37 protein-coding genes are annotated in these 55450 nt (G+C 46.2%); 18 read left to right on the forward strand and 19 right to left on the reverse strand.

The annotated features are described in order from the left end of the window. The first annotated feature begins 294 nt into the window (after positions 1-294). Positions 295-2322 (forward strand): ligand-binding sensor domain-containing diguanylate cyclase, encoded by a 2028-nt coding sequence (locus AC0J20_RS17360; RefSeq protein ID WP_473022681.1) that lies wholly within the window; start codon positions 295-297, stop codon positions 2320-2322. 83 nt (positions 2323-2405) lie between these two features. On the opposite strand, the gene AC0J20_RS17365 is transcribed toward AC0J20_RS17360, so the two are convergent. From AC0J20_RS17365 to AC0J20_RS17395, 7 genes are all read right to left on the reverse strand, one after another. Beyond that, positions 2406-3245 (reverse strand): cupin domain-containing protein, encoded by an 840-nt coding sequence (locus tag AC0J20_RS17365; protein WP_473022682.1) that lies wholly within the window; start codon positions 3243-3245, stop codon positions 2406-2408. 119 nt (positions 3246-3364) lie between these two features. Further along, positions 3365-4852, reverse strand: coding sequence for a sigma-54 interaction domain-containing protein (locus AC0J20_RS17370; RefSeq protein WP_473022683.1), 1488 nt, complete (start codon positions 4850-4852; stop codon positions 3365-3367). Between the two features lie 199 nt (positions 4853-5051). Next, complete coding sequence (locus AC0J20_RS17375; RefSeq protein ID WP_473022684.1) at positions 5052-6965, reverse strand: methyl-accepting chemotaxis protein; 1914 nt, start codon at positions 6963-6965, stop codon at positions 5052-5054. A 283-nt stretch (positions 6966-7248) separates the two neighbouring features. Further along, positions 7249-8166, reverse strand: coding sequence for a hypothetical protein (locus AC0J20_RS17380; RefSeq protein ID WP_473022685.1), 918 nt, complete (start codon positions 8164-8166; stop codon positions 7249-7251). A gap of 379 nt (positions 8167-8545) precedes the next feature. Further along, positions 8546-9472 carry a substrate-binding periplasmic protein gene (locus AC0J20_RS17385; protein ID WP_473022686.1) on the reverse strand — a complete coding sequence of 309 codons (927 nt, stop codon included), beginning with the start codon at positions 9470-9472 and terminating at the stop codon, positions 8546-8548. 195 nt (positions 9473-9667) lie between these two features. Then, on the reverse strand, positions 9668-12370 hold the full coding sequence (locus AC0J20_RS17390) for a TonB-dependent receptor (protein ID WP_473022687.1): 2703 nt from the start codon (positions 12368-12370) through the stop codon (positions 9668-9670). 90 nt (positions 12371-12460) lie between these two features. Continuing rightward, positions 12461-13867, reverse strand: a complete 1407-nt coding sequence (locus AC0J20_RS17395; protein ID WP_473022688.1) for a glycoside hydrolase family 28 protein — start codon at positions 13865-13867, stop codon at positions 12461-12463. 576 nt (positions 13868-14443) lie between these two features. On the opposite strand from AC0J20_RS17395, the gene AC0J20_RS17400 reads away from it, so the two are divergent. The 4 genes from AC0J20_RS17400 to AC0J20_RS17415 all read left to right on the forward strand — a co-directional run bounded on the left by AC0J20_RS17400 (position 14444) and on the right by AC0J20_RS17415 (position 21072). After that, complete coding sequence (locus AC0J20_RS17400) at positions 14444-15349, forward strand: diguanylate cyclase (RefSeq protein WP_229527920.1); 906 nt, start codon at positions 14444-14446, stop codon at positions 15347-15349. Positions 15350-15573: 224 nt separating this feature from the next. Further along, positions 15574-17046, forward strand: coding sequence for a glycoside hydrolase family 28 protein (locus AC0J20_RS17405; RefSeq protein WP_473022689.1), 1473 nt, complete (start codon positions 15574-15576; stop codon positions 17044-17046). A 37-nt stretch (positions 17047-17083) separates the two neighbouring features. Continuing rightward, positions 17084-18526 carry a glucuronate isomerase gene (gene uxaC / locus AC0J20_RS17410; RefSeq protein WP_473022690.1) on the forward strand — a complete coding sequence of 481 codons (1443 nt, stop codon included), beginning with the start codon at positions 17084-17086 and terminating at the stop codon, positions 18524-18526. A gap of 20 nt (positions 18527-18546) precedes the next feature. Next, complete coding sequence (locus tag AC0J20_RS17415; RefSeq protein WP_473022691.1) at positions 18547-21072, forward strand: glycoside hydrolase family 88 protein; 2526 nt, start codon at positions 18547-18549, stop codon at positions 21070-21072. 56 nt (positions 21073-21128) lie between these two features. Here AC0J20_RS17415 and AC0J20_RS17420 read toward each other — a convergent pair whose 3' ends face one another. The 9 genes from AC0J20_RS17420 to AC0J20_RS17460 all read right to left on the reverse strand — a co-directional run bounded on the left by AC0J20_RS17420 (position 21129) and on the right by AC0J20_RS17460 (position 29202). Continuing rightward, positions 21129-21764, reverse strand: a complete 636-nt coding sequence (locus tag AC0J20_RS17420; RefSeq protein WP_229527916.1) for an RpiB/LacA/LacB family sugar-phosphate isomerase — start codon at positions 21762-21764, stop codon at positions 21129-21131. A gap of 142 nt (positions 21765-21906) precedes the next feature. Next, positions 21907-22884: a family 43 glycosylhydrolase gene (locus AC0J20_RS17425; RefSeq protein WP_473022692.1), complete on the reverse strand. Its 978-nt coding sequence runs from the start codon at positions 22882-22884 to the stop codon at positions 21907-21909. 12 nt (positions 22885-22896) lie between these two features. After that, positions 22897-23706: a rhamnogalacturonan acetylesterase gene (locus AC0J20_RS17430; RefSeq protein WP_473022693.1), complete on the reverse strand. Its 810-nt coding sequence runs from the start codon at positions 23704-23706 to the stop codon at positions 22897-22899. A gap of 3 nt (positions 23707-23709) precedes the next feature. After that, positions 23710-24747, reverse strand: a complete 1038-nt coding sequence (locus AC0J20_RS17435) for a LacI family DNA-binding transcriptional regulator (protein WP_229527913.1) — start codon at positions 24745-24747, stop codon at positions 23710-23712. 57 nt (positions 24748-24804) lie between these two features. After that, entirely contained in the window at positions 24805-26103 is a 1299-nt protein-coding gene (locus tag AC0J20_RS17440) for a TRAP transporter large permease (protein ID WP_229527912.1), read from the reverse strand. Next, a complete protein-coding gene (locus tag AC0J20_RS17445) occupies positions 26103-26594 on the reverse strand; it encodes a TRAP transporter small permease (protein WP_473022694.1) in 492 nt (163 codons plus the stop codon). Before AC0J20_RS17445 ends, AC0J20_RS17440 begins: the two co-directional genes overlap by 1 nt. A 10-nt stretch (positions 26595-26604) precedes the next feature. Further along, positions 26605-27573 (reverse strand): TRAP transporter substrate-binding protein, encoded by a 969-nt coding sequence (locus tag AC0J20_RS17450; protein ID WP_473022695.1) that lies wholly within the window; start codon positions 27571-27573, stop codon positions 26605-26607. 4 nt (positions 27574-27577) lie between these two features. Beyond that, positions 27578-28423 (reverse strand): 5-dehydro-4-deoxy-D-glucuronate isomerase, encoded by an 846-nt coding sequence (gene kduI, locus AC0J20_RS17455; RefSeq protein ID WP_229527909.1) that lies wholly within the window; start codon positions 28421-28423, stop codon positions 27578-27580. 14 nt (positions 28424-28437) lie between these two features. Next, positions 28438-29202, reverse strand: a complete 765-nt coding sequence (locus AC0J20_RS17460) for an SDR family oxidoreductase (RefSeq protein ID WP_229527908.1) — start codon at positions 29200-29202, stop codon at positions 28438-28440. Between the two features lie 258 nt (positions 29203-29460). On the opposite strand from AC0J20_RS17460, the gene AC0J20_RS17465 reads away from it, so the two are divergent. The 13 genes from AC0J20_RS17465 to AC0J20_RS17525 all read left to right on the forward strand — a co-directional run bounded on the left by AC0J20_RS17465 (position 29461) and on the right by AC0J20_RS17525 (position 52129). Continuing rightward, complete coding sequence (locus tag AC0J20_RS17465; RefSeq protein WP_473022696.1) at positions 29461-30927, forward strand: tagaturonate reductase; 1467 nt, start codon at positions 29461-29463, stop codon at positions 30925-30927. Continuing rightward, complete coding sequence (locus tag AC0J20_RS17470) at positions 30924-32414, forward strand: UxaA family hydrolase (protein WP_229527906.1); 1491 nt, start codon at positions 30924-30926, stop codon at positions 32412-32414. Before AC0J20_RS17465 ends, AC0J20_RS17470 begins: the two co-directional genes overlap by 4 nt. Beyond that, positions 32414-33343, forward strand: a complete 930-nt coding sequence (locus tag AC0J20_RS17475; RefSeq protein ID WP_473022697.1) for a sugar kinase — start codon at positions 32414-32416, stop codon at positions 33341-33343. Before AC0J20_RS17470 ends, AC0J20_RS17475 begins: the two co-directional genes overlap by 1 nt. A 14-nt stretch (positions 33344-33357) precedes the next feature. After that, the gene (locus tag AC0J20_RS17480) at positions 33358-34386 is read left to right on the forward strand and encodes a pectinesterase family protein (RefSeq protein ID WP_229527904.1); all 1029 of its coding nucleotides are present in this window, start codon (positions 33358-33360) and stop codon (positions 34384-34386) included. A gap of 25 nt (positions 34387-34411) precedes the next feature. After that, complete coding sequence (eda, locus tag AC0J20_RS17485) at positions 34412-35038, forward strand: bifunctional 4-hydroxy-2-oxoglutarate aldolase/2-dehydro-3-deoxy-phosphogluconate aldolase (RefSeq protein WP_473022698.1); 627 nt, start codon at positions 34412-34414, stop codon at positions 35036-35038. Positions 35039-35190: 152 nt separating this feature from the next. Beyond that, the gene (locus AC0J20_RS17490) at positions 35191-36465 is read left to right on the forward strand and encodes a pectate lyase family protein (protein WP_473022699.1); all 1275 of its coding nucleotides are present in this window, start codon (positions 35191-35193) and stop codon (positions 36463-36465) included. 326 nt (positions 36466-36791) lie between these two features. Next, a complete protein-coding gene (locus AC0J20_RS17495) occupies positions 36792-39731 on the forward strand; it encodes a TonB-dependent receptor (protein WP_473022700.1) in 2940 nt (979 codons plus the stop codon). A 102-nt stretch (positions 39732-39833) separates the two neighbouring features. Continuing rightward, a complete protein-coding gene (locus tag AC0J20_RS17500; protein WP_473022701.1) occupies positions 39834-46511 on the forward strand; it encodes a pectinesterase family protein in 6678 nt (2225 codons plus the stop codon). A 297-nt stretch (positions 46512-46808) separates the two neighbouring features. Next, complete coding sequence (locus tag AC0J20_RS17505) at positions 46809-48944, forward strand: TonB-dependent siderophore receptor (RefSeq protein ID WP_473022702.1); 2136 nt, start codon at positions 46809-46811, stop codon at positions 48942-48944. Between the two features lie 324 nt (positions 48945-49268). Continuing rightward, positions 49269-49556 carry a hypothetical protein gene (locus AC0J20_RS17510; protein ID WP_229527898.1) on the forward strand — a complete coding sequence of 96 codons (288 nt, stop codon included), beginning with the start codon at positions 49269-49271 and terminating at the stop codon, positions 49554-49556. Continuing rightward, on the forward strand, positions 49557-51173 hold the full coding sequence (locus AC0J20_RS17515; RefSeq protein WP_473022703.1) for a PepSY-associated TM helix domain-containing protein: 1617 nt from the start codon (positions 49557-49559) through the stop codon (positions 51171-51173). Next, positions 51170-51457, forward strand: coding sequence for a hypothetical protein (locus AC0J20_RS17520; RefSeq protein WP_473022704.1), 288 nt, complete (start codon positions 51170-51172; stop codon positions 51455-51457). The genes AC0J20_RS17515 and AC0J20_RS17520 overlap by 4 nt, the downstream gene beginning before the upstream one ends. Before the next feature lie 408 nt (positions 51458-51865). After that, positions 51866-52129 (forward strand): toxin-antitoxin system YwqK family antitoxin, encoded by a 264-nt coding sequence (locus AC0J20_RS17525; RefSeq protein ID WP_473022705.1) that lies wholly within the window; start codon positions 51866-51868, stop codon positions 52127-52129. A 54-nt stretch (positions 52130-52183) separates the two neighbouring features. Here AC0J20_RS17525 and AC0J20_RS17530 read toward each other — a convergent pair whose 3' ends face one another. The 3 genes from AC0J20_RS17530 to AC0J20_RS17540 form a co-directional block, all read right to left on the reverse strand. Then, the gene (locus AC0J20_RS17530; RefSeq protein ID WP_473022706.1) at positions 52184-53557 is read right to left on the reverse strand and encodes a GTPase/DUF3482 domain-containing protein; all 1374 of its coding nucleotides are present in this window, start codon (positions 53555-53557) and stop codon (positions 52184-52186) included. After that, a complete protein-coding gene (locus AC0J20_RS17535) occupies positions 53554-54624 on the reverse strand; it encodes a DUF2868 domain-containing protein (RefSeq protein ID WP_473022707.1) in 1071 nt (356 codons plus the stop codon). Before AC0J20_RS17535 ends, AC0J20_RS17530 begins: the two co-directional genes overlap by 4 nt. A gap of 177 nt (positions 54625-54801) precedes the next feature. After that, positions 54802-55182: a diacylglycerol kinase gene (locus tag AC0J20_RS17540; protein ID WP_229527892.1), complete on the reverse strand. Its 381-nt coding sequence runs from the start codon at positions 55180-55182 to the stop codon at positions 54802-54804. Between the last annotated feature and the right edge of the window lie 268 nt (positions 55183-55450).

Here is a 55450-nt window from a genome sequence, read left to right on the forward strand (position 1 = left end):
GGCTGGTGTGCCGGAAGCGATACATACCGCCATGAAGTATTGTTTGGAAATAATTAACCAAGTATATTCAAACCCTTTCTCATTCAGTCAGGATTAACTGATAACTCCAATGTTATTTGGTTTGGCACAAATTCTGGTGTTAAACAGTATTGGGGGGACCTTTCTTTATTCAACCACTTTAAGCTAACAGATGGAAACATTGAATTAGGTGGTGTTGTTACTGCTTTTGCTGAATCGGAACATTGGGGACTGATTATTGGTACCTGGAACAATGGAATTTTTTCGCAAAAAAATATGCCAATGGAAAATCTGAAAAATAAACACGTTGTAGAATTACATATTGATGCACTAAACAATCTTTGGGTTGGTACTTATGCCAGCGGCATATTGCGGTTTAACAGAAATGGATTGCTTGATCTTGTTATAAATAAAAGTAATAACAATGTATTGCAGAGTGACTCCGTTAGTGCCATTAAGTCCCAGGATTACAGTTCCATACTTTTTACGACTTTTGGTGGCGGGCTTTACCAGTATCAGGTTGAATCAGGTGTTTTGCTTCAAATTGCAGCAACCGGGCATTCTTCGCAAACAATCAGTTCAAATTATATAACCAGTTTTGCGCCAATGAATAATGGCGGTTTGTTGTTGGGTTTGTACGATGGAAGTGCAGAGTCCGTCAGCCTGAAGACTGACAAGGATTATTTCTCTGACAAAGTCAATTTTTCCAGATTGGGTATTGAACGAGTAATGGGTATTACCAAGCTGGGCAGAATGGATACATACGCCATTTCGACACAAGATAACGGTGTTTATATTGTTGAACTGGATGCCTCAAGGCGTCAGATAGAAACAAAATTGTTTAATGTTCGCACTTCCACACTGGTGTCTGACTCTGTTTATGGAAGCTTGCGTGGTGGTAAAGATAATTTGCTCTGGTTAAGCCATTCAAAAGGTCTTTCCGCTATCAATTTAAGACAAGGCAAAGTTGTTAATTTTAAAAAACAAGATGGCTTGCAGGGGGCTGATTTTAATAGTGGTTCATACTTTAAAAGTACAATCGATGAAAAGTTATATTTTGGTGGCGGTAATGGTTTTAATCAGGTCAATATTGACAATTACCTCGGTGAAGTAGAAGCGAGTACAGCAAAAATACATGTAGATAGCGTTACAGATATTGTCAGCCAGTTAAATTTAAAACCAACAAAATTATCTGGGAACAATCATTATTTGGTCGAGAATGGCGCCGCCATTGAAATCAGATTTTATATAGATGATTACGCCTACCCGCGGAACCAGGAGTATTATTATAACTGGATGAGCGACGATGAGATGCCTAATAATTGGAGGAAAATGGCCAATGGTACATTAAGTATTTCTCCCCTTAAAGAGGGTATTCATCGAATCCGTATTAAAGGTCGAGATGGCTATGGAAAAAATATTGAAAATGAATTAACCATTGTTTTAGAAGTGCCTCCTGTTTTTTGGAAAAGTTCGTTGGCATATTTTGGTTATTCAGTGGTTTTTGTTTTATTACTTCTGATAATTGAGTATTTGAGAAAGCGAAAGGAAACTGAACTATTAGTCAACCAAAAGAAATTAGAGTTAGAGGTCAAAAAGAAAACTTCAAGTCTGTCAGACGCAATAAAATCACTGCAGGCAATAAAAGATGAACTTGAACGAGAAAGTAGAACTGACTATTTAACAGGTCTTTACAATAGGCGCTATTTTAAATTTCTGACAAGTGAAAAAGCCAGATTGTTTAACACCCTTGAGCAAAGGGAAGGGGACACTAGTTTAGCTTCATTAGGGTTAATATTAATTGATATTGATTACTTTAAAAAAATAAATGACGAACTTGGGCATGATACAGGCGATCAGGTTCTTGAAGTCGTCGGTAAGGTGCTCAGAGCTGTTAGTTCTTCGGATGTGCATGGATTTAGATGGGGAGGTGAAGAGTTTTTGGTTTTGGTTGAAAAAGCATCACAAACACAACTAACGGATTTGATTTATAAAATAAATGGGCTTCTTAAAATTGAGTTCAGTAAAATTTCAAAAAATGGCCATAATTCAATAACTTGTTCATTTGGAGTTGGGCATGGCACAGTACCTGTTGATTGCGAAATGGTACCCTGTCTGAATAGTTTATTTAATCTGGCGGATGTTGCTTTGTATAGAGCCAAACATCATGGAAGAAATAGTTTTTCTTATTTGTGTCGAGATGCACTGTTGCAATCGGGAATTTCTAACTTTGAAAAAATCAGTTTAGAAAATGCAATTTCTAGGGGGCAGGTTGAAGCAAAGGTAACTCCTTTTAATGCCTGAATAATTTGCTGTTACTATTGGGGCCCGGCGTTTGTAGTAAACGTTTTCAGTTCAGCGATACCAATGCTCCGAACCAAAACTAATTACAGAGGTTGGATTTGTGACTGCATTTTTTGTGAGAGTTTCAACCATTGACGAGGTGTCTGACCGAGCTTTTTTTTAAAAATTCGGGTGAGGGCCGATGGATGTTCATAACCAACTTCACTGGCGATAAAATTTAAAGATTTGTCTGCTAATAATAGTCGTTGGGCTTTGGCGAGTCTGATATCTGTAACGTAATCTTTGGGGGTTTGGCCGAGAATCTCTTTAAAGCTTTTTGCAAATCGGGTTCGTGACATTGCTGCTTTTTTCGCCATATTATTGAGATTCCAGTTTGTTGCAGGGAATTGGTGTACTTCTTTGATTACCCGAGATAGTAAGGGATGATGTGCGGCTGTTAACATTTGCTGTTGAATCAGACCTTCTTCTATTGCAAACCTGAAAATTTGCAACACGAAAATATCGGTTAATTTGTCCAACATGGATTGTCGGGCAAAGCGCTGCTCAGTGATTTCACCTATGAGCCATTTTGCAGTACAGGAAATTTTACATTCAGGGTTTAACTGGAAATAAAAATAGTCAGGTAAGGCGGCGAAGATAAATGAGTCTTGTGACGTAGATAATGAAATACTGGCATTTATCATTTTTACAGGCAGATCACCGATGCTTTCAATCATATGAGGTACAGCTGCTGGCACAATAACAATAGCGGGCCGGTCTACTTGTATTACTTGTTTACCTTGTATCAGTATCCTGACGTTTCCTTTTTCGAGAAAGTGAAGTTGTCCTGTTTTGCCAAAATGCCTTGGTCCGCTCAGATTTCCCTGGTATTCGATCTTAGTGGTGAATGTATGCTGTGCCATTATTCCATTTAAAACTCGCATATTTTATTCTCGTGTTCAAAATCTATAAACATGTAAAACAGCCCTGGATAGTTCAACATAGTCAGTTTCATGTGGTCTGTTGAAGGCTGGTAAACTCAATTTAAGATAGCTATATGTGTTTATTTTGTTGGTGTGTTACTTGTACTGATGCCGAGCCTTTCCATTTTTGAACGAAGTGTATTAGGGTGAATTTTTAGAATTGTAGCCGCGCCTAACTTTCCTGAAATTCTGCCGTTTAGGGCTTTTAAAGTTTCTTCAATATGTTGCTTTTCTACTTCTGCCAGGCTGGTTAGGTTATTTTTTCCGACTGAATCTACAACTTTGTTCGGGTGAGAAATAACCCCTGAATTGTTGGCCAGTTCAGGTGCGATAAACTCGTCGTTAATTTTTATATTCGGAGATAGTGTAAGTATCGCTGCACGCTCCAAAACATTTTGTATTTCTCTAATATTGCCCGGCCAGGGGTAAGCCAGCATTTTATGCATTGATTCCGGAGTTAACTCTTTTAGTGTTTTGTTGAGCTTATTTTCCAACTTCTTTAGGGTGTAAGATATTATTAAAGGGATGTCCGAAATTCTCTCTCGAATAGGAGGTATCCACATAGGAAAAACATTTAGTCGATAGTACAAGTCGTAGCGAAATAAACCTGAACGACACAATGCACTCAGATCCTTGTGTGATGCGGCAATAATCCTGACATCTACCTTTAATGGCTTGTTACCACCGATACGCTCAAATTCCTGCTCCTGAATTACTCGCAATAACTTTATTTGAGTATCCATAGGTAACTCGGCAACTTCGTCTAAAAACAGTGTCCCTTTGTGGGCCATCTCAAATCGGCCAGCACGAGCATGTAAAGCTCCGGTAAACGCCCCCTTTTCATGTCCAAATAACTCGCTTTCAACGAGATTTCTAGGAATTGCCCCGCAGTTTAGTTTTATGAGTGGTTGACCCGAACGATTGCTTTGTCTATGAATCATCCGGGCAATGAGTTCTTTGCCGGTTCCGGTTTCTCCGTGGATAAGGACCGTTGCACAGGTTGTTGCTACTTGTTTTACTTCGTTTAAAACCTGTTTAATTTTGTGATGTTCTCCAATAAGCTCAGGAGTGCAACCATCATTTGTGTCAAAATCACCGGGCTTATCAATTTGATCTCCTTGAAGATTACGCAGCCTTTGAATTTCAATTAATGCACTATTTAACTTTTGTTCCTGAATTATTGATGCGCTTATATCTCTAAAAAACAGTAGAGCTCCAATGATTTTTTTATCTTCCAGCCAAGCGGTACAAGACAACTGTACCTGAAAGTCTGTACCATCTTTTCGCCATAAAGTCCATTGCGAATAGCGTCGAGTCTGACCGTCCTGGAGGACTTTGTTGATTACATCGTCTGGCTTTAGAAGGCCGCTTCTACTATCACAATCACAACCTACAATGTCATGAGCTCTTTTACCGGTCAGTTCCTTGTCTGTCCAACCCGTCAGTCTCGATGCGGCATTATTCGCAAATACGTTTTCTCCGAATCTGTTGAACCCCAGCACGGCCTCATGTGTAATGTTGAGTAGTAAAAGGTTTAAACCCTTAAGTTGACTATATGTGTAATTCATAAACTAAAAAATCTGAAAATAAGCCTTCAAAAACACCTATGAGGTTTTCGGTCGTTTGCATTCTACGGCGGCTGATAATAGCGACGACATCAATAGCACTGTTGCCTAATCGTCCAAAAAAACATACTTTTTTGCTTTAAATTTAAATGTGGGTAAGTCAGGCATTATGAAAACGCCTGAAATGACTTCATTGAGAGAACTATCTTTTATGATTGCTTAAATCTAATGATTGAGCGAGGTTTTGAGCTGTTTCTGAAAGTCGTGAAAGGTGTTCTGAAGCAGAAGTTACTTCAGATATAGTATTTACCATCTCAGAGCTTATGTTGTTAATGTGGTTCAATTGTTGTGAGATATCTCGTGCCACAATCGCCTGTTGTGTATTCGCAGTGGCAATTTGTGAAATCATTGAACTAACCTGTTCGAAGCTGTCGACAATATCTTCCATATTTTTCTTAGCTATGGAGGCAAGTTCAGTGCCTTCTTCAAGCAGAACCATGCTCTGTCTCATGCTTTCAACTGACTGTTGAGTTTCAATTTGATTACTGGAGATTGTCTGTGCAATCTTATTGGTAGCGTTTTGGGTTTTACGAGCGAGCCCCCGCACTTCATCGGCAACTACTGAAAAGCCTTTACCATGTTCTCCAGCTCGCGCTGCTTCTATGGCGGCATTTAACGCAAGTAAATTGGTTTGTTCAGCAATGCTATCTATAACGGAAACTACTTTCCCAATTTCTTCACTGTTGTCATTCAGGTATTCTATTTTTGTAGAAACTACGGAAACTGCTTCAGCAATTTGGGTCAGTGAACCAATACTTTGGGTAACTGTTTCGCTACTACTACTGGCGTTGTTGTTGGCAGATTGTGTTGTTCCGGCAACTTGTTTCGCATTGTTACTAACATCGCCGACGGAACAGGTCATTTCTTCCATTGCTGAAGCACTTTGTGCGGTACAAAGGGATTGTTGGTTTACTAAATCGCTCAATGCAATACTAGAACTGGCCAATGCGACAGCTTTATGACCTACATCTTCGGCCACGTTTTTAAGTTCCGCAACTGATTTTGCCACCTGGGTTTTAATTTCCTCGTGCATCTGCTCCAAATTGTTTGACATTAAATTACTTCGTTGAGCAATAGCAACATAGTCGAGAACTATCCCTAAACAAGGGATAAGGTATGACAAAGTTTTTAAACCATGACTGATATTGAATCCATTGTCGAAAAGTACTTCAGACGAAAATGCCATATGAATCTGAGCCATAACCTGAGGCAACATGCTCAATATGAGACTGGAGTAGAAAATGGATGGGGAACGGCGGTTCAATATGGGCAATAATATTGCTCCAAGCACTATATACAATATAAGAGGTATTACATCGTAGGGCCTTTTGATGAGTGCATCTTCAAATTGACTTTGAGGTAGTTCCGCACTGGAGCTGGTTATAGCAATTATTGCTGCTGCTGCAATAAATAAAAATATGGTAGTAGTGATTAATATTGGAATATGTTGGCTTTGTTTGAGCCGTGTAAACAGCAGTAAAAACACCCCAAATAATAGTGTTAGGGCGCTGAATACTCGAGCTTCTGCCCAAGTGAATGGGATAAGCTGCGAATCTGGTGCAGAGACCTCAATAAGCCGAGATGCAGCGGCAGTGTGATACATATCCATACCACCTGCAGCTAACAATACCAGACCAATAAATGGCACAACAAAATTACGCTGAACTCTATAGTGGGCAAAAGCTAATATTGCGGTAATTACTGCAACCATTACCGCACTTAGCTCCAGCATCATATGCCAAAAGGCGCCGTTGAGACCATAAAACATGTGGTTGACGAATATTGCATTGGATGCTGATGGGTTAAACAAAATCATTTGTTGAGCTTTTTCTGCCAGTAGAGCATGACTATCTACTTGTGCTGCATTATGTGAGTATGGTGACACACCCAGTTCAACGCCAAGTATATTCAATGTGTCGGGAAGCATACTCAACATCACTACGGTGATGATCAGCCACACGGGGGCTTTGTTAATATTTGGCATTGTCGGGTGCAGTCTGGATGAATTCTCAATGCGTAATTTATCTGCAACATGGATATTGTTCGAATCTGTCATTATTTGTGAGTACCGGTGTGACTGTTGTTGTGGCAGGGTTCAACGCTGGTTGTAGTCTTCCCTGGACTTTGCTTTTGCGTTAAACAAAGACAACAAAACTCGTGCCAGTTAAATGTAGAAAAGTAGAGGATGATTTAACTCATTGTTTAATATATGAAATAAATAAAATCGATATTCAGTAGTAAACGATTCTCTGTATGTGGGATACGACATTTCGTTATTTAGAACCAGAAATGTCACTTCCTCGTTGTTTTTTAGTACAGGTTGCCAGGTTTAATTTGGTTTATCTATTACTGTATTCTTCAACCTTTTGTGCATATTGAGACCGTGCCTGGTTGGTTATTTGTTCGCGGGTTATCGATGCTTCGGAGTGGGGGAATTCTATATTGTATTGACCGGGTAAATTCTGTTCGAAAATTGACCTTAGTTCCTTTGTAGACAATTTCTTACCCACAGTATCATCATAAAGTGCTTTAGCTACATCGCTGCTTAATCCCATTTCATCAAGAGTCATAAGTAGATTGCCCCGGTGTAAATCCGTCGAATTGTCTGCGCCTAAACTGGCAACAATAACCCCATTCATTGTAAAAACTGCATCAACGGGTGTGTTTTGACGCTGTAGGTGTTTTTGATGCATTTCCAACTGTTGCTTTGCAGCATTACTTTGATTTTGTCGCTCTAAATGGTATTCACGTTCGACAAATTCTCTATAGGACTTTTGGTTGAACAATTCGAATGCTTCTGCGTTAGTTGGTGCACTGGTAGGTGAAAACTCAATAATTTCAACTCGATCGCCATACTGTTCTTTTAATGCCTGTTTTGCCTGACTGTGATTGCCGTTGCTGGCCAATGCGATGTAACCAAAATTATTTCGGCTGGTGATACTATCACCAAACATCATTGCAGGTCTCCCATCTACATAAGCAATAGCAGTAACGTCTCGCTGTTGCCCTTTAGTTAGCAGCATTGTTCTTGTGTCTTCGGGTGAAAGTGCATTAAGTTTTAATTCATGGGCTTTTGGAGCGGGTTCAAATTTCTGTAATTCGTGCGGCAATGGAAGTTTGTGCATCAATGAGGTACCCGTTCCAATGGCAATACCTTTTGATGGGTCATATTTTTCAGGTTTAGATGCTGAAACAGACGCGCCTGATACGCCAGAATGTGCTTTAGCAGGCCACTGTACGCTATTTTCAACTTTCATGTTTGTTTTCCTGTTTATTGGTAGGATTCTTCGTAAGAGCACTTATTTCTGCAAAAAACTCACCAATTTTATGCGTTTGCGGGAGGAACAATAAAAAAAGTCGTTTTGGTTTAAATGTTTAATAAGGCTGTTTCGGATGTACAGGGAGGGGGAAAGCACAGATTTGTGGGGTTGCTATATTGATATTTAGAAAAAGGCGATACAAATAAAAAGCGATGTATTACATGTGTGGAGAGTCTTGGTTTGAATATTCTAGATTTTCCAAAGGCGTAATTCTCAAGACCTTTTAATGATAATGGTTTGTAGCGGAAACTTTTTGCCGGTTACAACTATTGCCACCTTGAGACTAAGAATGGCATATTCTGCGTGTTATATGTGTTTAGAGCTCTGCTAGTTTTGCATCTTTGGTTGTAGCACTATTACTTGCCATTGCATGTCTTGGGTTTTTGCCAATGTCATTCAGACTGTAAAAGTAGTGGCGCTGTGATTCCGGTATCTCAAAATAGGGATTGTCCATTTCAATAATGCGTTTTGTTGCCAGGTTTGAGCGTTGTAAAATTTGGCCAAAATAGGCGTTAAACAACAGATCATATTCTCCGGAATCAATCAGTTTCTCAAATCCGCGGCGAATGATTTCGGCCTGTTGTTTATTTTCTTTTCTGAAAAAGTAATACAGGGCACTGGGGTAGTGTAATGCCACGGAGTCATTTACCGTCAGATTCAGCGCCTGGTGCGAGTCGAGTTCCTGCCAAATCTCAATAATTGAGCGGGGAAATATATCTATTCTGCCGGCATCCACGAGTTTAAACATACGATGATAGTCACTGACGGTTAAAAGTCCTAATTCGTGGTGTTTTAAAATCCGGTTGTCGGGCCAACCAAGGCCTTGCACAAAGGTATAGTTTTTAAGTTGCTGCAGATCTGTGATAGGTGTAAAGGCCAGGTTGTTGTGATCATGCACTAAAAGCATTCTGTAACCTAAAAGCCCTTTGGCAATGGGGATCTGTACCGCGTGATATTTGGCCAGTCTGTCTTTGTCCGCAGCAAACCACGCCATATCAATGTGACCTTTGTCCAGCAGGTGCAGTACCCGGTGTTGAGTGGCGTCTATCGGGATTGACGTGATGTTGAGTTGCGTGTCCTGCTCTGCCACGATGGCATGCAATAGTTTGATAGGGAATTGGCTGCGTTCGTCGGTTTGATCCTTAGCTACGGCGTAGGAGAGCATCGTTTGGCAAAGTACCAAAGGCGAATAAAAGGATAAGCTGATCAAAAATGTAAAAATGCTAAAACAGGTCAATCGCATCAATAAACTCCGAAGCCGCGCCAGTCAAAATACTGCCGACCGGGCAATGTGTTTTTTCTTGATTTAATACAAGCTTAGCTACTTACGGAGCATTGCTAAATTGAACTTTGGTTGTAAATGCGGGATGTTTTTTGATGACAGAAATAAAAAACCAGGGCAGTTTTGCCCTGGTTTTAAGGTCGCCCGGTGGGCTGATTACATATTGTATCGTACGCCAAAGAATACTTGAGTTCCGGTGTGGTTGTACTCACGCATCAGGTTTAACGTGCCATCACCTGTGGTGAATAAGCGCTCATATTCGTCTGTCAGGTTAATCACTTCCAGCGTGACCGTCAGGTTATCGCTGTAGTTGTAATACGCTGATAAATCGATATGCGTTGGTCCTGTGGTACCGTGCTCAACGTTACCATTGCTGCCGCTAAAGTCAGTGATGTAATCGTCACGCTTGTTGGCAGAGATACGGGCTCCGTAGTTATCCTTTTCATAGTACAGGGTAAAGTTAAAGGAGTTTTCAGATAAGCCTGTAATTTCCCCTGAACTGGATACTTTAGTGAAGTTAGCTACCACACCTAATCCATCAAAAGGACCAGGCAGGAAGGTTAGCGGTTGCTGATACACTAACTCAATACCGTTTAGCGTATTCTCATCACTGTTTACACTGGTAATGTGCTCATAAGGAATGCTCCGCGGGTCCAGTGCGATTTGTGGATCGTACTGAGGGTCGTTGTCGATAAACGGATAGTAAGCGGAATCCACCAGACGCTCTTCAGAGGAGCTTTGGATCCAGTCGGTAACGTCTTTATAAAAGAAGTTGGCTGCAACCAATGCTTCTGGCTGGAAGTACCACTCAATGGCAAAATCCACATTATCAGACACGAATGGCTTCAGGAACGGGTTACCTGAAGTTATACGACCATTGATGTAATCAAAGCTGGGATTTCCAGGGTTAAGTGAACTCAGGCTGGGACGAGTAATGGTTTGAGATAATCCCAAACGCACGACCACTTCATCGGTAGCGTCCAGCGACAGATTCATTGCAGGCAGGAAGTTTTTATAATCGTTTTCGATGCTGACCGGATCTGCCTGGATTAAACCGGTAGACGTTGTTGTGGTTTCCACATAACGCATACCGAAGTTGCTACGCAATACCATGTCGGCAATATCATACTCAGAGCTCATTTCCAGATAAAAGGCAGAGGTTTCTTCCTGTACCTTCCAGGTTTGGGCATTCCGCGGAGACCAGGTTTTATCCAGTAACTGATTATTGATAGCGTCGAAATCGGCAACAATAAAGGAATTTAGCGGGCCATCAAAGCCACTGCCAAAGTCATCTACCGGCATAATTTCAGCAAAGCCTACTGCGGAAGCCTGGTCCGGGAAACCGTTAATTTGCTCTTCACTGTAGTTCACTACACGGTCGTTAAAGGCGAAACCAGTTTTAATAGTGACTTCATCACCGATGTAGGTGAAATCCAGTTTGGCTGTATCGTTTTCACGCAGCACATCTGTGGCTCTCAGGCGACCATCTGACAAGTCATAAAAGCTGGCATCGTTAACGTCGTAACCATAATCCAGAGTGGGCACATTAGCATTATTGCTAAAGTCAAAGCTGAAAGTATGCGCCGTGTTGTTGGTCATGTTGTAACGATATTGCTCAGAGCGGGCATCAGATTCTGCAGTACCAAACATGGCAGCCATGCTCAGACGGTCGCTAATGTTGTAAGTTCCTGACAATACGTATTGGCTAAAGTCTGTAGAGGAAATTTGCTGACGGCTCTCAATACGCGATTTAATGCCTTCATAGGTACCGGCTAATACCTGCTTGCCATTGGGGTGAACAGTAATCGCGGTAGGTGTTAATTCATCGAAAGTACTACGGAACATTTCGAAGAAATTGTACATGGTACGTTCGTTGTCCAGTGTCGATTGCAGTGTATCGAAAGTGATCACCAGGTCATCGTTAGGAGCCCACTGAAACGACGCTGTGACACCCAGTCGTTCCTGCTCGTTACCGAAGTAATCCGGGCGAGGCAGGCGGGGTGTCCATAAGCAGTTAACCGGATCCACGGCTTCACCGTCAACTTCACAAGGACCTGTGTCAGTAGTACCGGTGACGGAGGTATTGCTGGTGTCAGCGAAAATACCACCACCGTCGCGCACAGGTGTTGTCCAACGCACGGTACCGAAACCTTCCTGACGTACTGTACGTTCAGAGTGGGCGATTGATAATAATGCGCCGAAAGTGTCGTCAGCAAAGGTGTCGCTGATCATAAATGCCATGCGAGGATCGACTTCTTCGGTGATTTCGTTGTAGCCACCTTGTGCTGATGCAGCAATATGAAATCCAGGATTGTCAAAAGGCTTGGCAGAGTAGAGATCTACGGTACCGGCAATACCACCTTCTTCCATGGAGGCCGTGGGTGTCTTTTGAATATCTACGCGATTAAATAGTTCAGAAGCAAACACGTTAAAATCAAATGAACGTCCACCATTTACGCCACCACCTGAATCAGTACCGTCGGTACTGGCCGGAATTTCCATGCCGTTTAAGGTTGTACGGGTAAATGTTGGCCCCAATCCGCGCAATGTAATTTGTCGGCCTTCACCGCCTTCCCGGGAGATAGCAACACCAGGTACCCGTTGAATCGATTCGGCAATGTTCAAATCAGGAAACTTACCAATATCTTCAGCAGCGATTGACTCTTTTGAGTTAACCGCAGAACGCTTTTCCATCAAAGATTTAGTCAGCGAGCCCCGGTAGCCAGAAACTTCAATAACTTCCAGGTTTTGCGCTTCGTTGTTTTCGGCCGCCTCAGTTTCTGCCTGTTGTGCACTCAAGGTGGCACTGGACAGACTGAGGGCAATCAGTACTGCAAGTTTAGTTTTTGTGTGATTCATAGTTTCCTCCCAAGAAAGTATAGTCTGATGTAAGCACTCCAGGGCGCTTAGCAAAAGTAATGTATGTTGTGTTGCAGTTATGGGTCATTACTATTCCGCCAGCCATTGAAGCTGACCAGTAATCTGGTACTTGCCGATGTTGACCTTGCGCAGATCTAAATCGGACACATTCTTGACATCGAAAATATGCTCAGCGTTTTCCACATTAACCTGCTGAAATTGCACTTTGCCCAGCGGCCAGTCGTCAGGTGCGCGCATAAAGAACACGGTATCCACCTGGGCTGCGTTGATGTCATTGAAGAAAATATTGTTGTACTGGGTTCTAAAGTTGCCACCCCATTGGCTGGGGTAGTCCAGTTGGAACCAAAACAGGTGATCGTATTGCCCAACAGTGGCTTGTTGAATATAGATATTTTCAACTTTACCGCCCCGGTCGGGATTGGCCTTGAAGCGAAAAGCGGCGCTGCCGCCCACCAATGTATTATTAAGGAAGTACACGTCGTAAATGCCGCCTGACATCTCACTGCCCAGGCCAAGGCCATCTTCGCCACCCATGGTATTGTTGCGTACCACGATAGAGTGACTGGGTTTGGCAATGTTACGACCATCCAGGTCGCGTCCTGACTTGATCACTATAGAGTCGTCACCGGTGCTGAAGTGGTTGTTTTCCACCAACACCAGACTACAGGAGTCAACATCAACACCATCGTTATTGGGAAAATGACTGTCTACTTTGAGATCCCTCAATGTGGCATGTTCGGTGTAAACAATATGGTTTACCCAAAACGGAGAATTCAGTGCAGTGTAACCTTCCAGTAAGACGCGCTTTGCGTTCAATATTTGCAGTAGGTCCGGGCGCAGATAGTGGCCCTTGCCAAACACGCGTTTGGCCAGCGGTTCGCCATCGAATCCTTGTTTTCTCAGGGCGCGAATATCCGCGTCTTGTTGCTGATACCAGGCGTGGAACTGGCTGTCTGCATTGCCATCAATAATGCCAGTCCCTGTGATAGCGATATCTTCGACATGATTAGCATAAATTAATGGCGAGTAAGCGAATACCTCAGTACCTTCCCAGCGTTGTTCCACAACCGGGAGGTAGTGCGCTGGCTCTCCTGAGAATAACAGATGACTGCCTTCAGACAGGTGTAATTCAATGCGACTTTGCAGATGTATCGGACCACCCACAAACCATTTTCCAGCGGGGACCGTGATTTTACCACCGCCTTGCTTGCTGGCATCCGCAATGGCCAGTTTTAATGCCGGAAGAATGTCTTTTTGCAATGACTCTGCATCGGCGTAGTCGCTTAGTTGATACTCTCTCGCCGGGATGTTGGGTAATTCAATTTGTTGCAGAATGTGTGACACTGCCTGGTCAATATCGTGTTGGGTGTTATTGGCGTGCGCAGAAACACTCAGCAATACCAGTCCGGTGGCGAAGAGATGTTTGACTTTGCCTATCCAATTTCCAATTGAAACCCTACTACACTGATTTTCCATTTATTAGCTCACAAATTCTGAAGTTACGTGTTTGAGATTTTTGTCCTGGCATTGCTGTCGAATTAATGTCACGACTTTTTCACTATTGCTGCCACCGGTGGCACATTTAATTTATACAAACTTGCTACCGGTGGCAATGTTTTTTGTAAAAAATATGTTATTTATTTTTTAAAGACAGTGTTTATGTATCGAAATGAAAACTGGGAAACTTCCTTAAATCATTGAAATACATGCGTTTAAATTGCAATTTGTTATTTTGATGTTAATTCCATGTTGACATCACCTGTTGCTTTGTTAAACAATTGCTACCGGTGGCAATTGGGGTTTTCTGAAATTTTCCGCCGTCACAGGAGAGGGCATATGTTGCCCGGGCCTGAAGGCAAAAATTCTGATTCATTCCCTAAAGTAGGTAACTAATTCATCCGGTAGCGAGTGGTTATTGCTGACGGGTAGGCGCAGGTAAAAAAGCAAAGTAGATATTCTGAAGCGTCACAAAAAGATGCGATTGCTTCACCCTGAAAAATGTACCGACAGAAATCGCAATGCTGCAAACATCCATTGATAGTGAGACAGTTTATGTTCCGTAAAATCGTTTTTTTGATGTTAGTTTTAATGTTGTCAGCAACATCATCGGCAGCGGATCTGCAAGTTGGTATCAACAAAGTCAGGGCGCAAAACAATACCTACATGTTGAATCTGTTGAAACTGGCATTGAGCTACAGCGACAAGCCTTATCAGTTTGTCCAGACCAATGACAGGTTATCAAAAGATGCCCAATATCAGGCTGCGTTGCATGGCACTATCGCGGTGTTCTGGGGAGGGACTTCTCCCGAGCAGGAAGAAACCTTTATTCCGGTGCGAATTGATGGCTATCGCGGTCTGATGAGCTTGCGTTTTATGATTATCCGGGCTGATGAAATCGCCCGGTTTAGTCAGATCAATGATGTTAGTCAGCTGCTTGAAATTAGTATGGGGCAGGGACGCGGCTGGAAAGATGGCGACATTTTGCGTTCCGCAGGATTTACCGTCGAGCTGTCTTCCAAAAAGAAAGGCTTGTTTCACATGCTGGAAGGAGGGCGCTTTGATGCCTTTCCCAGAGGCGCCACCGAAGCCTGGGCAGAAGTAGAAGCAAATAAAGACTTGTCCCTCGCTGTTGAAGAGCACCTGATAATTCGCTATCCATTACCCACCTATTTTTTCGTCAACAAAAACCGTATTGAACTGGCGCAGGATATTGAACATGGATTGATGAGCGCGTTGCAGGACGGTGAATTTGACCGCTTTTTTTACAGCAGTGATCGAGTACAGCGTTTTTTACGTCGGGCGAACTTACAGCAGAGAAAAATCATTGATCTGAACAATCCGTTCTTAACGCCCGAAGCGATCGACAGCCGTAAGTACAACTTATCGGTGGAAGACTTAATTCAGGGGTGGCAGCGCATTCAGCAGGGTGAGTTTGCATTGCAGTCTGACGAATCCTGAACAGATCGGATTATTGCATAGTGCCAGATTGGCAAATTTTACATTAACAAAATATTGACAAACTTCGGGCCATTAAGGAATAATTGCCACCGGTGGCAATGTGAAGTTTGACATTATCTGGCAACACTAATAGCCATCTTGTCCAAACAGGACGTGTCTGGTGCCCGGCGCATTAAGCTGGCATGGTAAGGGCAAAAATGGTTTTAATATCAAAAAGGTAAACTATGACGTTCAACAGAAGACAGCTTTGCAAAGGGGTGATAGCGGCAACCGCGTCGTCGATTTTTTCCGGCTGTGCGACTTTACCGCTGGCAAAAACCAGCGATACAGCGCAGAACAACTCGCAAAATTCGATACATGACTGGCAAAGAGCGGATGAAATCCGCAAAAATACTATCGTACCCACATTCCCGGCGAAGCGTTTTGTGTTAACTGACTATCAGCCAGAGAACCAGTCAAATGATTATACGCAGGCGTTTGCTGATGCGATTTCGGCCTGCCACCAACAAGGCGGTGGTAAAGTTATTGTGCCGCCAGGTGTATATCCTACCGGCCCTGTTCACCTGCTTTCCAATGTTAATCTGGTGATAGAAAAAGGTGCTGACGTACAATTTATCCCAGAACCCGAGCGCTATTTACCGGCGGTATTTACCCGGTGGGAAGGCATGGAATTAATGGGTTATTCACCGCTTATTTATGCCTATAAACAAACTAACATCGCGATAACCGGAAAAGGTACGTTATCCGGTGGCGCAGACAATCAAACCTGGTGGCCCTGGAAGGGCCCGCACAAGGAAAAACATTGGGATCTCATTCCCGGAGAAGATCAAAAGCCCGCGCGACAAAAGCTGATGCAGGATGTGGAAGACGGCGTTCCGGTAGCACAGCGTCAGTACGCCGATGGGGCCTTTTTGAGACCGCCCTTTATTCAGCCTTACGATTGCCAAAACGTATTGGTGCAAGGTATCACGATTAAGGATTCTCCGTTTTGGTTATTGAATCCGGTGTTGTGTAAAAACGTGACGGTAAACAAAGTGAAGTTTTTGAGTCATGGCCCCAATAACGATGGCTGCAATCCGGAGTCATGTGATCATGTGGTCATTGAAAACTGTATTTTTGATACCGGAGATGACTGCATCGCAATTAAATCGGGTCGCAATAATGACGGACGTCGCTTAAATACACCTTGCCAAAATCTGGTAATAGCCAACTGTAATATGAAAGAAGGTCACGGCGGAGTCGTGGTGGGCAGTGAGATTTCCGGCGGCGTTAATCATCTTTACGTGGAAAACTGCGTTATGGATAGTCCACATCTTGAGCGTGCGATTCGCATTAAAACCAACTCTGTCAGAGGCGGTAAGCTTGAGCATTTCCGCTATAGAAACATTACCGTGGGCAGAGCCAAAACCGCTATCGTGATTAATTTTTATTACGAAGAAGGCGATGCCGGGAAATTTGATCCCACCGTGCGAGATGTGGTGATTGAAGACCTGGTATGTCGGGACATTTTGGTTCGTCCCTTTAATATTCAGGGCTTTGAACGCAAGCCCATTTACGACCTGACCCTGAAAAATTGCCACTTTCTCAATGAGTCGCCGAAATCTTCAATTGTCAGGAATATCAATCAATTTGAATTACACAATGTCAGTATCGCCGGCAAGACGATTGACGCTGCACAGTTAATTTCAAACAGTTAAACAAGGCCGTTAGGGCCATTAGCAATAGGATCGCATCATGCGTCAAACCAGAACTAAACTTAATTTACATCCGGATCGTCTGCTTTCCAGTGAACCCAGTGTGGTGGCTGTGGCCAGAGAACTCTATCAGGACGTTAAGGATCTGCCCATCATCAGCCCACACGGACACACTGATCCTTCTTGGTTTGACGAAAATCAGAACTTTGACAATGCAACCGCACTGCTGATTAAGCCTGATCATTATGTATTTCGCATGCTCTATAGCCAGGGGATTGCACTGGAAACACTGGGTATTCCCCAGCATGGATTAAAAGGCGATATGCAGGCATCCAGAGATGTTGATCCGGTGGCGGTCTGGAAGATCTTCGCGCAAAACTACTTTTTGTTTGCCGGCACACCTTCGGGGTATTGGCTGGATTCTACCTTTGCCAACGTATTTGGCTTTGATGAAAAGCTCTGTAGCGAAAACGCCATGGAGTACTACGACGAAATTAACCGTCAACTGGTGCAACCGGAATTTCGCCCGCGGGCCCTGATGGATAAATTCAATATTGAACTCATTGCTACCACAGAGGGCGCTCTTGACGCCTTGCCGCACCATCGCAATATTGCCGGTACGGAAATGGAAAAGCGGGTTGTGAGTACATTCCGCCCGGACGATGTAGTGGATGCCAGTCGTGAAGACTTTGTCGCTAATATTGAGAAGTTAGGTGAAATCACCGGCGAAAATACCCAAACCTGGCAGGGTTACCTGGATGCCATTCGCTCCCGTCGTGCTTATTTTAAAGCGCACGGGCGCATTACGGCTACCGATCATGGGCACCCGACGGCGCGCACTGCCGATTTATCCAAACAGGAATGCGAATCCTTGTTTGCTACCTGCATTAATGGCCAGGCCGATGAAGCACAACAAGAGCTTTTCCGCGCGCAAATGCTGACCGAATTGGCGGGTATGAGCATTGAAGATGGCCTGGTGATGCAAATTCACCCTGGCGCACACCGCAACCATAATCAACAGGTGTTTGACCGTTTTGGCCGCGATAAAGGCGCAGATATCCCTTCCAATACTGAGTATGTCAATGCCTTGAAACCCTTGTTGGCAAAATATGGCAATGATCCTCGTTTGAACATCATCTTATTTACTCTGGATGAAACCGTCTACAGTCGCGAATTGGCGCCATTGGCCGGGCATTATCCGAGTTTAAAACTGGGTCCCGCATGGTGGTTCCACGACAGCCCGGCAGGCATGCTGCGTTTCAGACAACAGACCACCGAAACGGCCGGCTTTTACAATACGGTTGGTTTTAATGATGATACCCGGGCATTTTTGTCCATTCCCGCCAGACATGACGTGGCAAGACGGGTGGATTGCCGCTACCTGGCGGAGTTAGTGTGCAATCATCAAATCAGCTTCGATGAGGCAAAACAGATTGCATATCAGTTAACTTACGGCCTGGTTAAGAAGGCGTACAAGTTTTAATTTACAGTAGGGAGAAGATCATGAAATTCGCTGCCTCTACGCTCACTCGGGCGTTATCTTCGGTCATCCTTGGCGCCGCTATAGTGGGATGCAATAATGCAGCCCAAATCCCGGCGGGTGACGCTGCGGCACAATCTGCTGCCAAGAAAGAAGCTGCGCTTGTAGCCAGTGCCGAAGTACACAACCCATCCGACTTTGCCCGCCCGGAAGAAGTGCTTTATTTTAGTTATTATGACCTGGGGTTGAACGGCGAGTCGCATCAGCTTAACGTGCGTAGCGACAACGAAACGCTGCAAGCGGAGCAGGCCGATAAAGATTTAGATGGCCAGGCCGACGGGCTTTATGTCGTGGTGCCTTTGAAGGCGGCTGAAACCCGGCATATTGAAATAACACACAGTGCCCAAAAATCTGCACTGGTGAAACGCACACAGGCGGAAATAGCCACAAAACAAGGTGGCGAATGGCAGGCCCATTCAAAATATCCCGATACCCAGTTTAAAGAATATGTGGGTGGTGAGTTTGTTAATCAACAACAGGTAAGCCCACCGGAGCACTATACGGACCATTCAAACTGGATACGCTACGAAGGTCCAGGTATTGAATCTGATCAGGTCGGTTATCGCATTTATCTGGATCACCGCAATGGCTTTGATATTTTCGGTAAGCTGACAACAGATGTAGCACTGCAACAGGTAGGGCAGGACGGTTATGCTTCATACCATGATATGCAGGATTGGGGCATGGATATCCTCAAAGTAGGAAGCTCATTAGGGGCTGGCGGTTTTGGCCTGTGGCAGGATGAGACGTTACATCTGATCAGTGATGCCAGCCAACGCACGGCCACTATTTTGGACAATAGTGCTTTACAATCCGCCTTCAGTATTGATTATCAGGGCTGGAAAAGTCCCGCCGGGGAGCAAGATCTGGCGGCAACCTTTGCCATGCAAGCGGGCAGTCCGCTGGTGAATGTAACACTGGACTTTCAACAGTCTGTGTCGCAAATGGCGGTGGGTGTGGTAAAACACAAAGACACCGAATTATTGCAGGGTAATACCAATATTACCGGCACAGCTTACACTTACATTGCCAGTTGGGGTAAACAATCACTGGATGGCAGTATGTTAGGCATGGCAGTGTTCTTTCCGCGTACATTGCTGGACGAGGTTACCCAGGATGAGGCAAATTATCTGGCGATTTTATCGCCAGAAGAGCGTGCCGAATCCGAGCCTATGGCCGCACAATTAACTTATTCTTTTGCGGCTGTTTGGCAACCTCAAAGTGGTATTGCCGATAAACAGGCCTTTAAAGACTACCTTGACAACACCGCTGAACAACTAACGCAACCGGCACGGGTTAGATTGAAAACGCAGCGTGCTGTAGCCGCTAAACAACAATCACCCGCGCTGGAAAAGCCACTTTACTGGAGCCAACAGTTGGCGGACAGTGAACTGGAACGCAAAGGCTATGTTTATGCCCATGATGGCTGGGATGTGAATCGCCAGCGACCGCCTAAGTTTGAGTATGATATTGTCGGGCTTTATCCCTATGCGCTTTACGAATTGGCGAAAGCCACCGATGAAGCCAAATACAAAGAGGCTCTGCATCAAATTACAGGCAGCTTTATCAGCGATGATGGCAACATCAAACGCTATAAGCAGTCGAACTTTAATATTGATTCGGTAGCTCCTGGTCGTTCGGTGCTGGCTTTGTATAAAGAAACCGGAGAACAAAAATACAAACAAGCGGCTGATATCTTAAGGGCGCAACTGGTGTCCCATCCGAAAACATCGGAGGGCGCTTTCTGGCACAAGAAAAAATATCCTCACCAGTTGTGGTTAGATGGCGTTTATATGGGTATGCCATTTTTGGCGGAATACAGCCTGATGTTTGAAGATGGTCACAGTCTGGAAGAAGTGGTTAAAGAGTTTGAACTTACTCATCACTATCTGAAAGATGCCACAACCGGGTTGTATTACCACGCCTGGGATGAAGCCAAACAGCAAGACTGGGCCGATTCCGAAACCGGCTTGTCAGCGCATTTCTGGGGAAGAGGCCTGGGTTGGTTAGCCATGGCGCTGGTGGATGTACTGGAAATTATCCCCGAAGATAAAGCACAGTTGCGCATGCCTCTGATCACTATGGCAGAAGAGTTAGCGCTGGCGCTGAGCAATAGCCAGGACGAAACCGGCACCTGGTGGCAGATTATGGATAAACCGGGCGCCACAGGTAACTACCGGGAGTCCAGTGGTAGCGCCATGTTTGTGTACTTTCTGGCGAAGTCCGTGGCCAATGGTTACATTGCACCTGAATACCAGGCTGTTGCTGAAAAGGCTTATGAAGGACTGATCAGCGAATTTGTGCTGGTTCATGACAATGGCGAGATCAGTATGACTAATCAGTGTTATGTGGCTGGTTTAGGCTTTGGCCGTGATGGCAGCTATCAATATTATATGTCTGAGCCGGTCTGGCAGAATGACCCGAAAGGCACCGGCCCCTTCATTTTAGCCGGTATTGCCATGCAGCAAATGCTGCAACCTGTACGTTAAAATAAAAAAAGGGGATAAGCGCTTCAGGCGCTTATCCCCTCTCAGATTTCTTATCTTCAGGCTACGAATTTATTGACAAACGCAGCGATGTTTTCATCCTGGCAATGGGTGAAAAAGCAATCCTGAAAACGCGGACCACCAACTGCCTGTTTCACCAATTCTTCATCGATACTATTCAGTGCTTCAAGGTAATCTTTGGCCACATCTTGTTTGAGCTGACTGAGAATACCGGCATTGGTTACCTGTGATTCTTTGCGTTCAGCCGGATAGCCCTGGCCGGTAACACCGGTAAAGGCTTTTTCGAAGATATAACGAATATTCAACTCTGCACCCCAGCCAAAACCTTTGGCAAAGGGCAGGGCCAGTGCATTACCGTTGTTGATTTGGGCAAAAAGGTAAGCGTCTGAAGGGTCAATACAATAGCCACATACCACACCTGGAAAGGCGTTGGCGGCCATCAGTGCGCCCTGACCGGTACCACAACCGGTAACCACAAAGTCGACGGCTTTACTGTTTAACAACAGGCTGGCTATGATGCCAAGGTGAATGTAAGTCAAACGGTGGTCATTATCACCGTCCATGCCCACATTAAAAATGCTGTGGCCCTGGTCATAAGCAACAGCTTCTAATTGTTCAAGTACAATCGGGTTTTTGGCGGCCTGACTAAACTCGTTCATTAAGGCGATTTTCATACTGCAAACTCCTGAGTGTTAAAAAAGAATGATTTGATTCAGGCAACATAATGCCACCGGTGGCACTGTGTTGCAAATTAATCCCGGAATAACCCATAACAATCGACTTGTTCGCTGTTATCGGCATAGGGCGAAGAGGCGGCTATTTCATAACCTTGTCGGCAAAATCGCGGATACCACTGTCTGTGCGTTTTACAGGCTGAATGGTGCCATCTTCATTAAAATACAGATATTCGGCCGTAGAATGGCGCTGTCTTTTGTGACAGTCTGAGTCAGTGGCCTGATACCAACGGTGGTAAAATAACAGCCATTGCCCCTGATACTGCACAATTGAGTGATGATTATTGGCCTGGTGTTCCTGATCCATTATCTGTCCCTGGTATTGCCAGGGGCCAGTGGGTGACGTGGCCATGTAATAGGTGAGCACCCGATTATTTTCCGGCATGGTGTAGTAGTAATAGTCGCCACGTTTAAATACCCAGGGGCCTTCCATTTTGGGCTCATAGCCGCCCATATCCATTTTGATTAAATCCCCGTCAATGGCGAGCATATCATCCTGCATTTTTGCTACATAGTAATCGTGATTTTTACCATGAAAATACAACCAGGCAGTGCCATCGTCATCAATAAACAGACTGGGATCATTGGCATAGGGTTCGGTCCACAAAGGTTTGCCGATCGCATCCTTAAATGGGCCGGTGGGGGAATCACTGACGGCAATGCCAAGGCCCATCCATTTGGTGCTTTTCTCCGGGTTTACCCTGTCTTTAAAACCGGTCCCGGCGGGAAACACCAGGTAATACTTACCATTTTTGTAGGCAGCATCCGGAGCCCAGGCGTAGTTATCGGCCCAGCTCAAATCGTCAAGGCTGAGAATAACCCCGTGATTGGTCCAGTCTTTCAGGTTTTCTGATGAGAACGCCATCCAGTCCTGCATGTGGAAGTCCGCCTGGCATTCCATATCATGGCTGGTATACAGGTAAAGTCGACCATCTTGCCAGACATGAGCTGATGGATCGGCAGTTCTGAGGCCTTCTCCAAGCTCTAACGGATTAGCCATAACCGGATTTTGAGATAGCAGTAACCCTACGGCGGCGGCCGCAATACGTTTTTTAAACATGATAAAAGCCCTTTAGTAACTGAGTTTCAGGTGTTTGGGATCGGTTTCCCGAAGGAATTGCAGTAGTGGATGTTCCAATGTGCGTAATTGTTGCAACACCAGCTGTGCCACTTCACGGGCACCTAATTCGTTAAAATGCGTGTCGTCACGCACACCATTTGGATAATTGGGATGCAGACCCGGTGGAATATGCATAAAGCGCAAGCGGGACAGCGCATCGCCCTGAGCTTCAAAATAGGCCCGGGTGAGAGTATCCATATCCAGTAATAACACCCCGGTTTGTTCCGCCACCTGTCTGACATACTCACTGTAAGGGTGGGTGAGTTTTATGCTGCCCTCTTCGTTAAAGTAACGACGGGTTACCGGTGTCATCAATATCGCATGGGCTTGTTTTTCCCGCACTTGCCGGATCATGGTTGTCAGGTTTTGTTGATATTGTTCCGGTGTGGTGTATCGGTCTTTCTTGCGTTCTACTTCGTCATTGTGACCAAACTGGATAAACACAAAATCACCCGCCTGGAGGTTGTCGTATATCTGTTGCCACAAGCCCTCACTCATGAAGGTGCGGGTACTACGACCATTTTTAGCCAGATTGACAATGTTCAATTGGTCTGAAAAGAAGTGGCTGAAAGGTACACCCCAGCCGGTTTCCGGCAGGTCTTTTGGGTGCTTAATGGCCATCGTGGAATCACCCGCCATAAAAAGTTGCTGGCTCATGACAGTGGTACTGAACATCAGACTTATCAGGCTAACCAGGGTCATGACTTTTTTACACATCAGTGCTTTTAAACTGCTGGCGGTCAGGCGGCGTGGTAAAGGCATTTATCAACTCTCTTTATCAGGTGGTGTAACGGTAGAATCGCGAACGATCAGATAGGGCGTAACTTCCCATTCCAGTTTTTCATTGCTGGCTTCAGTGGCAAACGAACGGATTAACTTTTTAGTGGCTAATGAGGCAATTTGCTCAACCGGACGGCGAATGGTGGTCAGAGAAGGTATCATTCGTGAGGCGATGATGTTGTCATCGAATCCCACCAATGACAATTGCTCCGGGATGGCAACGCCACAGTCTTTTGCGGCCCGCATCACACCGGCTGCCATTTCGTCATTATTGGCATAAATTGCACTGGGATAGGGTTGTTGCGCAAATAACTGTTTTGCACACTCAATGCCGCTTTCGTAACTATTCTGGCCTTCCAGAATCCGTTCTTTGGGCACTTCGTGACCTTTCTCTTTTAAAGCGCTGCACAAACCTTCCAGACGCTCCGTTGAAGAGCAAAAATGTAACGGACCAGAAATAATGGCAATGTCATCATGTCCCAGTGTTACTAAATGCTCGGCGATTTCGGTCATGGCTTTGCGGTCATTTGAAATCACGATATTGCTGTGATCATCTAAGTCTGCAGAGGCGATCCGCACATAAGGAAAATCGCGCTCCTGCAGGGCTTTAGCTAACTCCCGACTTTCAGACACCGGTGGCAAAATTAACACGCCGTCAACACGGGAACGATGGATAAAACTAATACAATCTTCAATAAAGTCGGCATTGTTCCAGTGGCAGGGGTGAACTACCAGTTCAAACCCCAGCTTGGTACAGACTTCTAACGCGCCACGTTGCACCTGGTCGATATAGAGGGCATCCGGGTTATCGTAAATCAGTCCCAACAGGTAAGACCGTTTGGAGGCCAGGCCCCGGGCTTGTTTGTCTGGCTGAAAATTCAGCTCGTCGATAACTTGTTGAATTTTAACGCGGGTTTTCTCACCCACCAGCGCCGAGTTGTTGATAACCCGGGAAACCGTGCGTTTTGAAACGCCCGCTACTCTGGCGACGTCGTTTATGGTGGTATTGCTTTTCTTATCCATTCTTATTGTCAATGCTTTAGGCCTATCGGTCGAGTCTATCACAGGTTTTCGTGTGCATTACATCAGGTCAAACCATCTTGGCAGTATTTCACTGATCGCGGGCACGTAGGTCACCAGCATCAATACCAAAAACATTACCAGGTATAGCGGTAACATGGGTTTAATGATGCGATGAATTGAGGTTTTTGCCACGGCACAACTGACGAACAGGACACTTCCCACCGGTGGCGATACCAGTCCGATGGACAGGTTCAGTACCATCATGATACCGAACTGAATAGGCGACATGCCCAGTTCCATAGCGACGGGTAAAAATATTGGTGTAAAGATTAATACTGCCGGGGTCATATCAATAAAGGCGCCCACCAGGATTAAAATGATATTGATCAGCAACAGGATCATGATGGGGTTGTCGCTCAGGGTCAGTAAAAAGTCGCTGATGGTTTGCGGAATATGGGCATACGACAACAACCATGACATCGCTGATGAAGCACCAATGATCAACATGACAATTGCGGTAGTTTCACTGGCTTTGAGCAAAATACCCGGCAACGCTTTAAAATCGATTTCCCGATAAATACCCACTGACAACACCAATGCGTACAACACGGCTATAGCACCGGCTTCTGTAGCGGTAAATACCCCCATGATAATGCCGCCAATCACAATGAAGATAAGCAACATACTGGGCAATGCCGCCAGTACTTTTTGCATCGCAATTTTTAGTGGCAGGCGGGCAGCCACCGGATAGTTATTGCGCATGGCGTAAATCACGCATACGGTCATCAGTGCCAGACCCAGTAAAATACCAGGTAGATAACCGGCGATAAACAGGGCGGCAATGGATACACCGCCGCTGGCGATGGCGTAAATGATCAAAATATTTGACGGTGGGATCAGCATTCCCGTTGTAGCGGAGGTGGCTGTAACAGCAGCAGAGAAATTTTCGCTGTAACCGTGCTTTTTCATTTCCGGGATCATGAAGCTGCCGATAGCCGACGTGGCAGCAACGGCAGAGCCGGAGATGGCACCAAACATCATGCAGGACATCACATTTACCAGTGCCAGACCACCTGGCAGCGAGCCAATGAGGGCCATGGCACATTCAATCAGACGACGTGCAATGCCTCCTTGTCCCATTATCAAACCAGACAGAATGAAAAACGGAATAGCCAGCAGGGCAAAACTGTCGATACCCCCCGCCATTTGTTGTGCAATGGTGGTTGTCGCGGGCACAAAGTCGATGTGAAACAACATCGCCAGTAAGGTGGCCAGCGCGATACAGATAGAAATAGGGACATTAATAAATAGCAGGGCAAAAAATACCGCCACCAGAATCAGTGCAGTGATATCCATTACAGTTCTCCTTTTGCGACTGACTGGAACAGCAATTGTTTAATGTTGTTGATACAAAACAGGGTGATCAGCGCGCCTGAGAAGGGGATGACGCTGTAAATCCAGCCCATTTGCCAACCCATTGCCGCAGAAATTTGGTTGAGCTCCAGGGTAATACTCACCAGCGAAATGCCACCAAACACCATAATGCTCAGGGCGAAAAACATCACCAGTACCTCGATCAGCAATCGCACTTTGCGTTGCGCCTGGGTGTTGAGTTTCTCCAGAAATAAATCCAGACCCAAATGTGCCCGGGTTTTATAGGCGTAGGCAGCGCCCAAAATACCAATCCAAATTAACAGAAAGCGTGCCAGTTCTTCGGTTATCGAACTGGGGGCACGCAGTGCAAAACGGGAGAACACCTGCCAGCTGACGGTAATCACAATGGCGGCCATCATGAACATTAATAGCTTTTCCAGAAGCTGACAGATCAGATGTAGAAGATGAGACATGATGGTTTACCTACATGTTTTTAATTTTGATGATCTGATCTCCCACCGGCGTACCAGCGAAAGACTGATGAAATTCCGCCACTTTTTCCTGAAAAGCCGCTTTGTCGGGATAGGTGACAATAACCCCTTCTTTTTTCACTGTGGCCAATGCCTCATCGGATGCCTTTTGCCACAGCGTTTTTTGGTATTCCACAGAGTCTGCCATGGCCTGTGATAACCAACCTTGCTGTTGCGGGTTCAGGCTTTCCCATACCGGTAAGCTGGCCAGAATGATATCCGGGACAAAGGTGTGTTCATCAAGACTGTAATAGCGGGCTATTTCGTAGTGACGGGACAGGTAGTAACTGGGAGGATTGTTTTCGGCACCATCCACTACGCCTTGTTGCAGCGCGGCATATAATTCACCCCAGTTAATGGGGGTTGCAGCACCGCCCAGGGCGTTGACAGTCGCCATAGATGTCGGACTGTTTAACACCCTGATTTTTTTGCCGGACAGGTCGTCAGGGCTATTTATCGGCCCATCGACGGTGTAAAAACTGCGGCTTCCGGCATCGTAATAGCCCATGCCTTTAAGCCGCGCTACCCGTGCTTTTTCTAACAACGACTGACCGATATCACTGTTGAGTACTTTCCAGTAATGTTCCCGGTCCCGGATCAGGTAGGGCAGACTGAAGATTTTGATCTCAGGTACAAACCCTTCCAAAGAGCTGGCGGATACCTTGGTCATCGCCAGACTACCGATTTGCAGTAGTTCCACCAATTCCCGTTCTGAACCTAACTGACCGCCAGGGTAGATCACCAGTTCCATGGTATCACCGGAATAGTAGGCCAGACGTTCAGCCATGTGTTCCATCGCGATGTGCACCACATGGCGGGTGTCTAACGTGTGGGCCAGGGTTAATCGGGTTTTATTCGATTCCTGGCCGCAGGCGCTCAGCAGCAGGACAAAGAGCGCCAGTATGGTCTTTTTAATCATCATAATCTTACCTAAGCGCTTCGGGTGGGTACTTATCCATATCGTCGTAGTCCAGGTTTTCACCGGCCATACCCCAGATAAAACTGTAGTTTTGTGTGCCACACCCGGAATGGATAGACCAGGGCGGTGAAATAACCGCTTGTTCATTGTGCACCCACAGGTGACGTGTTTCTTCGGGTTCACCCATAAAGTGACAGACAGCCTGTGACTCGGGGACTTCAAAATAGAAATAAACCTCGTTGCGACGATCGTGCTGGTGAGCTGGCATGGTGTTCCAGACACTGCCGGGTTTTAAACAGGTGATCCCCATTTGTAACTGACAGGTGGGCACGACCTTGTTGATCAAGGTTTGATTAATATTGCGCTCATTGGAGGTTTCCAGGCTACCCAGCTGTAATACATTGGCTTCAGCCAGGGTGACCTTTTTACTGGGATATGTTTTGTGTGCCGGTGCTGAATTCAGATAAAAGCGTGCCGGTTGTTGTGGATCAACACTTTCAAAGCTTACATTTTGGGTACCTCTGCCCAGATACAGTGTATCTTTATTGCCCAGTTCGTAGCGTACTTCATCGGCAATCACAACCCCATCACCGGCGACATTGATGATGCCAATTTCACGGTTATATAAGAAGTAGGGGGCTTTTAACGCGTCTAAGGTGTCCAGTGTCAGGGATTGATGTACCGGTGCTGCACCACCAACCATGAAGCGTTCGTAATGGGTGTAAACCCAGCTAATGGCGTCTTCCTGCATTAACTGGTCTGCCAGGAATGCCGAGCGAAGTTGCCCGGTATCCATGCTTTTAACTTCATTGGGTCCAATGGCGTAGCGGTTTTCAAAGTGAGTTCGGGTCATTTTATTACACTCCTTTAGCGTGCCAACCAGCCGCCATCAACCGCCAAAATATGACCGTTGACGTAATTACTGGCATGAGATGAAAGAAATACGGCGGCACCAATCAGATCTTCCGGTTCGCCCCAGCGAGCAGAAGGTATACGATTCAGGATTTCTTTGTTACGCACAGGATCGTCCTGCAGCGCCTGAGTGTTGTCGGTTTTAAAGTAGCCAGGTGCAATTGCATTGACCTGAATATTGTGGCTGCCCCATTCATTGGCCAGTGCTTTGGTCAGACCTGCAACCGCGTGCTTACTGGCGGTGTAGGCGGGAACTGTTATGCCACCCGTATAAGACAGCATCGATGCGATATTGACGATTTTGCCCTGACCTGCAGAAATCATGGCTGGCGCCAGTTTCTGTGCCAGTAAAAAGCTGGCATCCAGATTTACCCGCATGACGTTTTGCCACTGTTCGTAGGGGTAGTCCACTGCCGGGCTGCGAAAAATGGTGCCGCCAACATTAATCAATATATCGATACAGGCATGTTGGCTCAGGGCCGTATCGGCAAGACGGGTAACGGAATCTACATCGCTTAGGTCAGCGGCGATTTGTGTTGCTAAACCACCGGCCTCATGAATGTTGTGCAGGGTTTCGTCACAGCCATTGTCTCTGCTGCTACTGCAAATAACCTGAGCGCCGGCAGCCGCCAAACCTTCAGCGATTTTTTGGCCCAGTCCACGACTGGCTCCGGTAACTAATGCGACTTTATCAGAGAGAGAAAACATTGATGAACTCATCACAACTCCATATTTTTAAATTGAGGGTGCCTTCACAGATAAGGACTATGCCACAGACATGTGGCGTCAACATCTGATTAACAAGTTAATAACTTGTTGTATTTTTTGCTACCGGTGGCAAAATGTCAAATAATAATTGCTACCGGTGGCAAAATCGCGTAATTTAAATAGTATTCAGCCTCCGGAGAAAGAACCCGAACGCTTTCTGCATATAGGCTGGCAATGTTATATGACCTGTGAATTTAGCTGGGGCTGAAGATGAAAAAATTAAACCGAACCGAATTTCCTTTTGAAAATTACCCAACCCGTATCATGCAATTCGGCGAAGGAAACTTTTTACGTGCCTTTGTAGACTGGCAAATTGATCACCTAAACAAAGAGAATGATCTGCAAGCTGGTGTTGCGGTGATTCGTCCCATCGATTACGACACGCTGCCGTTGCTCAACACGCAGGATGGACTCTATACCAGCATCATTCGCGGTATTGACGAGTCTGGCGAGGCGGTAGAGCAAATTCGTATTATTGATTGTATTAACGAAGAAATTCCGGTGTACAAAGAATTTGAACGCTATATGGCGCTGGCTGAATCACCGGATATTAAGCTGATATTTTCTAATACCACTGAAGCGGGAATTGAGTTTATCGACACCGATAAGTTAAACGATGTGCCGGCAGCGGCATTTCCCGCAAAATTAACACAATGGTTACATCATCGTTACCAACACTTTGCCGGTAGTGAAGAATCCGGACTGATCATCATTCCCTGCGAGTTAATTGATTACAATGGCGACAAACTGAAAGAAATCGTTCTGCAATACTGCCAGTTGTGGCAGTTAGAGGACGGTTTTGTTAACTGGTTAGAATCAGCCAATCATTTTTGTTCAACCCTGGTGGATCGCATTGTAACGGGATTCCCCAGAGACGAGCATCAGGCCTTGCAGGAACGCTTTGGCTATCTGGATAACTTCATGGTGACTGCTGAGTATTTCCACCTGTTTGTGATTCAGGGACCAGAAGCACTGAAATCCTTTTTAAAACTGGATGACAGCAGTCTCAATATCAAAGTGGTAGAGGACATTTATCCCTACAAGCAACGCAAAGTGGCTATCTTAAATGGGGCCCACACAGCGTTAGTGCCGTTAGCTTATTTGGGGGGCCTGAATACCGTGGGTGAAACCATGGATGATGCGTTGTATGCGCGCTACGTTGAACAGCTGATGTTCGACGAAATCATTCCAACACTGGATTTACCTGAAAATGAATTGCAGGGTTTCGCCAATGATGTCATCAAGCGGTTTAAAAATCCGTTTATTCATCATCAACTGGTGTCTATTGCATTAAACAGCATGACTAAGTTCAATACCCGTATTGTGCCGCAACTACAAAAGTATGTTACCCAGTCGGGCAAAGCACCTAAACTCATGGCAGCAGCGATAGCAGGACAAATTTTGTTTTATCGCGGAGTGCGGGATGGAGAGCAAATTCCGTTGTCTGATGGTGAAAAGTGGCTAAGCAGTTTTGCTGAATTGTGGCAAAGCTATGATGACCAAACCCTGTCAGTGACTGATCTGGTACAGCAGGTACTATCCGCCGAGTGGCACTGGCAGCAGGATCTGTCTCAGGTGGCAGATTTACAACAGCAAGTCACTGAACTGCTAACCCTGTTTTTACGAGATGGTGTCAGAACCACCTTAACCACCCTGTTAGAGAGGGACGAGGTATGAAAAAATTTATTCGTTTACATGCGCAAGACAACGTAATGGTCGCCCTGGCGCCGTTGGCAAAAGGGGACGTTGTTGAACTTGACGGGATCAGCGTAGAGTTGGTCGAAGATGTTGAGAAAGGTCACAAAGTGGCGCTGCAGGACATTGCTCAGGGAGACAATGTTATAAAATATGGCGCGCCCATAGGGCATGCGCTGAATGCCATTGTCAAAGGACAATGGGTGCATACAGACCATATAAAAACCAACCTGAATGACGAACTGGAGTACAGCTACGTACCTGAATTGCCAGACTTTGCTGCACTGCAAGACGATTCACCCGAGATAAATATCTACCGCCGTGACAATGGCACTGTGGCAATTCGCAACGAGCTTTGGGTGGTACCCACGGTTGGTTGCGTGAATGGCATGGCCACGCAAATGGTAAATCGCTTTATTCAGTCGCATCCAGACATGGAAATCGATGGTGTGTTTGTGTTTCCGCACCAGTTTGGCTGTTCGCAATTAGGTGACGATTTAGATACCACCCGGGTACTGTTGCAAAATATGGCCAGACACCCTAACGCCGGTGGCGTATTGGTGGTAGGCCTGGGTTGTGAAAACAACCAGGTGGGAGCGTTTCGCTCCGGTGTCACTGAAGTTTCCAGCGACCGTCTGAAATTTTTGGTGACACAGCATGTCGAAGACGAAGTGGAAGCTGGTCTGGAACTGATGGAAGAGTTGTATAAAACCATGCGCCAGGACAAGCGCCAACCGGGGCGTTTATCAGAAGTGCGCTTTGGTCTGGAATGCGGTGGCAGTGATGGTTTATCTGGCATTACCGCGAACCCATTGTTGGGTGAGTTTTCTGACTACCTGATCGCCCGTGGTGGTACCACTGTGCTGACCGAAGTACCGGAAATGTTTGGTGCAGAAACCATCCTGATGTCCCGTTGTAAAGACGAAGCAACCTTTCACGACCTGGTGAACATGGTGAACGGCTTTAAACGCTATTACAAAGATCACAATCAGCCCATTTATGAAAATCCATCGCCGGGCAATAAAAGCGGTGGCATTACCACTTTAGAAGACAAGTCACTGGGCTGTACCCAAAAAGCGGGGCGCAGCAAAGTTCAGGCAGTCTTGGAATACGGTGAAATCATTAAAGAGCAGGGACTACATCTGCTCAATGCGCCGGGCAATGACGCCATTGCCACCAGTGCATTGGCTGCCTGCGGTTGTCACATGGTGTTGTTTACAACGGGCAGGGGCACCCCATACGGCGGATTTGTGCCTACCCTGAAAATTGCTACCAATTCAGAACTGGCTAACAAGAAACCGCACTGGATTGATTTTGATGCCGGCAGATTAATGTCGGACACCAGTATGCCGCAATTGTTAGATGAGTTTATTGATTTGTTGGTGGCGGCCTGTAACGGCGAGCCGGTGAAGAACGAGCGCAATCAGATTCGCGAAGTAGCCATCTGGAAAAAAGGAGTCACGTTGTAATGGCAGTGGCAAAAATCGCCATACTGGGTGAATGTATGGTGGAGATTTCTGGTGAGTTAATGGGAGCCATGCAGCAACGGTTTGGTGGCGACACCATGAACACCGCGGTGTATCTGAAGCAGGTGGCTAAAGACAGATTGCAAACCAGTTATGTTACCGCCATGGGCACCGACGTGCTCAGTGATGCAATTGTGCGTGAATGGCAACAATACGGGGTGGATTGTCAGTTTGTTATGCGGGACGAATCCCGTCATGCAGGCTTGTATCTGATCCAAAATGACGCCTCAGGGGAACGCAGTTTCCAGTACTGGCGCGACAGTGCCGCGGCGCGTTTTATTATGCAGCACAAAGATATCGACGCCATTTTCGAGGCCTTGCGTGAATTTGATGCCTTGTATTTGTCGGGCATTAGCCTGGCGATATTACCGGAAACGGATCGCCAATTATTGCTGGATAAACTGGCTGAATTGCGCACGCAGGGCGTTAAACTGGTGTTTGACAGCAACTATCGTCCTCGCTTGTGGCAATCGGTAACACAAACCCGGCAGGTGTATGAGCAAATATACGCCTTGTGCGACCTGGCATTATTGACCATCGATGATGAACAGCAACTCTGGGCTGACCCGGATACTGCTGCATGTCTGGCTCGATTGCAAAAGTACGACATTGCTGAAATTGTCATTAAAGATGGCAGCAATGGTTGCTTTTACACACATAATAATCAAACCCATCATCATCCTACAGAACCGGTTAAGCAGGTGCTGGATACCACAGCCGCAGGAGACTCCTTTAATGCGGGTTATCTTGCCGGATGGCTGCTGCAGCAAGATCACGCAACCTGTGCCAGTTGGGGTAACAAACTGGCAGGACAGGTTATCCAGGGCAAAGGCGCAATAGTGCCAGTTGATACCTCATTTGCCGGACAGTAGTGGAGATGAGCAAGATGAGAAGGTTAGCACTTCTGTTGTTTTGTATTCTGAGCTTTCAGAGTCTGGCATTGGATACCGATATTGGTGTTTTGCGGGTAGGGAAATCTGCCCCTTATCAAACCATTCAGTCTGCCATTAATGCCAGTAGTGTCTATCAGCGGGCGATTATATTAGTGGACGAAGGGCTGTATCAGGAAAAGCTGTTTATCAGTCGCAATCAGCTGGCCATTATTGGCGTATCGGCGCAAAAAACCATCATTAAACAGAGCATTCTGAGAAAGCACTGGCGCAGCAATCATGACAATGACTGGGGCGCGGCGGTGGTGAACATCAACGGTTCGGATATCAGTCTGATTAACCTGACCGTGGAAAACGACTATGGCCGTCAGCACAATACTTCGGAACATCAGTTTGCCGTCAGAGGGTTTGCCAATAGCGATCGCATTATCCTGAAGAACTGCCGATTGATTGCTGATGGTGATGATACGCTGAGTTTGTGGAACAAAGACGGACGCTATTATCACGCCGATTGTTACTTTTCAGGTTACACCGACATGGTATGCCCCAGAGGCACCGCGCTGATTGAACGCTCAGAATTTTTTAATCACGCTCAAACCGCCACACTTTGGCATGACGGTGAACTGGACCCGGATTATAAGTTGGTGGTCAGCGACAGCCAGTTTGACGGTGTTCAGGGGTTCTGGTTGGGGCGTCGTCATTATGATGCGCAATTTTTCCTGTTAAATTCTACCTTCAGTGAGCGCATGGCAGATAAGCCCTTGTTTAAAAAGCGCTACCCTCAGGACCCTGATCGCGAACGCCCAAACTTGTACGGAGATCGCTACTTTTTTAGCGGCAACAGCTTTCCTCAGGAACTTGAATGGGCCAATGACAATCTGCGCTTAACTGACTGGGTTCCGGCGCAATATCCCTCTTTAGAGGCCTGGGTCTTTGACAATACCTGGCTTCCCAGCGAAGAACTACAAACGCTTCGCAACCACCTGACTGAGATATCAGACACAGGTCATATTTCCACTTTTTAACACTTTTCTACTTTGGCGATAAATAATGAAATCATTTAAAACTCTTATGCAGGATCAATGCTTGTTACCTATTATTCAGGCTGACTCAGTGGATGACGGACTGGCCATAGCCGCTGCCATGCAACAGGCTAATATCCGGTTAGTGGAAGTTGTATTGAGAACCCCGGCGTCGTTGCAGGTATTAGAGGCTATCAAGCAGCAGTTACCGGATCTGATCGTCGGCGCGGGCACCGTGGTGGACGAGCAAAGTCTGAACGCAGCTATTGAGGCGGGTTCTGACTTTATCGTTACCCCGGCAATTTCACCTGACTTTTTGAAAAAGCTGGCTGCCGTTGAGGTACCTGTATTGCCAGGTGTGTCTAACACCGGTGATATTTTAATGGCCCGTGAACACGGCTTTAAAGAACTTAAGTTGTTCCCGGCTAACCTGTCTGGCGGCTATCAATTTATCAAAGCGCTTGGCAGTATTTTTCCTGATCTGGCTTTTTGTCCCACAGGTGGGGTGAGTGAAGCCAATAAAATGGACTACTTGCAATTAGACAATTGCTTTGCGGTTGGAGGCACCTGGATTGCGAAAAAGGAATGGGTGAGCGCTCGTGAATTTGCAAAAATCACAGAGTCTTGTATCGCTGCGAATAAAAAAGCGGCATAAACCACGTTAAATAAAAGCCGGATAACCCTGTCATGAGAAAAGCGTCAATTGTAAGAGATCATCTGCGAGTGTTACTTACTCGGGATTGGACAATAAGGTCACTTTGGAGAGTCATCTGTCTGACTTGCTTGTGTTATCTGGCGGTACCCTCTTTGCTGGCTGATACATTACCGCCTTTGGCTTTTCCTGAGGCTGAAGGTTTTGGTAAATACACGCAGGGCGGGCGCGGTGGTAAGGTGATTGTGGTAAATACCCTTAGCGATAACCCTGACTCACCGGAGCCTGGTAGTTTGCGTTATGCTGTGACTCAGAATGAACCCCGAATCGTGGTATTTTCGGTGTCCGGCGTAATTCAACTGCAAGCGCCACTCGTGATCAAACACGATTACATCACACTCGCCGGGCAATCTTCACCTGGTGGAATTGTGATCAGTGGAGCTGAAACAGAAATCAAAGCCAATCAGGTCATAATACGTTATCTTCGCTTTCGACCCGGAAGTGCACAGTCGCAGGGGGATGCCCTGACGGCCCGACGTCATCGCGATATTATCATCGATCATTGCTCGTTGAGTTGGGCCAATGATGAAGTGGCCTCCTTTTACAACAATCAAAATTTTACCCTGCAATACAGTATTATTTCGGAGAGCCTGAATAACGCCGGTCACGCTAAAGGCGAACACGGCTATGGCGGGATCTGGGGCGGCAGTCGTGCCAGTTTTGTGCATAATTTAATGGCGCATCACCACAGCCGCAACCCGCGTATTAATGGTTATCGGCTGGGTGCTCCTTATGCCCAAACAGAGGAGCTGACCGATGTGCGCAATAACGTGTTTTACAACTGGGGTAGCCAAAGTGGCTACGGCGGTGAAGCCGGGCGTTTTAACCTGGTAAACAACTATTATTTACCAGGACCTGCCAGTAAACCAAAGCGATTCTTCCAACTGTGGGGAGAAGGTGACAGTCTGACGCAAGCCTTTATCCATGGCAATGTTATGCACGGGGAAGCGCAGAAAAGCGGCAACAACAGGCTGGGCATTGAAATAAAAAATGCCAAAAAATTGAGCGCAGATCAGCGTCAGGCCATATTCCGGCAAAGTTTGGTGACGGAGCCTTTTTGGTTTATGCCGGCATTTTTTGTTATGCCAGTTGAAACCGCCGAACAAAGCTATCAACGTTTAATCGAACAAGCTGAAATAGGGGCCAATCGCAACAGAAAAGGCAAATTTATGGATTCGGTGGATCAGCGTTTGTTACAGCAGATTAACACCCGACAAGTGGGGGGCGGTAACGGCATTATCGATACCGAACTGCAGGTAATTGCCAGTTGGCAACATTACCGGTCGGAATATGCCACAGACGGTAGCGATGACGCCTTACCGTCTATGGAAAATATTCCACTCTGGTTAGATGAAATAGGCGCCTTTTAATTCCTTTCTAAGCGGACTTTTGGGGTCCGTATCAAAAATTCATTTCCCGTCATTTCCTGTCTTATTCGCAGGAAATGGCTTCATTTGTCTGCCTTTTTGTGATTTTTTCTGAGTTCAAAAGTTTTTAACAAATTCGCATTTACTATTAACAATTGGTTGACAAATGGCTTTTTTGTTACTAAATTTGCCACCGGTGGCAATTGATATTTTTATAACTCTAAATAAACGCTACATACAGTTTTGCCTTTGTCTCAGTTTGGTTGTTTGCGGGATGTTGGGCTTGCTGTTTTTTAGGAATCAAAACAAAGAGACTGGAGAAATTCCACATGAAACGCTTTAAGTTGAATACAGTCCTGGTTGCATTAATGGTGGCGATGCCGACGGTGGCACAGCAGGCCGGCAACGAGGACGAGCAACCCACCCAACAGGAAACCGCGGCGGTCAGTGAAGCCGAACAGGACCTGGAGGTTATTCAGGTCAAAGGGGTAAAAGAGGCCGATTTAAAAGCCCGTGACCTGGAACGTCTTAAAAAGGGTTTTAGCTCCATAATTTCTACAGATGACTTAGGTAATTTTGTCGACCAGAACGTCGCTGAATCTCTGCGTCGTTTGCCGGGTGTAACCTTGCAACGCAGCGAAGGGGAAGGCAAGTTTGTAACCGTGCGTGGTCTTGGACCCGGATTTGTTTCGGTCAATATGAACGGCGCCGAAATGTCAGGTGTTGGCGATGATCGAAAAGTGGGCTTAGATGCCTTGCCGGCTGACCTGCTGGGAACAATCGAAGTATTAAAAACCCTGACCCCGGATCAGAACCTGAACTCAATCGGTGGTACGGTCAATGTTAAAGCGATTTCAGCCTTTGACAGAGGTAAAAACAACTTAAAGATGCGCCTTCAGGATTCCTATTCCGATTTGCGTGGCGAACATTCACCGAAATTCAGCCTGGACGGTACACAACTGTTTATGGATGAAAAAATCGGGATTGGCTATGCAATTTCCTATGAAGATCGACAGACCCAGGTGGATGAAACCCGTCATCACAGCACCAACGAAATGAAATATTATCAGGCGGATTTTGGTCTGGCTGATGACGAGATAAACGGCCCGGAAATTCTGGGACCATCGCAGTTGGAAGTGCGCCGGGAAATAGCCGACCGTACCCGCAAAGCGGCCTCTTTGAATTTAGAGTTTAAACCCACCGACACCGATTATTATTACATCAAAGGCACCCACACCCAGTTTGATGATGGTGACTTAGCATTACGTGAATTTTACGATTTTCAGGATGCTGGTTCTGTTGGTAGCGGTGAAATCCTGTACGTGGATGACCAGAGTAAAGAGTTTATCCTGAGTGATATTGATGTATTTCATCAGCACTTTATTCAGGAAAGCAGTAACGAGAGCCAGACCTTTAGTATTGGTGGCAGCAACAAATTTGGCGATGACTGGACATTGGATTACGAATTTGCCAATTCCAAATCCGAAGAAGACTCCCGTGGTGATCGTCGGGTGCAGTTTCGCGAGCGCGACCTGATAGTGTATGGTCAGGGTCTGAGAGACAACATCAACGCCCAGGTATTAACCCCAGAGCAGGCGGCCCAAATGGCCGGTTTGACCTATGAAGAAGGCATGTTCGGCACATCCGGTAGCGGCGATGCCAGTGATTTGTCCAACTGGGCATTTGATAACCTCTTTTTGGAAGGTGGAGTGCGTACAGATGATTTGAAAACCTACCAGCTCAATTTGCAAAAAGACGTATTTAACGATTATATCAATTACTTTAAATTCGGTGGCTTGGTGACCCAGCGGGATCACATTCGCGACAAAGATCGCTGGAGCTTTGATCCGTCTGCAGACGATTGTAATGGTGATCAGGCCTGTATTGACGCGGTGAATTCCAGTCTCGCGGATTACGCCAGTACTATCCCGGGTGGCTCTGCCTTCCAGTATCCGTTTGAAAGTACTCAAACCGTGGATGATATTGTCAATGTTACTCGTCAAACCATTTCCGGCGCTACCAATGATGAGACGTCGGTAGAGAGTACCAAACAAGATTACACCATCACCGAAGACACCAAAGCATTGTATGCGATGCTGGAAACGCCTATCGGTGAAGACGCCACGCTGATCACCGGTGTTCGCTGGGTGGAGACGGAGTTCTCATCCACCGGTTACCTGTCGCTGGAAAATGATGACTTTGAGTTTAACGGAGCCGGGCAGGGCAGTCTGGATATCGCCATTCCCATGCCGGAATCCTCCATTAAATACAGTGAATTCTTCCCCAGTGCCCATCTGCGCTATGAGCCTACAGCCGATATTTTGGTAAGAGCCGCCGCCTGGACCAGCTTTACCCGGCCGTCCTTTAAACAGGCGCGGGGCTTTGCCACGTTTGACAGTGATATTCAGTTGTGTCCGCCCAATAGTGATAATTGTGACGATGATCAGGGCAGTGCCAATGTACAGCAATTGCAGGATTACATTCTGGGACCAGACAATGGCCTTGATGTGGGTAACCCTAACCTGACAGCCATGACATCCATTAACTACGATGCTTCAATCGGTTGGTATCCCAGTGAAAACCTGTTTATGGAAGCAGCGATTTTCTACAAAGATATCGATAATTTTATCGTTGATGTGAATGGCCTGACGGCGTCAATTGCAGATCTGCCACTGACCTTACCGGTAAATCAAATCACTGAATTTGTTATTCCTCAGGATCTGGTTCTGAACCAAATCAATATTACTCTGAACGGTGATAAGGCCACGGTTTTTGGTTTAGAGCTGAGCTATAACCAGTATTTCGAAAATGGCTTTTTCGTGCAATCCAACGCTACCTTCCTGGACAGTGAAGCGACGCTGGACAGCTCAATCCGACAAACCAAAGTGGCGTTGCCTGACCAGGCTGATACCACTTTTAACCTGACTTTAGGCTGGGAAAATGAAGTCTTCTCTGCCCGTGTGATTGGTAACTACCGCTCTGAAGTGTTAGAGCAGATTGGTTCCTGCCCGGCCAGTGTGGATGTATCCAATGCCAAACAATGTAAAGTTTGGGCTGACCAATATCAGGACGGCTACACCAATCTGGACATCAAGCTGAAGTACGATCTGACCAGCAATATTCAAATCTATTTTGATGCCATCAACATCACTGAATCTGAAGATTTACGTTACTTTGAAGGCAATCAATACAGCGGTGGCAACATCCTGTATCAGAAAGAAGTGTATGGTCGCTCGTTTCAGTTGGGTACCACTATCAAGTTTTATTAATGCATTTGGGCAATTCTGTTGAGTACAGAATTAAGTAAAAACGGAGTGTGGCCTCATGCAGCGCACTCCGGAATTCACGCAAAACCTTTTTAAGGAGAAGACATGAAACTCCGCAATGCAGTCCTGATCGCAGGTGGTTTGATAGCAACCAGCTGTGGTTATGACGAAACCATTAATGTAAAAGAAGCACCGGCTCCCGCTTTGACCGGTGTGTTCGTAGATAGTCCGGTTCAGGGACTTAGCTATAACTCTGAGTCATTTCAAAATGGAAGCACCACCGCAAATGGTGAGTTTTCCTATTTTAGAGGTGACTTTATTACCTTTTCAATCGGGGAGTTAAGCTTTCCCGGTGTACCTGCGTCCGCAGTATTAACCCCACTGGATATGTTCGGCACGGATAACGTGTTCAATCAACCTGTGGTTAATACCTTGCGGTTGTTGCAGGCGCTGGATACCGACGGTGATCCGAGCAATGGTATCAGCATCAGCGACAGTGCTGCCGATGCCGCGCAAATGCTGTTGCAGGATGGTCAAACCGTGGCCGATTTCTTTAATCGTCCGGCAGACGAATTTGCCGCAGACGTGGAAGCCTGGTTGCCGGCTGCCGGTGGTGGTAGCGATACCCTGGTCGATTATGATGCGGCAATATTGCATTTCGTAGAATACCTGGAAACTGAATACGGCACATTGCTGACCAATGCCTTTAATGCGGATGTGATTTCCGGCACCTTATTTCATGCATTTCTGGATGGCAATACACCCGTACTGGCATCCATTACCTTCACGCCATCTGGTGATGATGGACTGAGTGGCAGCTTTATCTACAGCTCAGATGAGGCCGATGTAGCGGGAGAGTACAATTTTGACTTTGGCCGCAGAGCCCTGGCACTCACCGCAGCTGATGAAACTGTTTATCTGATTTCGCGCTCCTTTAATACGGTGAATCAGGTTTATAGCCTGTGTTTTGAAGACGATAGCGCTGGCGCGCTAACGTCCTTAGTCGCCGCTTGTGATGCCGCCGATGATGCGAAAGACAATCTGCTGGTGGTGTCTCAGGAACAGGCAGAAATTGAACTGGCAGCGTTGGAAGAACTGGCGAACTCGGTAGAACCGGCATTACTGGAAGAGTTTGATACAGATACCACCACATTTTTCTCTTCTGGTTACAAACGCCTGAGTGATGATCCCAACAGTGGGCCATTGTATTTTAAAACCGGCGGTAGCCCGTTACTGGATGCCGAGTTGGGGCAGTTAACTCTGGAAGGCGCACGCTTTACCATTGGTAACGCCGCTGCAGATCCCGGTCAGTCTACCAGTGGTTCAGATACTTTTGGCACAGGTATTTATAATATCAGCCAGGGTTTTACCATCAGTTTTGACGTGATTTCCCATAACGGTGGCGGCAGCTTCAACATGTATGTTGACAACAACACCACCAGTCAGGGCAATTCAGTACATGGTGACGCATCCAAGTTCTATGGCCTGAGTATCAATGATGAAAATCTGCCTCAGGGCCAGCGATTCGTGTATACCTATGAACCTGGCAGCGATGTTTCCGGCTTACCGGCTGATGATCCTGATGCCCGGATTTTAGATACCAGCATTACTAATTCTTTCTTCCAACTGCGTACCGACAGCAGTGGTCGCATTACCATTGATAACCTGAAGATTGAAACGGTTGCAGATTCAGTGGATGTCGAAATCCCGGAAGAACCTGAAGAGCCGGAAGAACCCACGGAACCAGAGCAACCGGAAATTCCAAACAGCAATTTACCGCTGAACTACGATTTTGTGGGCGTAACTGCGGATATCTTCTCTGAGGAATTCGATTCTCTCACCAACGCACAGGGTGAAACCTTACCTATGTACACCCGCACTGGCGGCTCAGTGACAGTGGTGGAAGATGGATTACAGATCGACTCCGGACGTTTTACCATAGGTAACAGTACTCCGGATGTGGAAACCAGTGCAGAAGATCAAACCACTTCGGGAGTACTGGATCTAAGTCGCCCTTACAAAGTGGTGATGGATATTGTTTATGTCAGCGATCCGGAAGGAAACAATAACTTCCAGATTTATGTAGATAACAACACCAGCAGCAGCGGCAAGTCTATTCACGGCAGCGCCTCCAAATTTTATAGCGAGCTGATCAATACGCTGGAGCCGGGCACTACGCTGGAAGTGGAAGGCTTATTGGCAACCCAAAACTCCTTCTTGCAGTTGCGCACTGAAAGCGGTGGTGTGGTGATTATCAATAATCTGCGCATTGAATATATTGATGCGTTGACTCTGGCGGATGAAGATTTTGAAACTTCTACCGAGTTATTCTTCACACCTGAATACAAGTCTATTCCGGATGATGTCAGTACCGCACTTTACTCTGTCACTGGCGGTGGTAGTGGTTTAACCATTACAGACGGGCAACTGAGTATCAGCAGCGCCAGATTCAGTTGGGGGAATCGCACCCCAGACACCGAAACGTCTGCAGACGATACCAGCACAACCGGTATCTATGACCTGAGTCGTCCGTACAAGGTGAGCTTTGACTTGATCAGCGCTGACGACCCGGATGGCGACAATCATTTCCAACTGTATGTGGACAACAATACCAGCAGCAGTGGTAAATCCATTCACGGCTCTGCGTCTAAGTTCTATCAGATCCTGATCAATGAGATGCCAGTGGGCGAAAGAATCGTGATTGAAGGCCTGGAAGCTACGGCTTCATCTTTCCTGCAACTGCGCACGGAAAGTGGCGGCACGGTCGTGATTGATAACCTGGCCATTGAGTATGAACCGCTGGAAACTGGTCCGTCGATCTTTTCCTGTGAAGATGAACCATCGCTGTATTTCTGTGATGATTTTGCTCAGGGTGATTTGTCTAACTGGGAACTGTTAGCCACTGCTGATAACACTGATGGTGCAGTGGGCCAATGGGATACAGTCGAAGACGACAGCAATACCGTGTTGCGCTATACCGCAGGCAGTGCCGGTGGTGAAATTATCCGCCTGACGGACGCTGCGATGGCATCCATACCGGATACCGCTGATTATTTTATCGAAGCGCGCATTCGTCCCAGACAAAATAGCACCACGGCGAACAAACAACTGTATCTGTTAGGACGCTACGACAGCGAAGGTAACTGGTACGGTGGCGGTTTAAATCTGCAGAATTCTACTAGCAGTACCCGCGCTGAAGTGGCCATCAGCACTGATGGCTCCATCAGCAGACCGGTGCAGGCATCTACGCCGCTTATCCTGGGTACACAGGATGGCACTGACGGTGTGTGGTATCGCGTTCGTTTTGACCTGCAAGGTGATCTGTTAACCGTGTATTTAGACGGCGAAGAAATGGGCTCTGTGGCTGACAGCAGTTACACGGCGAAAGGCTTGATTGGTATGTTTACCAACAACCGCTCCTTTGAAATCGACGATATCAAAGTTGGCGACCCCACCGTTAAGCCGGTTCAGCTGACGCTGGACTACAAATCACCAGAATGGCAAACCACCACCACCAGTGACCCTCTGTATGTTTATGTAACTGCGGTGCAAAATGACGGTGTCACCGAAGACAGCTTTAGCGCAACCTCATCTGACAGTGCCGTAGTCAGTGTTACCGTTGACGCCAGCAATGTTATTTTGACGCCGGTTGGCGCTGGTACGGCTACAGTGACCTTTGTCAGTGGTTCTGACGATAGTTTGCGTAAAACTATTGACGTCAGCGTCGAAGAAGGCTTTGTTATGCCGGTTTCTGAATATGGTGATATCAGCAGCCGCGTATCCCCGGTGATCAACACGCAAAACGCGTATATTGATACCAGCCTGAGCATCACCTTCGACAGCCCACCCACTCTGGGTGAGGTAGGCGAGGTCAGAGTGTATGCTGCCAGTGACAACAGTATTGTTGATGTGATTTCTCTTGGCGGCGAAATTGATAACATCGGTTATCAGGGCCAGGATCGCGTGCGCCGCGTTAACTATCGTCCGCTGACGATAAGCGGCAACACCTTAACCGTTAAACTGCACACAGCTGCACTGGATTACAACAGTGATTATTATGTGGCTATCGGTGAAGGTGTGGTTACCGGCACCACCTTAAACGGTGCCGATTTTACCGGTCTGGGCGCCAATGCGGGTTGGCAATTCAGCACCAAAGAAATCGCCCCTGCCGGTACTGATATTACCGTGGATGATGACGGTAACGCAGACTTCAGAACCGTACAGGGTGCACTGAACTACGTTATGCAACATGTGGGCAGAGATGACGCTGCCACCATTACCATTAAATCCGGTCAATACAACGAACTTCTGTACCTGCGCAACAAAAACAATCTCACCATTCAGGGGGAAGATCGCGCAGCCAGCCTGGTGTATTACGACAACTATGAGTCCTTTAATGGCGGCACAGGTGGCAGCGAGCCTCTAAGCACTGGCACGCCTGGAGGAGGCCGTAGCGTCTTCTTAGTGGAAGGTGCCGACAATCTGTTGCTCAACAACTTTACCCTGAAAAACAGTCATATTCGGGATAACGTCAACTCTAATCAGGCGGAAACCATATATTTCAATAGTACTGGTCGTCTGACAGCCAACAACATGAACTTCTACAGTGAGCAAGATACGCTACTGTTAAAAGGTTACGCCTGGTTCTACAACTCATTGGTGGCAGGTAATGTGGACTTTATCTGGGGTTATGTCACAGCCGCCTTATTTGAAGAAAGTGAGATCCGTAGCATTGGTGATTCTAAATACGGTGCCGATGAAGATAGCCCTGGTGGCTATGTATTGCAGGCTCGTGTTCAAAATGCCGATGATCCGGGGTTTGTGTTCCTGAACAGTGAATTTACCTCTGGCCCTGGTCCATTAGGTAACCTGGTGTTAGATGATTCTACTTACATCGCGCGCAGTGGCGGTAACAGCAACTACTTTGATAACGTGACCCTGATCAACAATAAGTTCGGGCCACACATTGCGGGCGTGGGCTGGGCCTACAATGGTATTAATGGTCAACCAGCACCGAATCCGGACCCTGCCACTGCTAATGCCGGCTGGCGTGAGTATGGCAGTATGGATTTAGAGGGTAACCCACTGGATCTCTCTGCCCGAGCTGGTGGCTACATGCTGACTCAGGACGAAGCGGTTGCCTTTAGCACCCGGGCTGCGGTATTTGCCGGTTACGACAGCGGCGCAGGCTGGACACCTTCTGCGGTGGAAGCCCCAACGATTGAAGAAGACCTGACAGACCTGGGCTTCGCAGGTTATAACTTCGAGGTAACAGGTGGTGCCGGTGGCACTGTGGTTACCGTAGATAACGGCCTGTCTTTAATCAATGCGCTGGATACTGCCAGTGCCGCCAATGTACCGGTGACGATCTATGTAGATGGCACGATTACTGACGCCAACAGCGGCGGCTCGGGACGTTCTATCGAAATCAAAGATATGGACAACGTTTCAATTATCGGTGTGGCTGACAGAGGTGAGTTTGATGGTATTGGCATTTCCATCCGTCGTGCCAACAACATCATTATTCAGAACCTGAAAATTCATCATGTGTTGACAGGCGGCAAAGATGCCATTTCCATTGAAGGCGATGACGATGGCTCCACCACCAGTCGTATCTGGATTGATCACAACGAGTTATACAGCACCCTGGATGTTGACAAGGACTATTACGATGGTCTGATCGACAGCAAATCAGGTGCGCGCTATATCACCATTTCTTACAACTACCTGCACGATCACTGGAAAGGTTCCTTGCACGGTCATACGGATAACGATACCAGTAACACTGAGCGTTTTATTTCCTTCCATCACAATCGCTTCGAGAATATCGAGTCGCGTTTACCACTGTTCAGATTTGGTTATGGTCATTTGTACAACAACTACTATAACAACATCTCTTCATCCGGTATGAACTCGCGCATGGGAGCGGAATTACAGATACAAAATAACGTATTTGAAAATACCAAAAACCCCATCGTATCCTTTTATTCTGAGCAAATTGGTTACTGGAATACTTCTGGCAACCTGTTTGGTGATGGTGTTGTCTGGTCAACTCCGGCTGACGGAGACGTGAGTGCCGGACCTGATGCCGAACCAACCAGTAGTTATGAAGTGCCTTACGATTACCAGTTGGACCCAGCTGATGTGGTGAAGAACAAGGTAATTAACAATGCCGGTGTTGGTAAAATCGACCAGTCTGGCCTGGAAATTCCGGCAATAGAGCAGGGCGGGGGTGAAGGTGAAGGCAACGGTGAAGCGACTGACGTTAGCCTGCCGTTTGCTGAAGACTTTAGTGCGGCAGATAAAGACAGCTTTTTCAGCGCCGACTATAAAGCATTACCGGAAGACAGCAGTGCACCACTGTACAACGTTACCGGCGGCGGCAGCGGCATAGTACTGGAAAATGGCGAGATATCGCTCACCAGTGCGCGCTTTACCCTGGGCGAAAGCAATCCGGGTACAGACACGTCTGCTGATGACACGTCAGTAAGTGGTGTCTTTGATTTAAGTCAGCCGTATCGAATAGTGGTGGATGTCGTTAGTACTTCAGATCCGGATGCCGACAACAACTTCCAGATCTATGTGGACAACAACACCAGTAGCAGCAGTAAGTCTCATCTGGGCGGCGGTTCTAAATTCTACCAGACGCTAATTACCGAATTAAGTTTGGGAACCTTAACCGTAGAAGGACCGGTGGCAACCGCAAACTCCTTTATTCAGCTGCGCACAGAAAGTGGCGGTACCGTGGTACTGGACAATCTGCGCATTGAATATCTGGATTAACCTTCACTCAATGTAATTTATCAAACCACCTGTTTCGGCAGGTGGTTTTTTAGTTTCTACACTTGTCTCTCAATTCAATACAATTCGCTTTATATGGACCACAAAGGGGATTGTCCTAATCCTGGGTGTATTTTTCACCTATGCATTTTTTAGACTGTAAATTATTGGATAAATAACAGTAAAAACAAAAATAACGCAAATAAATACGCAAATACGAATAATTATCAATTGAAATGTTTGTTTCTCTATTTATAATGTAGGCGTTTACATAAACACACGCAATTTATAGAGAACCGAATGACTAAAAAGCACTTTTTCGCACTGTCGCCAATTATGTTGGCATTCAGCCTTCAAGCACAAACAACCGATTCGACTCAAGCGCAAACTGCTGCAGACGCAGAAAAAAGCATTGAACGCATCCGCATTGTAGAAAGCCGAATTCAACGTATTAGCTCAGGTGCAACAGGTTTAGGTCTGGATAGCTTCGATACCCCGCAATCGTTGTCAATCCTGGAAGGCGAGACCATCGCTGACTATAACCTGACGGACATCAATAGCCTGTTCAAAAATGTAACCGGTATCAATGTTGATTCCACCGAAACTGATCGTACCTATTTCAATGCCAGAGGTTTTGACATCACCAGTATGCATGTTGATGGTGCTGGTATCCCGTTTGGCGATATTTTTGTTGGCGATCTGGATACCGCCATGTATGAAAAAGTGGAATTTATCCGTGGTTCAAATGGCCTTATTACCGGTTTAGGCAATCCATCCGGTACTGTTAACTATGTCAGAAAGCGCCCTGGAAATGATACTCAGGCCAGTATTGATTTGACTGTTGGTCGCTGGTCAAATGTGCGCGCTGTTGTCGATGTTTCAACGCCACTGACTGAATCTGGTAGCTGGGCAGCACGTGCTGTAGTCGTACACCAAGACAAAGAAAGTTGGCTGGATCACTATGCAAACAACCGCTCTGTTTTTTACGGTGTTGTTGATGGACAGTTAAGTGACGATGTAACAATTACCTTTGGCTATTCTCATCAGGACAACAACAGCGATGGTGTAACCTGGGGCGCCATTCCATTAATTTATGCTGACGGTACTCAAACGGATTTTTCTGTTGCCACCACAACGGCAATGGACTGGACCTATTGGGATACCCTGAATAAAACCGCATTTGCCGAACTGAGCTGGTATATCACCGACGATTTACAGTACACCAGTAAAGTCAATCACATTAAATACGAAGATCAGTCTGAACTATTTTACACCTATTACAACACCGGACTGGATGCTGACACAGGCTTAGGTATGCTGGGTTATCCGGGTAAATTTACCTCTGATGAAGACACCCTGATTTGGGATAACAATCTGCAGGGTAGCTTTATGGCCTGGGGACTGGAGCACACTTTTAATCTGGGAGTCAGTTTAGCTGACGCAGAAACCAGTGATATGGACTTTGGCGCGTTAAGCGGCTTTGATGTGATGCCTGGTTTACCTGGCTGGAATGGCACTGAAGTTGCCAGACCTGCATGGGCTCCAGCTTATGAAGCCGGATTTACCGATATTTCCCTCAATCGTTTTTACGGTGCTATGCAACTGGCTGTTACCGAAGCCTTTGAATTAGTCGTTGGGGCCAGCTTCGTTGATTACGAAAACGAAGGTGAGTCATGGGGCGCGTCTACGTCTACCACAGAAGACGGCAGCAGCCCATACCTGGGTTTTACCTGGGAAGTGATGGAAGATCTTAACCTGTACGGTAGTTACAGTGATATTTATCAACCTCAGTACTACCTGAACGAAGATTTACAGCCACTGGGTTCGGCAGAAGGGCGCAGTTATGAAATGGGCCTTAAGAAGCGTTTCGATAATAACTTCCTGGTGAGTTTAGCGGTATTCAGAACAGAACAAGAAAACTTGTATGAATTCATTGAATATGGCGATGGCGACGGTATTGATGATGACGATTATTCTGATGACTTTAACTACGCCCTGTATCGCGGTGTAACCGTTGACTCTAATGGTTTTGAGTTAGAGTTCTCCGGAAAGATGAATAAAGAATGGACGTTGCAGGGTGGTTTTACCGTGCTGACTATGGATGATGAAAATGGCGACGAAGCCAGAACCTTTATTCCGCGCAGAACCATCAAGCTATTGGCCGATTATTCGCCTCAATGGGAAGAAAAGCTGCACGCTGGTATTTCTGTCAGATGGCAAAGTGAAATATATAACGATACCGCGTATGGCCGTATAACACAGGACAGTTACGGACTATTGGGTGGCTACGTGCGTTATCAGTTTAATGAACAAATCGCACTGGCTTTAAACCTTGAAAACATAACGGACGAGCAGTACATCAACTCTGTGCGTACCGATCAGGGTTTTTATGGTTCCCCGACCAATTACAGTCTGACATTGCGTTGGGATTATTAATCGCCAACATTGTAAAGCGTTCGGTAGGCAGTGTTTAGGGTTTTTACGGGTCTCCTTAAGCACTGTATGTCTCGCTCCGGTTTGAGTTGCCAAGTTCCACCTCATTCCGGAGCGAGACCCGCCGAATATTTCAAACGACGCCCAGGCCAACCACTGTTTTAATACATCCTCGTATTAAAATTAATAATGCTTCTCATTAATACTTTCAGTTTTTCGTCAATCTAGTAAACTTAGGGCAAAGTTAATCAATCAAATGTAATCGCTTTCAGTTTGTCGTGGATAACACGCAACAGCCAGAGCAATTGCAATGACCAGGAAAACGCTTTGAGTTCTATATCTAATTCCTTCCTTGCCAGTAAACGTTTCTGGCTCACAGGACCCGTGACGCTGGTAGTGGCATTGGTTGTCATGTTGGCTATGGCTGCCTGGTTCCCACCGGGTGCCGGCAAAGTTAATAACATCGTGATGCCATTAGTAATGTTTCCACTTATCTGGTCGGCGTTGTTTTTCTACACTTATCTGACCGACAAGTTAGCGAAAGCCGGATGGATTATGCTGGCGCTGTTCCTAGTGAACAGCGTTGTTTTAGCGTTGCAATTTTGGGGTGCATAAATGACTGATAAAAACACAGAGATTCGTTCCAAAGCCAAAGCGCTTTTAAGTCTACATTCCTGGTCGGGCATTGTGCTGGGGATGTTGTTATACGCGGTAATCTTTACCGGCACTGTGGCGGTGGTTTCAGACGAAATCGGCGAATGGTCTAACAGCAATCACCACATCAATCTGATGTTGAGCAGTGATCTGGATGGCACCATAAAAAGGTTAACCGAACAGACACCGGCTGAATACCATGAAGAGATTTCCATCTATGAAAATCATCGCCAGCAACTGGTGTATTTCTTTCATACCCATCGCCAGAATCCATCCGGTGACATGGACGAATATGGCATTCAATACATTGTCGATCCGCAAGGTGAGGTGGTGTTGCAGCAAGAGGGATTCAGTTCCGAACTCTACGCACAGGATGACAGCAACGCCCTCAGCCGGTTCTTAGTGGCAATTCACACAGAATTACATATTCCGCCACCCTGGGGATTACTGCTTACCGGTATTCTCGGACTGGCCATGCTGATTGCGGCGGTATCTGGTTTTATGATGCACCGTCACTTGTTTACTGACATGTTCTCTATTCGCAAACAACGAGACGGCAAAGCGCTGAAACGAGATTCCCATACTGTGGCCGGAACCTGGAGCATACCGTTTGCGATATTACTGGCCTTTACCGGTAGCTTCTTCAGTTTCGCGACAGCCTTTGGTTTACCGGCCATGGCGGTAGTGGCCTTTGGCGGTGATCAGGAAGCTATGATGCATACCCTGGTCGGCGAACAGCAGGAAAAAAGCGAAGCACCGTTAGCGTCTGCCAATATTAATACTATGGTGGCGGATTCCGCACAGCGGGAGTCCATTGCGCCTATTTTTGTGGTGGCGTCTCACTGGGGCACCGAATCGGCCAGCCTGCTTACCTTTTTTATGCCCAATGAAGGGGGCGTCGGTTTTGAACAGTTGGTGTACAACGGCACCAATGGCGAGTTTGAAGAATACAAACCTCAGGTAGGTACAGTACCCTCTGCGGGCAGTGCCATAATGTCTCTGATTTATCCCATTCATTTTGGCACCTTTGCGGGGCTGATTTCAAAAATCATCTGGATCAGTTTAGGCGTGGCCTCCTGTTATGTGACCGTGACCGGCCTGCAGTTATACGCCTACCGCAATGAAAAATCCGAAACAGACTGGCGTTGGTTTAGTCGTTTTTGTGTCTGGGGCTTTTATGGGCTGCCTTTGTGCTCCCTTAGCAGCGCTATTGGCTTTTTTATCAGTGGCGGTTTGGCCCTCAATCAAAGTTTCTGGACGCCGGTATCTTTTGTTATTGCCGCCGGTGTTATAACGCTCGTATCACTGCTGATTAAAAATGTGAATGCCCTGAAAAACTTGCTGCTGGCAGCCAATGGTTTGTTCTGTTTGTTGTTGCCACTGTTTCGCTATGTCACCTCGGATGTGGGCTGGCTGCAAGCGGCACAAAACGACATGATAGCGATGTTGTTTATTGATCTGACGATGCTGTTTTGTGGTGCCTGGTGCGTGTTTGGGTTATATCGGGCGAAAGCCAGCAACGAAAAACATACGGCTCAGGAAGAGACGCTGGCGGACCAACAGGAGGCCTTGTCATGAATCACCTGATACAAACATTGCCTTTTATTATCTTTGCCATTCTGATTGTGATGTTGTTGGCTCACTCAGACCCCAGACGAAGACAGCTATTTGAAAAATCAGATGTTAAACGCAGGGTAGATATTCAGGTGCCAGTCCAGGCCAGAAAATGGTTAGCCTGGAGTCTGGTACTCCCGCTGATTGCGTTAACTCTGATGGCCAACTACGCCGGTATTTTGATGTACGCCGGAGCCTTAACGGTTATCGGTTGGCTGGTGAGTGAACTACCGGCATCGGTTGTATAAAGATTCACTGAAGTTTAAATTCAACAACCAGGGCTAATTAGCCCTGGTTTTATTTGAGCCACCAGGTTGCTATGAATGCCGAACATGCAGGAGTAAAAATCAGCTGATGGAGTCAGATTGCGTGCTCAGTAATTTGATGGCGCTTTTTCGAAAGGGCGTTCACCTTCAACCCTCAATTAGCCCTGACGCGAGTCAATATAAGCCTCATTCGCAGAATCTTGAAGACCGTCAATGAACGTACTTCGAACAGAACCGTGATGCGTTATTTAACCAATTTAAAAGGGGTGTTATGTTAAGGTTATACACTGACTGATATTAGCCTGGTATAGCTTGGCTCTATAACTATCGGGCTCAATGAGTGTATTAATTGACGGTAAGGTGAAAGTCTAATTTTTGGCGAAATCAGTGATGAGTAAACAAACACCACAAGAATTTATACAATGTCACAAAGACGGATCGCTTTGGGCGAAGGGGCAGGTGTTAGGTAACACTCCGGTCGGCTACTGGGAGTGGTATAGGAAAGATGGGACAAGGATGCGTTCAGGTAGTTTCGATAATGGTTTCCAGGTTGGTGAGTGGACGACATACGATAAAAATGGAGCAGTCTACAAGGTCACTGATATGAAAGATGGTAAAAAGAACGCTCAAAAAGCTACCGTTGAGTTGAGTTAACACAAATTCGTTGCACGTTTTTCACCGGGACAGTTCGCAAACCAGTTTTTCCGTCTAAAACGCCTTCATCACCTGGGTCAGAATCGCTCTTAAATCTTTTGGTGGTCGCTGCTTTACCAGTTTGTCGCAAGCCACGTTGAGGGATTTTTTCAGGTCGCTTTCCATGTTGCTCACCATCTTCTGAAAATCCTGAGAGGACAGGGAAAGGGCACTGCGATTGGCGTGGTTGAGATTGCAAACCTGTTTGTGGAAATATAAAAAGCGGCCAAGGATCACGTAGGGGAAGTTGGCGTTTTTCATGGGGCCATAGGATGCATTCCATCCGCCGGTTTTTAAGCCTTTTATTTTCATACTGGCGATTTTATTGGGGAATATCGCTGCGCCAAAGGCACCGACTGCACCACCGCCCAGCGCACCTAACATCAAAGAACTTCCACCTGTGACTATGTCCAAAGTGGCGCCACCCATGGCGCCGGTTAGTGCTGTGGCGGCTATTAATTGTTGTTTGTTCAGACCCCAAAGATACCATTGTTCCACCTCAAACAGATTGGGTGGAAAGGTTAGTTCATCGCCGGACAGTGCGGTGTTTTGGTGTTGGTATACCGATAACACCTGATTAAAGGCGTCCTGCTCACGCTGTTTTATCCATTGCTCAAATTGCAGTTTTAGTGGTAGTGCCAGGGTGTTGGCTTGCGATTTAGACAAGACTTTTTGTGCCACGCTGTAACTGCACACGTCCCGCAACAATTGCTCCAGAATACTGGCGCTATGCAGTAATTGATTTTGTCGTCTGGTTTGCAGGTCGTTGCTGATGTTATTCAGTTGCTCCTGCCAATTTTCATTCAGGTGGGCAAAGGTTCTGAATAGCGCATTTTGCTTGTCAAATTCCGCTGTCATAGGGTTGAATACTTTTACTGAGTTAAAGTATTGGCCCAGTGCGTTTTGCCATTGCTCTATGTACATTTCATTTTCGATGGGATTGATCAGCGCCATTCTGGGCTGACCGCTCCACCTTAATATTTCCATTTCGAATTCGTATTCCGGACCATAGGGTCTTGAGCCGTCCACCACGTAGATGATGGCGGAGCCTGCAACTACTGGCGTGAGTAATCTCACCTCATCGGGAAATGCCGCCTGGCATTCAGGTGATGCGACGAACATGGCAACGGTATTGGCCCTGTCGCTGGCATCTTTGACGTGACTTTCCAGCCATTTCAGGGCTTTAAATGGTCTTTGAAACCCTGGCGTATCCACCAATACCAGTTTGCCGCTGGGCATATTGATTTCATAGCGATCCGCGTGTTCGGTGGTACCGCTGCGCTGACTGATGGCAACCTGATCGGTTTGGGCCAGGGTGGCAACGATACTGGATTTACCTTTATTGGGATGCCCAACGACGGTGAATGTCGGTATTGATAGGTTACTCATGAGTGTAAATCTCCGACATAAAGTGTCCACTGAGGCGTTGTTGCGACAAATCGCTGCCACTCATCAAGGTGTTGCGGCTTTGGTGGCGCGATAACATCACTTTGTAGCTCCACCGGGCAAATTAAGCCCGCGTTACCGTCCAGATAATCTTTTAACTCCTCAAGGGGCGGTTCCCAGGCTTTCACTAAAACAAGAAGATTGATGTTGTCTTTAGAGAGTGAAGTGGTTTCGTCTGCCAGCGGTCCGGCGTTAATAACCGGTTGTTGTTGCAGCCGGGGCGACAATTGCTCGAGCACAGATGCAGAGAACCCCGCCCAGTTAACGACAGTAAACTCAGGAGGCAGTGTTTTCGTCCACTTTGACGAAGATGCCTGTATCTGCTCGGTTGGACCGACATTAGCCCTGAGGTTGGGTTTTGCCACGGCATTTTTAATGCGCAAACGCAAATACCCCATCATGAGTATCCGGAGTAAAAGTGCGTAACAAAGCTGGCAGGCCATGATAAACGGCCACCAGTCAGAAAATGGCATAGCTTCACCAGTATGAACGAGTAACCTTGAATCTTGTGAAGAAGCCAGTAAAGCCATTGTGGGTTGTGCCGACTCCCAAAAATACCAGGGCAACGCAATGAATTCTAATAAAGGGAGCAGAACTTCCGGTGTCAGCAATGTGCTGCGCCAGACAAAGTGCATATCGGTAAAAACCAGCAATAGCAGCAGGGCCAGAATACTCCCAACAGCCAGCCCGACGCCGGCATACTGTCCATGGTATAAGACCACCAGTTTTCTGACTCTATCATCGAAGCCAACCGGTGACTTCCCAAGCAGAAACACGAACCGGGTTTTTAACTGTTCTATTACCAGTGGTTCTTTTAAGGTAAGAGGCAAAACAGACAGCAGTGCGCCCAATACCGGTACCCCGACAAAAAGACCTAATAAAATTAAAATATTAACCTGACCGTACTGATCGCCGGCGAGCAAAAAGACACTGCACAAAAAGCCCAGTGCAATGCCTGCCATCAGGGCGGTATGCTGAGTGTCAAAGGATGATTTTGTAATTGTTTGCAATGGTTATCCTGTTGATATTACACGGTTATGGAGCTGGTAACGTATTGATTACGTTTAATATTATCTTATCCATTTTCCTTTTTATATCTCTAGTGAAGGCTTAATTTGTGAAAATAATTTGTTGTTTAGATTTTTTTGACGGTGATTAAGTTTATCAAGTGATTGGCTGTATTATTTTCAGTACAGGTTACTTATCAGAATGCTAGCCCAAACAAGGATGCAGATCGTAATTGCGATAAACACTGCCGCTGATCCAAGATCTTTTGCTAAACCCGATAAGGAATTAATATCCAGACTTATTCTATCAATACATGCTTCTATAGCAGTATTCACTATTTCAGCAAAGATCACCCCAAGAACCGAGATCACAAGGGCTAACCTTTCATACAAAGTAATTGACCACATTGTTGCTATTGTGATTGAAAAAAATAAAAGAACTATTTCCTGTTTAAATGCCGATTCATTCTTTAATAGCCATTTGATAGCGCTAACAGAGTTGTTTAGTGCTAACTTTAACCTGGTAATGCCTACCGGTTTATTAATATTGTCAAATTGCATATTTTGATTCTCTTATGATTTTATTGTGCAGGGTTTAAGAATATCCAAATCAGGTATATAAGTCGGAGTTTCAACCGAACTTATGCCAAGCAATGTGTCAAACAAATTGTCATGTGAGTAGGGTAATTTTGACAATTGACCAATACATTTATTGAACTCAGGTTGTTGTAACTGATTACTCCAGTAAATCATTGAATCAATCCGGGTTTGTCGGAGGCTAATTATCTTGAGAGAATTAGCCAATGAACAAAAGAATAAGTTATTCCCC

The organism is Planctobacterium sp. R6 (genome assembly GCF_055755215.1).

Coding starts and splice junctions, on each gene's coding strand:
- AC0J20_RS17520 (WP_473022704.1), top strand. CDS start 51,170: ATGAATCACCTGATACAAACATTGCCTTTTATTATCTTTGCCATTCTG.
- AC0J20_RS17465 (WP_473022696.1), top strand. CDS start 29,461: ATGAAAAAATTAAACCGAACCGAATTTCCTTTTGAAAATTACCCAACC.
- uxaC (WP_473022690.1), top strand. CDS start 17,084: ATGCGTCAAACCAGAACTAAACTTAATTTACATCCGGATCGTCTGCTT.
- AC0J20_RS17450 (WP_473022695.1), bottom strand. CDS start 27,573: ATGATGATTAAAAAGACCATACTGGCGCTCTTTGTCCTGCTGCTGAGC.
- AC0J20_RS17540 (WP_229527892.1), bottom strand. CDS start 55,182: ATGCAATTTGACAATATTAATAAACCGGTAGGCATTACCAGGTTAAAG.
- AC0J20_RS17415 (WP_473022691.1), top strand. CDS start 18,547: ATGAAATTCGCTGCCTCTACGCTCACTCGGGCGTTATCTTCGGTCATC.
- AC0J20_RS17475 (WP_473022697.1), top strand. CDS start 32,414: ATGGCAGTGGCAAAAATCGCCATACTGGGTGAATGTATGGTGGAGATT.
- eda (WP_473022698.1), top strand. CDS start 34,412: ATGAAATCATTTAAAACTCTTATGCAGGATCAATGCTTGTTACCTATT.
- AC0J20_RS17380 (WP_473022685.1), bottom strand. CDS start 8,166: ATGAAAGTTGAAAATAGCGTACAGTGGCCTGCTAAAGCACATTCTGGC.
- AC0J20_RS17425 (WP_473022692.1), bottom strand. CDS start 22,884: ATGTTTAAAAAACGTATTGCGGCCGCCGCCGTAGGGTTACTGCTATCT.
- AC0J20_RS17470 (WP_229527906.1), top strand. CDS start 30,924: ATGAAAAAATTTATTCGTTTACATGCGCAAGACAACGTAATGGTCGCC.
- AC0J20_RS17505 (WP_473022702.1), top strand. CDS start 46,809: ATGACTAAAAAGCACTTTTTCGCACTGTCGCCAATTATGTTGGCATTC.
- AC0J20_RS17430 (WP_473022693.1), bottom strand. CDS start 23,706: ATGCCTTTACCACGCCGCCTGACCGCCAGCAGTTTAAAAGCACTGATG.
- AC0J20_RS17445 (WP_473022694.1), bottom strand. CDS start 26,594: ATGTCTCATCTTCTACATCTGATCTGTCAGCTTCTGGAAAAGCTATTA.
- AC0J20_RS17525 (WP_473022705.1), top strand. CDS start 51,866: ATGAGTAAACAAACACCACAAGAATTTATACAATGTCACAAAGACGGA.
- AC0J20_RS17400 (WP_229527920.1), top strand. CDS start 14,444: ATGTTCCGTAAAATCGTTTTTTTGATGTTAGTTTTAATGTTGTCAGCA.
- AC0J20_RS17500 (WP_473022701.1), top strand. CDS start 39,834: ATGAAACTCCGCAATGCAGTCCTGATCGCAGGTGGTTTGATAGCAACC.
- AC0J20_RS17440 (WP_229527912.1), bottom strand. CDS start 26,103: ATGGATATCACTGCACTGATTCTGGTGGCGGTATTTTTTGCCCTGCTA.
- AC0J20_RS17370 (WP_473022683.1), bottom strand. CDS start 4,852: ATGAATTACACATATAGTCAACTTAAGGGTTTAAACCTTTTACTACTC.
- AC0J20_RS17460 (WP_229527908.1), bottom strand. CDS start 29,202: ATGAGTTCATCAATGTTTTCTCTCTCTGATAAAGTCGCATTAGTTACC.
- AC0J20_RS17435 (WP_229527913.1), bottom strand. CDS start 24,747: ATGGATAAGAAAAGCAATACCACCATAAACGACGTCGCCAGAGTAGCG.
- AC0J20_RS17405 (WP_473022689.1), top strand. CDS start 15,574: ATGACGTTCAACAGAAGACAGCTTTGCAAAGGGGTGATAGCGGCAACC.
- AC0J20_RS17480 (WP_229527904.1), top strand. CDS start 33,358: ATGAGAAGGTTAGCACTTCTGTTGTTTTGTATTCTGAGCTTTCAGAGT.
- AC0J20_RS17360 (WP_473022681.1), top strand. CDS start 295: ATGCCAATGGAAAATCTGAAAAATAAACACGTTGTAGAATTACATATT.
- AC0J20_RS17365 (WP_473022682.1), bottom strand. CDS start 3,245: ATGCGAGTTTTAAATGGAATAATGGCACAGCATACATTCACCACTAAG.
- AC0J20_RS17375 (WP_473022684.1), bottom strand. CDS start 6,965: ATGACAGATTCGAACAATATCCATGTTGCAGATAAATTACGCATTGAG.
- AC0J20_RS17385 (WP_473022686.1), bottom strand. CDS start 9,472: ATGCGATTGACCTGTTTTAGCATTTTTACATTTTTGATCAGCTTATCC.
- AC0J20_RS17420 (WP_229527916.1), bottom strand. CDS start 21,764: ATGAAAATCGCCTTAATGAACGAGTTTAGTCAGGCCGCCAAAAACCCG.
- AC0J20_RS17515 (WP_473022703.1), top strand. CDS start 49,557: ATGACTGATAAAAACACAGAGATTCGTTCCAAAGCCAAAGCGCTTTTA.
- AC0J20_RS17530 (WP_473022706.1), bottom strand. CDS start 53,557: ATGAGTAACCTATCAATACCGACATTCACCGTCGTTGGGCATCCCAAT.
- AC0J20_RS17390 (WP_473022687.1), bottom strand. CDS start 12,370: ATGAATCACACAAAAACTAAACTTGCAGTACTGATTGCCCTCAGTCTG.
- AC0J20_RS17395 (WP_473022688.1), bottom strand. CDS start 13,867: ATGGAAAATCAGTGTAGTAGGGTTTCAATTGGAAATTGGATAGGCAAA.
- kduI (WP_229527909.1), bottom strand. CDS start 28,423: ATGACCCGAACTCACTTTGAAAACCGCTACGCCATTGGACCCAATGAA.
- AC0J20_RS17495 (WP_473022700.1), top strand. CDS start 36,792: ATGAAACGCTTTAAGTTGAATACAGTCCTGGTTGCATTAATGGTGGCG.